At 71.6% G+C, this 55,719-nt stretch carries 57 protein-coding genes and 1 pseudogene (1 of these 58 only partly in view); 39 read left to right on the forward strand and 19 right to left on the reverse strand.

From position 1 onward, the window contains the following. Positions 1-164: 164 nt before the first annotated feature. Entirely contained in the window at positions 165-320 is a 156-nt protein-coding gene (locus ACFYUV_RS35520) for a hypothetical protein (RefSeq protein ID WP_387676646.1), read from the reverse strand. A 29-nt stretch (positions 321-349) separates the two neighbouring features. Here ACFYUV_RS35520 and ACFYUV_RS35525 point away from each other — a divergent pair, with 29 nt between their 5' ends. The 14 genes from ACFYUV_RS35525 to ACFYUV_RS35590 all read left to right on the forward strand — a co-directional run bounded on the left by ACFYUV_RS35525 (position 350) and on the right by ACFYUV_RS35590 (position 16,745). Beyond that, positions 350-934, forward strand: coding sequence for an RNA polymerase sigma factor (locus ACFYUV_RS35525; protein WP_387652087.1), 585 nt, complete (start codon positions 350-352; stop codon positions 932-934). Continuing rightward, positions 934-1,989 (forward strand): CU044_5270 family protein, encoded by a 1,056-nt coding sequence (locus ACFYUV_RS35530; protein ID WP_247815173.1) that lies wholly within the window; start codon positions 934-936, stop codon positions 1,987-1,989. Before ACFYUV_RS35525 ends, ACFYUV_RS35530 begins: the two co-directional genes overlap by 1 nt. A gap of 97 nt (positions 1,990-2,086) precedes the next feature. Next, positions 2,087-2,968, forward strand: a complete 882-nt coding sequence (locus ACFYUV_RS35535; protein ID WP_387676650.1) for a hypothetical protein — start codon at positions 2,087-2,089, stop codon at positions 2,966-2,968. 470 nt (positions 2,969-3,438) lie between these two features. After that, the gene (locus tag ACFYUV_RS35540) at positions 3,439-6,492 is read left to right on the forward strand and encodes a S8 family serine peptidase (protein WP_387676653.1); all 3,054 of its coding nucleotides are present in this window, start codon (positions 3,439-3,441) and stop codon (positions 6,490-6,492) included. 967 nt (positions 6,493-7,459) lie between these two features. Beyond that, positions 7,460-8,701, forward strand: coding sequence for a hypothetical protein (locus tag ACFYUV_RS35545; RefSeq protein ID WP_387676656.1), 1,242 nt, complete (start codon positions 7,460-7,462; stop codon positions 8,699-8,701). Positions 8,702-8,962: 261 nt separating this feature from the next. Further along, complete coding sequence (locus tag ACFYUV_RS35550; protein ID WP_387676659.1) at positions 8,963-10,096, forward strand: sensor histidine kinase; 1,134 nt, start codon at positions 8,963-8,965, stop codon at positions 10,094-10,096. Between the two features lie 22 nt (positions 10,097-10,118). After that, on the forward strand, positions 10,119-10,766 hold the full coding sequence (locus ACFYUV_RS35555) for a response regulator (RefSeq protein WP_387676662.1): 648 nt from the start codon (positions 10,119-10,121) through the stop codon (positions 10,764-10,766). A gap of 61 nt (positions 10,767-10,827) precedes the next feature. Then, positions 10,828-11,556, forward strand: coding sequence for an ABC transporter ATP-binding protein (locus ACFYUV_RS35560; RefSeq protein ID WP_242381809.1), 729 nt, complete (start codon positions 10,828-10,830; stop codon positions 11,554-11,556). Beyond that, positions 11,553-12,344, forward strand: coding sequence for an ABC transporter permease (locus ACFYUV_RS35565; protein ID WP_387676665.1), 792 nt, complete (start codon positions 11,553-11,555; stop codon positions 12,342-12,344). The genes ACFYUV_RS35560 and ACFYUV_RS35565 overlap by 4 nt, the downstream gene beginning before the upstream one ends. Before the next feature lies 1 nt (position 12,345). Further along, entirely contained in the window at positions 12,346-13,071 is a 726-nt protein-coding gene (locus tag ACFYUV_RS35570; RefSeq protein WP_387676667.1) for an ABC transporter permease, read from the forward strand. Between the two features lie 229 nt (positions 13,072-13,300). Further along, a complete protein-coding gene (locus ACFYUV_RS35575) occupies positions 13,301-13,435 on the forward strand; it encodes a hypothetical protein (RefSeq protein ID WP_387676670.1) in 135 nt (44 codons plus the stop codon). Positions 13,436-14,078: 643 nt separating this feature from the next. Further along, a complete protein-coding gene (locus tag ACFYUV_RS35580; RefSeq protein WP_387677455.1) occupies positions 14,079-15,023 on the forward strand; it encodes a WD40 repeat domain-containing protein in 945 nt (314 codons plus the stop codon). Positions 15,024-15,411: 388 nt separating this feature from the next. Continuing rightward, a complete protein-coding gene (locus ACFYUV_RS35585) occupies positions 15,412-15,963 on the forward strand; it encodes an RNA polymerase sigma factor (protein WP_387676673.1) in 552 nt (183 codons plus the stop codon). Continuing rightward, positions 15,960-16,745 carry a hypothetical protein gene (locus ACFYUV_RS35590; protein ID WP_387676676.1) on the forward strand — a complete coding sequence of 262 codons (786 nt, stop codon included), beginning with the start codon at positions 15,960-15,962 and terminating at the stop codon, positions 16,743-16,745. Before ACFYUV_RS35585 ends, ACFYUV_RS35590 begins: the two co-directional genes overlap by 4 nt. Positions 16,746-16,852: 107 nt before the next feature. Here the strand turns inward: ACFYUV_RS35590 and ACFYUV_RS35595 are convergent. Beyond that, positions 16,853-17,647 (reverse strand): annotated as a pseudogene (locus ACFYUV_RS35595) (NAD(P)H-binding protein); the annotation flags it as partial. Between the two features lie 239 nt (positions 17,648-17,886). On the opposite strand from ACFYUV_RS35595, the gene ACFYUV_RS35600 reads away from it, so the two are divergent. From ACFYUV_RS35600 to ACFYUV_RS35610, 3 genes are all read left to right on the forward strand, one after another. Then, positions 17,887-18,210 carry an RICIN domain-containing protein gene (locus tag ACFYUV_RS35600; protein WP_387677458.1) on the forward strand — a complete coding sequence of 108 codons (324 nt, stop codon included), beginning with the start codon at positions 17,887-17,889 and terminating at the stop codon, positions 18,208-18,210. Positions 18,211-18,318: 108 nt separating this feature from the next. After that, the gene (gene sigJ / locus ACFYUV_RS35605) at positions 18,319-19,191 is read left to right on the forward strand and encodes an RNA polymerase sigma factor SigJ (protein WP_387676679.1); all 873 of its coding nucleotides are present in this window, start codon (positions 18,319-18,321) and stop codon (positions 19,189-19,191) included. A 65-nt stretch (positions 19,192-19,256) separates the two neighbouring features. Beyond that, positions 19,257-20,414 (forward strand): NAD(P)/FAD-dependent oxidoreductase, encoded by a 1,158-nt coding sequence (locus tag ACFYUV_RS35610; protein WP_387676681.1) that lies wholly within the window; start codon positions 19,257-19,259, stop codon positions 20,412-20,414. A gap of 50 nt (positions 20,415-20,464) precedes the next feature. Here the strand turns inward: ACFYUV_RS35610 and ACFYUV_RS35615 are convergent, their stop codons facing one another. Continuing rightward, the gene (locus ACFYUV_RS35615) at positions 20,465-21,163 is read right to left on the reverse strand and encodes a TetR/AcrR family transcriptional regulator (RefSeq protein WP_387676684.1); all 699 of its coding nucleotides are present in this window, start codon (positions 21,161-21,163) and stop codon (positions 20,465-20,467) included. Between the two features lie 59 nt (positions 21,164-21,222). Here ACFYUV_RS35615 and ACFYUV_RS35620 point away from each other — a divergent pair, with 59 nt between their 5' ends. Further along, positions 21,223-22,191, forward strand: coding sequence for an NAD(P)-dependent alcohol dehydrogenase (locus tag ACFYUV_RS35620; RefSeq protein ID WP_387676687.1), 969 nt, complete (start codon positions 21,223-21,225; stop codon positions 22,189-22,191). Here ACFYUV_RS35620 and ACFYUV_RS35625 read toward each other — a convergent pair. Both ACFYUV_RS35625 and ACFYUV_RS35630 read right to left on the reverse strand, forming a co-directional pair. Next, complete coding sequence (locus ACFYUV_RS35625) at positions 22,184-22,669, reverse strand: NUDIX hydrolase (protein ID WP_387676689.1); 486 nt, start codon at positions 22,667-22,669, stop codon at positions 22,184-22,186. The genes ACFYUV_RS35620 and ACFYUV_RS35625 overlap by 8 nt on opposite strands. A gap of 85 nt (positions 22,670-22,754) precedes the next feature. Continuing rightward, positions 22,755-23,411 carry a TetR/AcrR family transcriptional regulator gene (locus tag ACFYUV_RS35630; RefSeq protein WP_387676692.1) on the reverse strand — a complete coding sequence of 219 codons (657 nt, stop codon included), beginning with the start codon at positions 23,409-23,411 and terminating at the stop codon, positions 22,755-22,757. 103 nt (positions 23,412-23,514) lie between these two features. Between ACFYUV_RS35630 and ACFYUV_RS35635 the strand changes: the two genes are divergently transcribed. The 3 genes from ACFYUV_RS35635 to ACFYUV_RS35645 all read left to right on the forward strand — a co-directional run bounded on the left by ACFYUV_RS35635 (position 23,515) and on the right by ACFYUV_RS35645 (position 26,121). Then, on the forward strand, positions 23,515-24,102 hold the full coding sequence (locus ACFYUV_RS35635) for an NADPH-dependent FMN reductase (protein ID WP_387676695.1): 588 nt from the start codon (positions 23,515-23,517) through the stop codon (positions 24,100-24,102). Next, positions 24,099-25,220, forward strand: a complete 1,122-nt coding sequence (locus ACFYUV_RS35640; RefSeq protein ID WP_387676698.1) for an erythromycin esterase family protein — start codon at positions 24,099-24,101, stop codon at positions 25,218-25,220. Before ACFYUV_RS35635 ends, ACFYUV_RS35640 begins: the two co-directional genes overlap by 4 nt. A gap of 136 nt (positions 25,221-25,356) precedes the next feature. After that, positions 25,357-26,121: an SDR family oxidoreductase gene (locus ACFYUV_RS35645; RefSeq protein ID WP_387676700.1), complete on the forward strand. Its 765-nt coding sequence runs from the start codon at positions 25,357-25,359 to the stop codon at positions 26,119-26,121. Positions 26,122-26,162: 41 nt separating this feature from the next. Here the strand turns inward: ACFYUV_RS35645 and ACFYUV_RS35650 are convergent, their stop codons facing one another. Further along, positions 26,163-27,326: an MFS transporter gene (locus tag ACFYUV_RS35650; protein ID WP_387676704.1), complete on the reverse strand. Its 1,164-nt coding sequence runs from the start codon at positions 27,324-27,326 to the stop codon at positions 26,163-26,165. After that, positions 27,323-27,787: a GNAT family N-acetyltransferase gene (locus tag ACFYUV_RS35655; RefSeq protein ID WP_387676707.1), complete on the reverse strand. Its 465-nt coding sequence runs from the start codon at positions 27,785-27,787 to the stop codon at positions 27,323-27,325. The genes ACFYUV_RS35650 and ACFYUV_RS35655 overlap by 4 nt, the downstream gene beginning before the upstream one ends. 26 nt (positions 27,788-27,813) lie before the next feature. On the opposite strand from ACFYUV_RS35655, the gene ACFYUV_RS35660 reads away from it, so the two are divergent. The 3 genes from ACFYUV_RS35660 (at position 27,814) to ACFYUV_RS35670 (ending at position 29,465) form a co-directional block, all read left to right on the forward strand. Continuing rightward, the gene (locus ACFYUV_RS35660; RefSeq protein WP_387676710.1) at positions 27,814-28,341 is read left to right on the forward strand and encodes a CGNR zinc finger domain-containing protein; all 528 of its coding nucleotides are present in this window, start codon (positions 27,814-27,816) and stop codon (positions 28,339-28,341) included. Between the two features lie 410 nt (positions 28,342-28,751). Continuing rightward, on the forward strand, positions 28,752-28,979 hold the full coding sequence (locus ACFYUV_RS35665; protein ID WP_387676713.1) for a hypothetical protein: 228 nt from the start codon (positions 28,752-28,754) through the stop codon (positions 28,977-28,979). A 63-nt stretch (positions 28,980-29,042) separates the two neighbouring features. Beyond that, positions 29,043-29,465, forward strand: coding sequence for a hypothetical protein (locus tag ACFYUV_RS35670; protein ID WP_387676716.1), 423 nt, complete (start codon positions 29,043-29,045; stop codon positions 29,463-29,465). 24 nt (positions 29,466-29,489) lie between these two features. On the opposite strand, the gene ACFYUV_RS35675 is transcribed toward ACFYUV_RS35670, so the two are convergent. Then, a complete protein-coding gene (locus tag ACFYUV_RS35675) occupies positions 29,490-30,059 on the reverse strand; it encodes a TetR/AcrR family transcriptional regulator (RefSeq protein ID WP_387676719.1) in 570 nt (189 codons plus the stop codon). A 67-nt stretch (positions 30,060-30,126) separates the two neighbouring features. Between ACFYUV_RS35675 and ACFYUV_RS35680 the strand changes: the two genes are divergently transcribed. Continuing rightward, positions 30,127-31,296: an FAD-dependent monooxygenase gene (locus ACFYUV_RS35680; protein ID WP_387676722.1), complete on the forward strand. Its 1,170-nt coding sequence runs from the start codon at positions 30,127-30,129 to the stop codon at positions 31,294-31,296. 21 nt (positions 31,297-31,317) lie between these two features. Here the strand turns inward: ACFYUV_RS35680 and ACFYUV_RS35685 are convergent, their stop codons facing one another. Next, on the reverse strand, positions 31,318-32,316 hold the full coding sequence (locus tag ACFYUV_RS35685) for a lytic murein transglycosylase (protein WP_387676724.1): 999 nt from the start codon (positions 32,314-32,316) through the stop codon (positions 31,318-31,320). Positions 32,317-32,468: 152 nt separating this feature from the next. On the opposite strand from ACFYUV_RS35685, the gene ACFYUV_RS35690 reads away from it, so the two are divergent. Continuing rightward, complete coding sequence (locus ACFYUV_RS35690; protein WP_387676727.1) at positions 32,469-32,939, forward strand: STAS domain-containing protein; 471 nt, start codon at positions 32,469-32,471, stop codon at positions 32,937-32,939. Positions 32,940-32,975: 36 nt separating this feature from the next. Here the strand turns inward: ACFYUV_RS35690 and ACFYUV_RS35695 are convergent, their stop codons facing one another. The 3 genes from ACFYUV_RS35695 to ACFYUV_RS35705 are packed head-to-tail and all read right to left on the reverse strand — an operon-like array spanning position 32,976 to position 36,024. Beyond that, positions 32,976-33,344 carry an STAS domain-containing protein gene (locus ACFYUV_RS35695; RefSeq protein ID WP_387676730.1) on the reverse strand — a complete coding sequence of 123 codons (369 nt, stop codon included), beginning with the start codon at positions 33,342-33,344 and terminating at the stop codon, positions 32,976-32,978. Next, positions 33,341-34,444 carry a B12-binding domain-containing protein gene (locus ACFYUV_RS35700; RefSeq protein ID WP_387676733.1) on the reverse strand — a complete coding sequence of 368 codons (1,104 nt, stop codon included), beginning with the start codon at positions 34,442-34,444 and terminating at the stop codon, positions 33,341-33,343. The genes ACFYUV_RS35695 and ACFYUV_RS35700 overlap by 4 nt, the downstream gene beginning before the upstream one ends. Continuing rightward, entirely contained in the window at positions 34,441-36,024 is a 1,584-nt protein-coding gene (locus ACFYUV_RS35705; protein WP_387676736.1) for a PP2C family protein-serine/threonine phosphatase, read from the reverse strand. Before ACFYUV_RS35705 ends, ACFYUV_RS35700 begins: the two co-directional genes overlap by 4 nt. Positions 36,025-36,317: 293 nt before the next feature. Between ACFYUV_RS35705 and ACFYUV_RS35710 the strand changes: the two genes are divergently transcribed. Together ACFYUV_RS35710 and ACFYUV_RS35715 are read left to right on the forward strand one after the other, a co-directional pair. Further along, positions 36,318-36,854, forward strand: coding sequence for a hypothetical protein (locus ACFYUV_RS35710; RefSeq protein WP_387676738.1), 537 nt, complete (start codon positions 36,318-36,320; stop codon positions 36,852-36,854). 253 nt (positions 36,855-37,107) lie between these two features. Further along, on the forward strand, positions 37,108-38,379 hold the full coding sequence (locus ACFYUV_RS35715; protein WP_387676740.1) for a hypothetical protein: 1,272 nt from the start codon (positions 37,108-37,110) through the stop codon (positions 38,377-38,379). Positions 38,380-38,442: 63 nt separating this feature from the next. Here the strand turns inward: ACFYUV_RS35715 and ACFYUV_RS35720 are convergent, their stop codons facing one another. Genes ACFYUV_RS35720 through ACFYUV_RS35735 form a run of 4 tightly spaced genes read right to left on the reverse strand, consistent with a single transcriptional unit; the run spans position 38,443 to position 42,666 of the window. Continuing rightward, positions 38,443-39,186 carry an amino acid ABC transporter ATP-binding protein gene (locus ACFYUV_RS35720; protein ID WP_387677461.1) on the reverse strand — a complete coding sequence of 248 codons (744 nt, stop codon included), beginning with the start codon at positions 39,184-39,186 and terminating at the stop codon, positions 38,443-38,445. 29 nt (positions 39,187-39,215) lie between these two features. After that, positions 39,216-40,124 (reverse strand): amino acid ABC transporter permease, encoded by a 909-nt coding sequence (locus ACFYUV_RS35725; protein ID WP_387676743.1) that lies wholly within the window; start codon positions 40,122-40,124, stop codon positions 39,216-39,218. A 2-nt stretch (positions 40,125-40,126) separates the two neighbouring features. Continuing rightward, entirely contained in the window at positions 40,127-41,089 is a 963-nt protein-coding gene (locus tag ACFYUV_RS35730; RefSeq protein ID WP_387676746.1) for an ABC transporter substrate-binding protein, read from the reverse strand. 14 nt (positions 41,090-41,103) lie between these two features. After that, positions 41,104-42,666 (reverse strand): amidohydrolase, encoded by a 1,563-nt coding sequence (locus ACFYUV_RS35735; protein ID WP_387676748.1) that lies wholly within the window; start codon positions 42,664-42,666, stop codon positions 41,104-41,106. A gap of 117 nt (positions 42,667-42,783) precedes the next feature. On the opposite strand from ACFYUV_RS35735, the gene ACFYUV_RS35740 reads away from it, so the two are divergent. Together ACFYUV_RS35740 and ACFYUV_RS35745 are read left to right on the forward strand one after the other, a co-directional pair. Beyond that, positions 42,784-43,659, forward strand: a complete 876-nt coding sequence (locus ACFYUV_RS35740) for a LysR family transcriptional regulator (RefSeq protein WP_352322122.1) — start codon at positions 42,784-42,786, stop codon at positions 43,657-43,659. Positions 43,660-43,771: 112 nt separating this feature from the next. Further along, on the forward strand, positions 43,772-44,947 hold the full coding sequence (locus tag ACFYUV_RS35745; protein ID WP_387676751.1) for an amidase: 1,176 nt from the start codon (positions 43,772-43,774) through the stop codon (positions 44,945-44,947). 17 nt (positions 44,948-44,964) lie between these two features. On the opposite strand, the gene ACFYUV_RS35750 is transcribed toward ACFYUV_RS35745, so the two are convergent. After that, entirely contained in the window at positions 44,965-46,005 is a 1,041-nt protein-coding gene (locus ACFYUV_RS35750; protein WP_387676754.1) for an Lrp/AsnC family transcriptional regulator, read from the reverse strand. A gap of 111 nt (positions 46,006-46,116) precedes the next feature. Between ACFYUV_RS35750 and ACFYUV_RS35755 the strand changes: the two genes are divergently transcribed. From ACFYUV_RS35755 to ACFYUV_RS35785, 7 genes are all read left to right on the forward strand, one after another. After that, positions 46,117-46,827 carry an aspartate/glutamate racemase family protein gene (locus ACFYUV_RS35755; protein WP_387676757.1) on the forward strand — a complete coding sequence of 237 codons (711 nt, stop codon included), beginning with the start codon at positions 46,117-46,119 and terminating at the stop codon, positions 46,825-46,827. A 146-nt stretch (positions 46,828-46,973) separates the two neighbouring features. After that, entirely contained in the window at positions 46,974-47,126 is a 153-nt protein-coding gene (locus ACFYUV_RS35760; protein ID WP_352322127.1) for a hypothetical protein, read from the forward strand. A 64-nt stretch (positions 47,127-47,190) separates the two neighbouring features. After that, positions 47,191-48,168: an MvdC/MvdD family ATP grasp protein gene (locus tag ACFYUV_RS35765; protein ID WP_387676760.1), complete on the forward strand. Its 978-nt coding sequence runs from the start codon at positions 47,191-47,193 to the stop codon at positions 48,166-48,168. Beyond that, entirely contained in the window at positions 48,165-49,133 is a 969-nt protein-coding gene (locus tag ACFYUV_RS35770; protein ID WP_387676763.1) for a TIGR04500 family putative peptide maturation system protein, read from the forward strand. The genes ACFYUV_RS35765 and ACFYUV_RS35770 overlap by 4 nt, the downstream gene beginning before the upstream one ends. An 88-nt stretch (positions 49,134-49,221) precedes the next feature. Continuing rightward, positions 49,222-50,427, forward strand: a complete 1,206-nt coding sequence (locus ACFYUV_RS35775; protein WP_387676766.1) for an SMI1/KNR4 family protein — start codon at positions 49,222-49,224, stop codon at positions 50,425-50,427. Between the two features lie 90 nt (positions 50,428-50,517). Next, entirely contained in the window at positions 50,518-50,973 is a 456-nt protein-coding gene (locus ACFYUV_RS35780) for a hypothetical protein (protein ID WP_387676768.1), read from the forward strand. Between the two features lie 110 nt (positions 50,974-51,083). Continuing rightward, positions 51,084-51,215, forward strand: coding sequence for a bacteriocin (locus ACFYUV_RS35785; protein WP_352353089.1), 132 nt, complete (start codon positions 51,084-51,086; stop codon positions 51,213-51,215). A 58-nt stretch (positions 51,216-51,273) separates the two neighbouring features. Here the strand turns inward: ACFYUV_RS35785 and ACFYUV_RS35790 are convergent, their stop codons facing one another. Both ACFYUV_RS35790 and ACFYUV_RS35795 read right to left on the reverse strand, forming a co-directional pair. After that, positions 51,274-51,717 (reverse strand): PaaI family thioesterase, encoded by a 444-nt coding sequence (locus ACFYUV_RS35790; RefSeq protein ID WP_387676771.1) that lies wholly within the window; start codon positions 51,715-51,717, stop codon positions 51,274-51,276. 45 nt (positions 51,718-51,762) lie between these two features. After that, complete coding sequence (locus ACFYUV_RS35795) at positions 51,763-53,706, reverse strand: BTAD domain-containing putative transcriptional regulator (protein WP_387676774.1); 1,944 nt, start codon at positions 53,704-53,706, stop codon at positions 51,763-51,765. A 79-nt stretch (positions 53,707-53,785) separates the two neighbouring features. On the opposite strand from ACFYUV_RS35795, the gene ACFYUV_RS35800 reads away from it, so the two are divergent. Further along, positions 53,786-54,661 carry an alpha/beta fold hydrolase gene (locus ACFYUV_RS35800; protein ID WP_387676776.1) on the forward strand — a complete coding sequence of 292 codons (876 nt, stop codon included), beginning with the start codon at positions 53,786-53,788 and terminating at the stop codon, positions 54,659-54,661. A gap of 156 nt (positions 54,662-54,817) precedes the next feature. Continuing rightward, positions 54,818-55,719, forward strand: the 5' portion of a protein-coding gene (locus tag ACFYUV_RS35805) for an oxidoreductase (RefSeq protein ID WP_387676778.1). The gene runs 121 nt beyond the window's last position; 902 of the gene's 1,023 nt are visible here — the first part of the coding sequence; its start codon is at positions 54,818-54,820; its stop codon lies off the right edge, out of view.

A 55,719-nucleotide genomic window follows, 5' to 3' on the forward strand; every position in this document is an offset into this window, starting at 1 on the left:
GCGCTACGACAAGCGCGCCTACGTCTTCCTCGGCACCGTCACCCTGGCCGCCCTGGTCATCTGGCTCCGGACCTGATCTAAGAAACAGCTCCTAGTGCTGTGACCGGAAACGATCACCGGGTTGGCGTCGAGAACTGCCCTGCCGGTTGGATGGGCTGATCGGTTCATCGACTGTCGGGAGGCCCACCACGCCGATCCTGGACGGTTTCGGTGTGGGCGGCCTTCAGCGCGTCCTCGGCGTTGAGTGCGCGTTCCCGCTGGGTCGCTTCGATGGCCGCGCCGGAAATTGGCGTGAAGAAAATCTGCCGAGCGGCGAACACTGGGAGACAGTCGCCTTCGGAAGGACGCCATGGCTGCCCCACCTGACGCCAACGATGTGCTGGAAGACGTCACCATGGTCGAGCGGTCGATGGACAATCCCGAGCTTTTCGCCCTCCTGTACGACCGGTACTTCCAGGAGGTCTACCGCTACCTGGCCGCCCGGCTCGGCGGCGAGCAGGCCGAGGACCTGGTCGCGGAGGCCTTCCTGCTCGCGTTCGACGGCAGGTGCGGCTTCGATCCGCAGCGGGGCACCGTGCGGTCGTGGCTATTCGGCATCGCCACGAATGTCGTGGCCCGGCACCGCCGCAGGGAGGGCCGCCGCCTGAACGCGCTCAGCAAGATCGCGGCTGAGGACTCCGGTGACGGGCACGAGGACCGAGTGACCTCGCAGCTCGCGGCGCAGGCCAGCCGACCGGAGCTCGTACGAGGGCTGAAGGGCCTGTCGAAGGGCGATCGCGACGTGGTGTTCCTGCTCGTGTTCGGCGGGCTGGGCTACGAGGAGATCGCCGCCGCCCTGGACGTACCGGTGGGGACCGTCGGGTCCCGGTTCAACAGGGCGCGCAAGAAGCTGCGAAAGGCCCTGGGCGACGTCAACCCGATCGGGGAGTGGTGATGGACGAGTTGAAGCTGATCGAGGCCGTGTTCGCGGAGCCCGAGCCGACGCCGGAGGCGGCAGCGAGGGGGCGTGACCGCTTCCTCCGCCTGACCCGCCAGGCACAGGCGTCACGGTTGGACTGTCCGCGCCGCTGGTGGCCCACCGCGCTGCCGATCCGGCGCGTCGCCCTGGTCGGCGCCATGGCGGTGATGCTCACCGGCGGAATCATCGTCAGCCAGGTGAGTCTGGGCGGCTCCGACTCGCGTACCCCCGGGTACCTGATCGCTGCCCCTCCGGCCGACGCCAAGGCGCTGCTCACCCTGGCCGCGCGGGCCGCTGCCGACCGGCCCGACACGGTGCCGGCCCGCGGCCAGTACGTTCACACCAAGACGCTGGCCCAGCACAGCCTGTACACCAGGGACAAGGCGGGCACCATGCAGTACACCAAGGTGATGGTCAACGAGGAGCGCTGGGAGGCCGCCGACGTGGGTAAGCCCTGGCTGAGCCGCAAGCAGAGCCTGTCAGCCACGGGACCGGCGCCTCGGCGTTTCTGGGACCACGGCGTCGAGGACATCCTCTCCGAGTCGTCGGGCTGCCCTGGCCAACCGGCCTACGCCCGGCTGCGCACCTGGCCGACGGACCCCGCCCAGGTGCGCGCGAAGATCGTGGCCGACACGGGCGAGGAGCCGCTGCGCATCTGGTCCTCCCTCCAGGGCCTGATCCGCGAGTCCGTGGTACGGCCCAGCCTGGGCGCCGCGCTCTACCAGGTGGCCGCCGGGCTGGACGGCATCGTGCTCATCGGTGACGCGGCGGACGTCTCCGGCCGCCCCGGGCTGGCCGTCGCCATGGACGAGGGCAACGGCACCCGGTCCGAGCTGATCTTCGACCGGCAGACCTATCACTACCTGGGCGAGCGCACGGTGGTCACCAAGGGCAAGAGGGTGGAGCTGCCCAAGGGCGAGTACATCGAGAAGAAGGGCACGGTGACCGGCACCGCGGTGCTCGCCGCCGATCTCGCCCCCGGCCTGCCCGAGGTGTCGCCGAAGGCGTCCCGCATGAAGATCCCCTGCTGAGACCTTTCCCCGGCTGATCCGGCCTTTCGGGCCGTGAGTTCTGTTTCGCATGCCCTCAGATCGATCCGGCATGCCCTCAAGGAAAAGGAGAACCTGCATGTTCATCGCCAAGGCCGTCGCGGTCACCCTGCTCGCCGGTTCATTCGGCGGCCTCACCTCGCCGCCGTCGGGGGACGCCACCGCGTACGAGAAGCAGACACAACAGGAGGCCAAGCGCGTCGCCTGCATGATGGAGCGGGGCCTGGACTACGTGGCCTCCCCGGAGCCTCGGTACACGTGGCAGCCCGGGGAGCAGGAGCGGCTCGCGGGTGACCTGAAGGCGCTGCGGGAGTACCGGGCCAAGTACGGCTTCGGCGTCTGGTCCCCGAACGTCTATCCCAAGGACAAGGTCGTCAACCCCGTCCAGCACGAGAACCCGAACAACAAGATGCTGATGTCGCTCTCGGCCGGCCAGCTGAAGAAGTGGCGCGCCGCCGACGACGCCTGCTTCTCCCAGGCGGTCAAGGAGGTGCTGGGCAAGACCGTCACCTCCCAGGAGGACTACTACGACCAGCTCGAAGCGGCGGTGGACAAGTCGCTGAGCGTCCTCGACCAGGACAAGCAGCTCGTCCAGCTGGGCAAGCAGTTCGCCATGTGCCTGGGGGTCGGCGAGACCAGGCCGACCGCGCTGGACGGTCTGAGCCACACGAAGATCGTGCGGCAGGCTTCGGACGTCGCCAAGAAGACGTGGAAGGGCGAACTGCCCAAGGAGACCGAGGGTAAGACCGTCATCTTCCGGCCGAACCTGAAGCCCGCGCAGGCCAGGCCGTACCTGGACAAGGAGATCAAGGCGGCGCTGAGGGACCTGGAGTGCGGAAAGGCCTTCTACCCCGCCTACTTGCCCAAGGCTGTGGAGATCACGTCGCGGGTCTACCAGGAGTTCGGCAGGGAGGGCGCGGCCCAGGCGGCGCCGTCCCGGATCTACGGCAAGCTCGTCTGACGCAGCGCTCCCGGGGTGCCGCTCGTGGCGCGTGAGCGGCACCCCTCGCAACGAGTGACGAACGACGAGCTCGGATCTCACGGGCCGGCCTGGGCGCCCCTTGCCCGCGCCCACCTCCAAGCTCCCCTGCTGACCAGAAGGTAGAGCAGAGCCACTTCCCAGGCCAGCAGCGTCTCTGCCCCATCGGAGGGCTTCCGTGAGCGAGGGCGGTGGTGATGATCGCGGACTCTCCTGATCCGGCCATTGCCCCGACGCCAACCGGGGTGATCGCCTTCCCGGCACATGGTGATCTCGCGCCTCGGCGCCGAGAGCTGATGTCAACTCTCCGCACATCGACAACGAGAGAGCAAATGAAATTAACCCACGCAACCCTCGCCGTGATCGTGGCGGGATCTCTCATCGCAGGCGGTACCACGAGTGCCGCACAGGCAGCCGAGGCGGCATCTCCCGTGACCGGGGTGTCGGGCTCAGTGACGCTGCTGACCGGCGACCGCGTGACTGTCACAGCGAACGGCCACCGGATCGAGCCTGGTCCGGGCAGAAACCAGCGCTTCGACGTCCAGCGCCGTCAGGGTCACCTTCACGTCATTCCAGAGGATGCCAAACGGCTGCTGGCCCAGGGCCTGCTGGACGAGCGCTTGTTCGACGTCACGCAGCTGCTCACCTGGCGGTACGGCGACGCCTACAAGGCGGACATACCGCTGATCGTCCAGTCCGCCGACGGGAAGGCGGCACCGGCGCTCAGCGGAACGCGCAAGGCGAAGGAGTTCGCCGGGCTGGGGCTGGCCGGCACGAGCGTGTCCAAGGCGACGGCGGGCCAGACCTGGCAGAGCCTGGTCGGCGGCGCCCGATCACTGGCCGCCGGCAAGTCGAAGATCTGGCTGGACGGGAAGCGGCCCATCACCCTTGACCAGAGCGTCAAGCAGATCGGGGCTCCGCAGGCGTGGCAACAGGGGCTGACCGGATCCGGTGTCACGGTCGCCGTGCTCGACTCCGGTTACGACGCCACCCACCCCGATCTCAAGGACGTGGTCACGCAGTCGCGGAACTTCTCCGACGAACCAGACATCACCGATAACGTGGGGCATGGCACCCATGTCGCCTCCATCGTGGCGGGCGCCGGAGAGAAGTATCGGGGTGTCGCGCCGGGCGCGAAGATCGCGCTTGGCAAGGTCGGCGGAGAGAACATCAGCGAATCGGCGATGCTGGCAGGCATGGAATGGGCCGCTGTCGAGGTCAAGGCAAAGATCATCAACATGAGCATCGGCGGCCCGGACACACCTGGCATCGACCCGATCGAGCAGGCCGTCAACACCCTGTCAGCGCGTACGGGAGCGCTGTTCGTCATCGCGGCGGGCAACGACGGAGCACCCGGCTCGGTCAGCAGCCCGGGCAGCGCCGACGCGGCGTTGACGGTCGGCGCGGTCGACAAGTCCGACAAGATGGCCGAATTCTCCAGCCGCGGCCCGAGAAATGGCGATCACGCGATCAAGCCCGACGTGACCGCACCCGGCGTCGACATCATGGCGGCGGCCGCGCAGGGCACGGCAGACGGCCCTTACGTCGCCCACAGCGGCACCTCCATGGCGGCGCCGCACGTCGCGGGTGCGGCGGCGATCCTCGCCCAGCAGCACCCGGACTGGAGCGGCGAGCAGCTCAAGGCCGCGCTCATCGGTAGCGCCGCGCCGCAGGCTGGCGCCACGCACTTCGACCAGGGCGCCGGGCGCGTCGACCTGGTTCGCGCGGTCGGTCAGCAGGTGTATGCCAGTCCCGCGAACATCGGCACGGTCCTCCGCTGGGGCAGATCCGGCGAACGGCAGGCGACCCAGGAGATCACGTACACCAACGCCGGCGACTCTGCGGTCACGCTGGACCTCACCGTGGACGGCGACGTGCTGCGCACCTCGGCACAGCGGGTCGAGGTGCCCGCCAAGGGCACGGCATCGGTCACCGTGACGATCGACGGGACCGGCAAGGAGCCCGGCGATCATCCGGGCACCATCACGGCCCGATCGGGTGACCTTCTCGTCCGTACCGTCGCCACCGCGTACGTGGAGCCGGAAGCCTACGACGTGAAGATCAGCGCACTGGGTACCGGCGGCCAGCCCGTCGACGCGGTCGGGGAGTTCTACAACGGCAAGGGCGAGAGTCTCCGGATGGTCCTTCGCGGCGCGCCGGACACCTACCGGCTCCCCGCCGGCGAGTGGAGCCTGTACGTGGACATCTACGAAGGCACGCGCATCACGACCACGCACTTGCCGGTCAAGGTCGGCGGACAGGGCGCGGAGATCGTCCTGGACACGCGCCAGGCCAAACCGATCAGATTCACCCTGGACGAGCCCACGGCCGTCATCAGCGGGTGGACCGAGATGTGGGTGATCAACGGTTCGTGGTACCTCGGCTGGGCCGGAGGCAGGCCCGACCCCAGCGCCGTGTACTTCGTGCTCGGCTCCAAGCAGCCCGGACTGAAATACGTCACCAGAATGCATTTCCACAAGAAGGACGCCTCTCCCACCCCCGTCCGCTACGACCTGGTGGACGAACGCCATGACGGCGTGCCCGAAAACCCCACGTACGCGGCCAGGGTGAAGGACCTCGACAAGGTGACCACCACCTTCCGCGGTGCCGGAACGGCCGCGAAGGGCACCTACTTCGTGGCGAACGCCATCGAAGGCGTTTCTGACGGATTCCTGACCCCCACGAACGATGTGCCTCTGCCGGGCAAGCTCACGGAATACCGGACGCGAGGGCACAAGTGGTCCAGCGCGCTGCGCGTCGGCGAATCCGTGGTCACGGGGGCCACGGGACCCACCGGCGACGGCCGCGATCGGCAGACGTGGGGCGTCGCGGTCAGCGGCCCGTCCTTCTCCGCCTCGGGCGCCTGGCGGGAGGGGAACACCGTGACGTTCGACGGCGCCCGGCTGTTCTCCGAGGGCATGCCCGGCCGGGTCGGCATGGACGGCGCCGCCACCGGCACCATCAGCCTCGCCAAGGGTGATCAGGTCATCTCCACGATCGACTACACCAGGTGCGGGCTGTGGGAGGCCGATTCCTGCCGGCTGAGCACCGGTCTCCCGGCGGAGCCCGCCAGGTACACGCTCAGCGCGACGGCCCGCCGACAGGTGCCGCACTCCACGCTGTCCACAAAAGTGGAATCGACGTGGACGTTCCGCTCGGCGAGCACTGCCAAGCGGGAAGCGCTCGCCCTGGCGGCGGTTCGCTTCGCCCCGGAGGGGCTGGACGAGTACAACCGCGCCAAGCCCGGATCGTCCACCCGGCTGCCGATCTGGATCGAACGCAATCCCGGCGCTCCCGCGGCAGCCGTGAAGTCCATCCACCTGCAGATGTCCGTCGATGACGGAGCGACCTGGCGCGACATCCGGGTCAGAGCCAAGGGCTCGGACTGGACGGCGCAGATGACCAACCCGCGCACGGCGGGCTTCGTGTCCCTGCGCGCCACGTCGACCGACACCGCGGGCAACACCGTCAGCCAGACCATCCACCACGCCTACGCGGTCGGATAACCCTCCCCGCAGGGCGGTAGCGATCTTGGACCGCCTTGATCACGCACGAGTTCTGGCCCCACCTGGGTGAGATCCCGGTTCGAGGGTTCAGTCCGTCTGTGGGTTCGGGGACTGCCGGCCCCGAACCCCTGCAGACCTCGGCGAGAGAAGCCCAGGAATGGACAGCCCGCCAGTCTGAAACTTCGATCTTGCTCAAAGTCACCGATCGAATCACAAGCTGATCTTGCCAGTCGCGCTGGGCGGCGAGCTGAAGATGTGAATCAGGCACTCACGCACCGAACAACGGGTTGACCGCCGTCAGCTGTGGGTGGAGTGCTGGGCCTCGCTCTGAGCGAGCCGGTAGGAGCGAGTGCCGGTGTCGATGATGGCGGCGTCGAAGGTGCGGCGGTCGACGATCGCGGCGCAGAGACGCGGCTCGGTGAAGGTCTTGGTCCAGGCGTCCTTCTCCCGAAGCTGTCCCCAGCCGTCAGGTAGCGCTGATCGGACGGAACGCCTATTCCGTCCGGTTCCGGAATGACTGAGTCGCAGGTCAGCGCATCCGAGACGCTCTGTATGCGGATTCGAGCGCATCCCAGCGCTAACTTCCGGTGTCGAAAACTCGGTCTGTGCTGTCCGGCGCGGACCCCGCGCGACCTGTAACGATCGCCGGGTCGTACTGATTGATCAGCACACGGACGGCAGCGGTTACCTGATCATGGCCTGTCAGTAGGAGCGGACCGGTGAACCGGGTTTGGTGTCACATGCGTTGACCCTGTGCGGGATGATGGTCGCCGGTCGCCCTGTCGTGATCTCTGACGGGAGTCACTGACCAGCCGACCCCCTGGGGAGCGAGGTGCCTGATGGCCCTTCCGGTGGTGACTTATGCGGGGGAGCGGCGCGCGCAGGCGTTGGCGAGAGCAGCCGAGGCGCGGAAGGCGCACGGCGCGGCGTGCGGCCTCAAGTAAGTCATGCGAACTGAGAGGCTTTCGTGGATTTTACGATCTGCCAGTTTCTGGGGCACACATGCGAAGATGGCCGGGACTCGCCTATCTGGCACGCGCAGATGCAGGTGGCGGCATGTGCGCATCTGCTGAATGAGTGGCTGCAGGAGGACACCCCTGACAAGGAAGCGGTCGGCATCCGCCTCCTCGTCGATGTTCGTGAAGTGACGCAGGCCCCCGCCGGGCCGGAGACCGCCTCCCTCGTGAACGCCGGGGTGTTTCCGGCCTTGTCGCCCTATGGGCCGGTGCGCGAGCCGCTCTCCTGCGAGCCGATCCCTCTCCCGGGGGTGGCTACGGCCGTGGAGCGCGCCCTGTTCGGCACGCCGGCGTCACCGCGCGTCGAACTGATGTCCGCCGCTCTTCGGGCATCGATCGAAGACTGGGCCGAGGAGGCGGCGCTGGTGAGGGTCGCCGACCCGGCCGGTGGCGACGTCCGGGGGGAAACGCATGTTGTGCTTCTGTCCTCCTCCGGCCTGATGCGCCTCAGTGTCGTGCGCGTGGACGATCGCGGACTCGACCGTGACCCGGCCTGTTCCTTCGCGGGGCATTGGTGCGACAGCGGAGCCCGGCCGGGGGAGCGGAGTCACGCGCTCACCGAGGCGAGGCTGCGGGCCATCTGCGCGGGAACTGCTCTTCACGCCCCGCTGGACTTCTTCGGCTACGGCCCGTTCAAGATCGAATGGGTGCGGCATGGGCTGCCGTCCTCAGCTGGAGTGGACGCCATCCGGACGTGGTGGAGAAGTAGCGCATGGAGCCGACGGTATCTCGAGGATTACCTGCTCGACGAGCTGCCCGTCCCTGACGATCCGCAGGCGTATTTCGAGGATCCGGACAATTTGACGGAGGAGCGTGATCCGCTCGAACTGGGCGACCCGGACAACGGCCGAGCATGGTGGGGAGCCGAGGTCGGCGCCGGGCTCCAGCCTCTGGACACGACGGAGTTCTTCCGGGAACTGCAGTCCTTCCGTGCCGCCTGCCTGCAGGAAGCAGTTGGCACGGAGGCGGCAGAGCTGGTGCCGTATCTCCTGAACGAGCTTCTCGACCGCCCCATCCGCCGCGTGGGCGGTCCGGAACGCCGTTTACGGGTGTGGGCCGATGCCGACGAGGACGGCCGCTTCTGGCGGGATGCGACAGACGAGGTCTACCGGTACGGCCATGGGCGCAGGCTCTTGATCCTTGGTCCGGAGGAGGCGATGTACATCGTGTTCAAGGATGAGCAGAATCCCTGAGCCTCGGTCGTGGGCCGTTCTCTAAACGGCTGGACTGAAGTTGATGGTGCGACACGGTGATCTGAAGTGCGGGTCATGGGGCAGGTGGTGGCCTGCTGCGGCCCGTGAGCGGCGAGCGGTCGAGGCGCTCTGCTGGGATCTCGGGGATGTCGGCGGATGTGTCGGGCTCGTCTGGGGGCTGGTGGGTGTGGCGCCACTGGTCGAGGAAGTGGTCGGTGACGAGGTGGTCGAGCGTCCTGGCACTGGGGCTAGGCTGAGTGAATGGCCGAGCGTCCGTCGACGTCGCGCAGCAGGTTAGGCTCCGTGGGGTTGGATGCCGGTGCGGCATGCGTATGCGTCCTGGCCTTCTGGCTGCCTCTGGACGGTCGGCCCGGACCGTACATGTCGGGCGGGCTGGTCGTGCTGTTCTTCGGCGGCATGCTACTGCGGTCGCTGTTGCCGCTTGTCGCGGTCGGCGTCGTCACCGTGATGACCATCACCGGGCTGGCTCTGGGGTTGGCCGCCGATCCGTTCGTCGCCGTTGCATGGACGCTTTATCCCGTGGCGGTGACGTGGGGTACTCCGAGGTCGCTGTCCATCGTCAAGGCGGCGGCGGGCCTGGTTGTGATCGCGATCGCCTTGTTCGGCACCGCCGACGGCGCGAGCGGCGTGCTGCGGTTCATCATGCTGAGCCTGCTCGCACTGGCCGGGTCATGGCTGCTGGGCGGCACGACGCGGCGGGCGGTGCTGGAAGCCGAGCACGCGACGCGGGCGGAGTCGCAGGCGGCGGTGGCGGCCGAGCGGCTGCGTGTGGTGCGGGAGTTGCACGACGTCGTCTCCCACTCGCTGGGCACGATCGCGGTGACGGCGGGGGTGGCGGCTCGGGTGGGCGCCGATGACCCCGGCCGGCTGCGGGACAGGCTGGAGCGGATCGAGGTGGTCAGCCGGCAGGCGCTGGATGAGCTGCGTACCACGCTGACATTCGTCCGTGTCGGAGAGGAAGGCGCCGAGCGGCGGCCCCAGCCGGGCGTCGGGGATCTGCTGGACCTGGCCGAGCGTGCGAGAGGCGGGGGTGTCAGGGTGAGCATGACGGTGACGGGTGTCGACACCGTGTCGCCGAGTATCGGCTTGGCCGTGTACCGCGTCGTGCAGGAAGGGCTGACGAACGCCGTTCGGCACGCTTCTGGAGCGCACTGCGCCGTGACGGTGTGCGGTCGGGGCGGCGACGTCCTGGTCACCGTCGCCGACGACGGTGCAGGGCCGCGGACGCCTCACGGCGAGCCAGGGTATGGACTGGTCGGCCTGCGGGAGCGGGTGGAACTGCTCGGCGGCGGCTTCGCCGCCGGGCCGCGCCCCGGCGGCGGGTTCGAGGTGCGCGCGACTATCCCGTTGCCAGAGGCGGTGGCACATGAGTGAGCATGCGGCTGGGCGCATCGGGGTGCTGATCGCCGAGGACGAGGACCTGTTGCGGGCCTCGCTGCATGAGCTCGTGGACAGCGACCCACGGTTGGTCACCACAGGTGAGGCGCGCGACGGACAGGAGGCGGTCGACGCGGCAGAGCGGCTCCTTCCCGACGTGGTCCTCATGGACATCCGCATGCCCGTGATGGACGGCCTCACGGCGACCCGCATCATCTGCGAGCGGCAGCCGACCGCCAAGGTCGTAGTCCTGACGACGTTCGACCTCGACGAGTACGTCTACGAGGCGCTGCGCGCGGGCGCCTCGGGGTTTCTCCTGAAAAACGCCCTCCCAGAGGACATCCTGCGGGCGATCCTCACCCTCCACGACGGCAACGCCATGCTCGCCCCCGAGGTGACCAGGCGCCTGATCGCGGACTATTCCCAGGGCAGGAGCCGGCCGCGGCCGGGCCCGTCCCCGTTCGACGTGTTGACCGAGCGCGAGCGGGACGTCGTGGCGGCCATCGTCCAGGGCATGTCGAACGAGGAGATCGCCGCGGCACTCTTTCTCAGCAGAGCCACGGTAAAGACCTATATGAGCCGGTTGTTTCTCAAGCTCGGCGTACGGGACCGAACCCAGCTCGTCATCCTTGCTTACGAGTCCGGCTACGTGGACGGTCTCGGCTGACGGCCTGGTGTCAACCTTTGGCCGATGCGCCCGGCACGGCGCGCTTGGAACGCTGGAGACCGTGATCGAGATAGTTGGACTCAGCAAACGCCGCGCGGCGAAGCTCGTTGTGGACGACGCCCACTTCACGGCCGCCCCGGGCCGCGTGACCGGGTTCCTCGGCCCGAACGGCGCCGGGAAATCGTCCACGCTGCGCATCCTGCTCGGCCTGGACCGCGCCGACTCCGGGGCCGCGTTGATCGGCGGCAGGCCGTACCGGAAACTCCGCGACCCGCTGCGCACGGTCGGGTCGCTACTCGAGGGGAGCGGCGCCCACCGGTCCAGGACCGCACGGGCTCACCTGTCATGGGTGGCGCGCAGCAACGGCATCCCGAAGTCACGGGTGGGCGAGGTGCTGGAACAGACCGGGCTGGCGGACGTCGCGGGCAAGCGCGTCGGCACGTTCTCGCTCGGCATGGGACAGCGGCTCGGTGTGGCGGCGGCCCTGCTCGGCGAGCCGGAGGTGCTCATTCTCGACGAGCCGGTCAACGGCCTCGACCCGGACGGCATCCGCTGGATCAGGCGGCTGCTGAAGGAGTACGCGAAGGCAGGGCGCACCGTGCTGGTCTCCAGCCATCTGATGAGCGAGATGGCGGAGACCGCCGACGACCTGGTGGTGATCAGCGGGGGCAGGATCGTCACCACAGGCCCGCTCACCGAGGTCACCGCCGGGCACGCCTCACTGGAGGAGGCGTTCTTCGCCCTGACGAATCCCGGCCACCCCTCGCGTGCCGCACGGAGCAGATCGTGACCTTGAGGAACGCCATCGCCGCCGAACTCAGGAAGCTGCTCGCCCTGCCCTCGGCCCTGCTCGCCCTCGCCCTCAGCGCACTGTCCACGCTCGGCTTCGCCGCCATGTCCGCCAACTCCATGCGGAACAAGCTCGACCTCGGCGACCCCACCGCGCTGACTCACACCTCCACGATGGAGGTCGGCTTCAACCTCATCCCGGTGGGTACCATCGGCGCGATCGTGCTCGGCGTCGTCATCGTCAGCAGCGAGTACGCGCCCAACAGCAAGGACGCCGGTGGTGGTCGGCAGATCCTGACCAGCCTCACCTGCACGCCGCGGCGCGGCATGTTGCTCGCGGCCAAGACGATCGTGCTGATCCTCGTCACCGGCGCGCTCTCCGCCGTCACGATCTCCGTCACCATCGCGCTGTCACAGGTCCTGCTCGGCGCGCATGGCAACCCTCCAGGTGAGGTGCTGACAGCCCTCGGCTGGCGGGCAGCAGGGGGCGTCGCATATTGGGTGCTCATCGGGGTGATCGCCTTTGCTGTCACCGTCATGACCCGCAGCGGCATCGTGCCGCTGATCGCGTTCATCGCCAACACCATGCTGGTGTCGGTCACCTTCCTGCTGACCAGACTCACCCCGCTGGCGAACTACCTGCCCGACGTGGCTGGGGCCGCCATGATCGGGGTTTTCATGCCCAGGGAAGGCATGCTCGATCCGTTGCCTGGCGGCCTCGTCATGACCGCCTGGGCCGCTGGGCTGCTCGCCGTCGCCGCTCGCCTGTTCGTCCGGCGGGACGCCTGACATGACCAACGGTTTCCGGAACATCGTGGCGGCGGAGCTCGTCAAGCTCCGCACCCTGCCCGCAACGCTGATCACCACCGTCACGACCGTGACCGGCACGGCCACGCTCGCGATCGTCTTCGCCGCGGGGCGGGATCGGCTCGGCGGCTCCCCCTCGGCGGCCGAGGCCGCGCTTGGCGTCCTCGAGTATGGGCAGGTCGGGTTCATCCTGCTCGGAATCCTGGCTGTCGCCACCGAGTACGGCGGCAGCCAGATCCGCACGAGCCTCGCCGCCGTCCCGGGCCGTACGCTGCTCATGGCGGGGAAGACGATCGCCTACGTGGTGGCCGCGTCGCTGACCGCGCTGCTGACCATCGGCATATCCCTTCTGGCGGCCCGGCTCACGCCGGGCATGAGCTGGGCCGGGGGGCGCCTCGGCGTACTGGCCGGGGCCGGTGCCTACCTTGTGCTGATCGGCCTGCTCGGCTACGCCGTCGCCGCCCTGGTCCGAGACCTCATCGCAGCACTGGTCACCATGCTGGCGCTCGTACTGGTCGTGCCGCCTCTTCTGACGGGCCACACCACCTTGGCGGCCTACCTGCCCAGCCGCGCCGGGATGCGCATGTACGAGATCGGACCGGCGCTACAGGAGGACCTCACACCCGTCCAGGGCGCGGGCATCCTCACCGGGTGGCTGGTACTCGCGCTCGCCACCGCTGTGATCTCCTTCGTCAAGAGGGACACATAGCGGCGACTCGACCTCGTCGCCGATCCCGGTGCCGGCGTGTAGGACGTCGTTGTCGCCCACGACGTCGCCCAGCTCGACCTGGAGGGGAGCACTCCGGCGATCGACGCGCTCTTCCCTGGGCAGCAGGAACACCATGCCGGCCTGACTCGATGGCCCGAGTAGCAGGCGATGACGGACTTCTTCGCCGCGCCCGTGTCCGAGGACCGCGACGAGGACGAGGACGACCTCGATGACCGCTCCGACCACGACTGGGGCCGCCTGCCTCGCAGTCATCGACCACACCACCGGAGCACGGCTGACCGGCGAATGGCTGAAGCCGCCGCACCCCTTCGTGATGGTCCGCATGCCCGAGGCGACCCGCTGACCCCTGAACCGGTCAGCGCCTGGGCTGCGTACGCGGGAAGCGATCATTCCCTTCTCGGGAAGCGATCTTCTCAACCTCTCTTCCGCCCCAGGCCGGCCCTATTCGTGAACACCCCACCCAGGTCAAAGGCCGCTTCCCCGTTGTGGGAGGCGGCCTTTCGCGTTGCTGGGTGACCAGGTACTGATCGTCTCTCCGAGCTCAGCTCCGGAACGTTTGAGCCGCTCGCATGATCTGGCGCATTGGGACCTGCCCCGTTACTCTCGGCCATCTGTGATCGCATGACTCCTCCGGCCGCCCCCGAGGCAAGAGCCGGCCACAAGGAGGGTGAGCGGTGTCTGATCTGGTGCGGATGGGCCTGGAGGATCCACGCGCGTCCGGACTTGGTTCGGGCAGGCAGGGCGCGAGCGGTCCCCTGGCGGACGACCAATCTGTCCCGTTTACTTGGCCTGGCACTGTAGGTCGCCAGGCTGATGGCTACACGATCCCTGTCAGCAGGAGCGTCGGTACGTCGGTCGTATCGAGGCGGTCACCATTCTTTCGAGACCTCCCGTGGATTGTCGCGCTGGCACTTGTGGCAGCGTTGACCGTCGCTGTGTGGCCTTCCTCGCGTCTGCTGGGGCATCATGACGACCCTGTCGTGGCGATGGCGGTTGGGGAGCTGGAAGGCCGGCCGGTCGCCGTAAGCGCTGGTAGTGGCTACGACGACACCACCCTACGGGTCTGGGACCTGACCACAGGAGATCCCGTCGGTGAACCGATCGTCGCTCACCCGGTCGGTGTTGTGACGCTGGCGCTCGGGAAAGTGGCCGGTCGGCCGGTGGCTGTCACAGGCGGCTACGACGACGCTGTTCGGGTTTGGGATCTGACCACACGCGAACTCGTGGGCGAACCGATGAGGCTCAGTAACACTGACCGCGTCGATGCGGTGGCAGTCGGGGAGGTGAACGGTCGAGCCGTCGTGGTCGCTGCGGGAGATTGGGGCGACGCCTCCCAGAAGTTGCCTGTGCGGGTGTGGGACCTGGCCACGCATGAGCCTGTCGGCGAACCGTTGGTCGGACACACCGACCTCGTCCTGACCTTGGCGCTTGGAGAGGTGAACGGTCGAGCAGTTGCCGTCACCGGCAGCGTTGACGGTACGACACGTATATGGGATCTGGCCACCCGCAAGCAGATGGGCGATCCAATAGTCAGCGGTACCGGTGTCGGGGTGGTCGCACTTGGGCGGGTGGACGGCAGGCAGGTCGCCGTCTCCAGCGACGACGACAACTTGCGGGTGTGGGACCTGACCACCCACCAACTCATCGGTGTGCCGATACCGACGGGGCTTACTTACGGGGTCAGGACAGTGGTGGTTGGAGAGGTTGATGGCCGGCCAGTCGTCTTCGCCGGTGGTGGTGACGACGAAGACGGCGGAGGCGCCGTGCGGATCTGGGATCTCAGCACGCACGAACCGCTGGGCGGACGGATGAGATACGCCAACTGGGTTGGGAACGTGGCGATCGGACATGTGGATGGAAGAGTGGTCGTCGTCACCGGAGACGGTGACGGCGACGTCCGAATGCGGGACGTGAGGGGCCACACGCAATAAGTCAGCGACGGCGGACGGTCTCGGTGACGCTGGTGTTGCGGTGGCCGACCAGGCGTGAGACGGCCTCGATGGGCACTCCCGAGTCGGAGAGCGACGAGACGAGGCTGTGCCGCATCTCGCGAGGCGTCCGTTCCTGGGGTTGCGGCCTTGCCGGGCAGAGCACCGGGCCATGCTGTTCGGCAGCGTGCTGTCGAGGTTGACGTGTGACCGGTGACTCCTCGTCCTCCAGCTTTCCCTCTGGGACTACAGGGCTGCTGGATGGCTCGAGCGACGAGTCCTGGTCAGTGGTCGAATGCCCCTTCTGTGCATGTGAGCAGGGCGGGAAACACTGGCGGAGATGCCGGACATCTAGTGAGATGTTCCGCCACTCTTCGACAAGGAGACAGCTGTGCAAGATCCGCGCGTGTCCTGCGGCACGCGAGATCGTTTCGACGCGCTCTACCGCTCCTGCTATCAAGCAGTGCATCGCTATGCGCTCCGTCGTACCGATTCGGTCGACGACGCCGCCGATGTGATCGCGGAGACCTTTCTCGCTGCATGGCGGCGGCTGGACGACATTCCAGACGGGGACGCCGCCCTGCTGTGGCTGTACGGCGCGGCCCGCCGTGTTCTGGCCAATCACCGGCGTGGGGAGTCGCGCCGCAGTGCGCTGGCCGCGCGGCTCCGCGGCGAACTGGCCGTCCGACGGGAAAGCGCGTCCGCCGATCCGCGAGCTGAGGCGATTCGCGCCGCTTTCGCTGCTCTGAATCCCGCCGACCGGGAGGTGCTGGCCCTGGCCTCGTGGGAGGGGCTGACGGGCCCCCAGATCGCCATGGTGCTGGGCTGCAGCAGTACCGCCGCCCGGCTCCGGCTGCACAAGGCACGTAAGCGACTGGCCCGGTTGCTCGGCACGACGGATGAGATCCCTGTGATGACCCCGCTGAGAGGAGAAAATCGATGAACAAGATCGACCGCATGCTGGCCGCCATCGACCCGGCCGCCGATCACGACGACGCAGTCCTGAGCCAGGGTGTGCACGAGCTTCTGGAGGAGATCGTCGCGACGCCGCCCGCGCGCCGCCGCGCGTCCTGGCTGCCCGGCAGGCGCGCTGCCGAGCCGGAGCGCGCCTACCCGTCCCCGGCGATCAGCGCGGCGGCCGCGCGGCACGGTCCTTCCCCGTTGCGCCGACGCCTGCTGGCAGGAGCGACGGCCGCGGGCATCGCCGCCGCCGCGCTGATCGCGGTGCCGGTGGTGTCCGGATCACAGAGCGTGGCGTACGCCGTGGTGACGAGGTCCGACGGCACCGTCCAGGTGACGGTCAGAGAGTTCCGGGACCCGGAAGGGCTGGAGGCCAAGCTCAGGGATGAGGGAATCGTGGCCGATGTGACGTTCACGGAAGCGAACAAGCAGTGCGCCCCTGGCCGCTTCGCCGGCGCGGACCTGGCCTACGATTCGCCGAACCCCAAGAACATGACCGACCAGGAGCGCAAGGAGTTCGACAAGCCGGAGAACTGGCGCTCCCGGGACGCCACCAGGCCGATCGGCCAGGACACCTTCGTGATCTCCCCGAGTTACATCCGCCAGGGCGAGACGCTGGTGCTGGAGTTCCGGCCGGGCAACTACCCGGGAACGGCCTGGTCTCTCGGCACTTGGCTGGCCAAGGCCGGCAGCGCGATCGCACCTTGCACCCTCGTAGCCGCGGAATCCGATGAGGCTCTGGTGAAGGAGATGGCCGGCCGTTGATCACGAGCCGGTTGGGGTGCCCTGCGTACTCCAACCGGCAAGTGGGACGAAATCACCACGGCGGACAAGCCCACAGCCGTGTCCTCGGAGCTCACAGGTTCAGGCCGTCAGCGGAAGGCTGCGGCGTTGCGGTTGGCCCAGTCGGCGAAGGTGGCGGGGGCGCGGCCGAGGATCTTCTGGACATCCGGGCTGACGGTCTGCTCGCGCAGGGTCGGGGTGCCGAGAATGTCGAGGGTGGTGTCGGCCACCGGGGCGGGCATGAAGGTCAGCATCTGGGCGAGGGCCTCTTCCCGGGTCTGGTCGATGAAGGCGACGGGCTCGCCGATGGCGTCCCCGATGGCGGCCGCGCGCTGGCGTGGGGTGGTTGGCGTGGGGCCGGTCAGTTCGTAGATCGCCTTCGTGTGGCCCGGCTGGGTCAGGGCGGCGGCGGCCACGGCGGCGATGTCGTCGGGGTCGATGACCGGGAGGCCGACCTCGCCGAAGGGCGCGGCGATCGTGCGGCTCGCCTTGACGGACGAGGCCCAGGCGTAGGCGTTGGAGGCGAAGCCGCCGGGGCGCAGGATGGTCCAGTCGGTGCCGGACTCCATGACGACCTGTTCGAAGGCGGCGAAGGCCCGCCCGTGTGACAAGGAGTCCGGGCGGGTGGCCACGCCCTGGGAAGAGAGCAGGACGATCTTTCCGGCGTCCGCGAACTGGGCGACGACCCGAGCGGGGTCGCCGGCCATCATCAGGTCCCCGCCGACGAGGAGGAAGACCGCATCCGCCGCGGAAGGCATGCCGGCGGACGACTGGGAGAGGTCGGCGGCGACTGTGCGGACGCCGGGCGGCACGTCGCCGTTGGTGATGCGGCGGGAGACGGCGGTCACCTCATGGCCCTGCTCCGCGAGGACACGGACCAGCGTGCGGCCGACCGCCCGCTCCCGCCGACGCGGACAGCAGTCGCGACCGAGGCCCCGACACCTGGATCACCAACCCGATCACCGGCGGACAGCTCTTCGCCGACATCCCCAACACCTGCCGCTACAACTTCGAGAACCCTGACTGTGTCCTCGGCGCACGCATCCGGCTGGGCGCCCGGGTCGGCGGAAACTACCACTCCTTCTTCTTCGAGAGCCCGCCCGGCGGCGGCAGCGGCGACCTGATCAAATGGACCAACCTGAACGGCACGAAATGCCTCGACGTCGCGAACGACGGCAGGGGCAACGGCACACCCGTGGTCCTGTGGGGCTGCCACGGAGGCCCCAACCAGCAGTGGGTGACGCAGGCGTTCTACAAGGGCCCGCACAAGGGCTTCAAGATTCTGGTGAACGTCAGCAGCGGCAAGTGCCTCGACGTCGAGAACGGGGCCTACCCCGACTGGCCGCGCCCCGACGCCCCGCTCCAGATATGGGACTGCTTCCATCCCACCGACCTGCGAAAGGCGGCCAACCGCGTCAACCAGGTCTGGGAGTACCGGCGGAGGTGACACCAAGCCGCGGCCGGCCCCGCCGCCTGCCCCTGGTCACGGCCCGGGTCACGGCAGGACCCTAGAATCGGCGGTCGAACACTGATCCGGAAGGGCTGGGGGCGGAGGGTGGAGCCGAGCGGTGCACCGGCCGAGGCCGACTGGCGGTCGCATCGCTCCGCCGTGTTCGGGGCGGCCTACCGGATCCTCGGCAGCGTGGCCGAGGCCGAGGACGTGACGCAGGAGGTCTGGTTGCGTGCCGCCGCGGCCGACCTGTCCGGCGTGCGTGACCTGCGGGCCTGGCTGGTGACCGTGGCCGCCCGCGCGTCCTACAGCGTGCTCGGGTCGGCGCGGGTCCGGCGGGAGTCCTACGTCGGTCCCTGGCTCCCCGAACCGCTGCTGACCGTGCCCGACGCCGCCGCTCAGGTGCTCGTGGACGAGTCGGTGAGCACCGCGATGCTGGTGGTCATGGAGACGCTCACCCCGGCCGAGCGCGTCGCGCTGGTGCTGCACGACGTCTTCGACTTCCCGTTCGCCCGGATCGCCGAGGTGCTCGGCGGCACGCCCGCCGCCGGCCGCAAGCTCGCCTCCCGGGCGCGGGCGCGGGTCGCCGCGGTCAAGGAGCGGCCCAGGGCGTCAAGGGCCGAGACCGAACGCCTGCTCAGGGCGTTCAAGGCGGCCGCCGACGCGGGGAACATCGCTGAGCTGGTCGAGCTGCTGCACCCCGAGGCCGTCTACGTCGCCGACGGCGGCGGCAAGGTGACCGCCGCGCGCAGGCCGGTCCACGGCGCCGGGACGATCGCCCTGCTGGCGGTCCGGCAGATCCAGATCAGGCGTCCCGACGCGTTCGAGATCGTCGAGGTCAACGGGCAGCCGGCCCTGGCGACCTACCGCGGCGGCGAACTGGTCTGGCTCGACACCGTGGAGATCGCCGACGGACGGATCACGACGTTGCGCAGACTGGCCAATCCCGAGAAGCTTGCCCACATCGGTCACATCTGAGCCCGCTGTCTTGTCTCCCTGCCGCCCCCGGATCACCAGGGGCGAGGCTGAGAGAGGACGACACAATGGCACACGTTGTGATCATCGGTGGTGGTTTCGCGGGCGTGTGGAGCGCGGCGGGCGCGGCCCTGGCACGTGAGCGGGCGGGCGGCGCCACGGACCTGCGCATCACGCTCATCGCCCCGAACGGGCACCTGGTGCTGCGGCCACGCCTGTACGAGCCGGAGCCGGACCTGGCCAAGGTGGAGCTGCGCAGGATCCTCGGGCCCATCGGCGTCAGGCACCTGCGCGCCTCGGTGAGCACGATCGACACCGGCCGCCGCACGGTGGTGGCCGACGGCATGGAGATCGGCTACGACCGCCTGGTGCTGGCGGCCGGCAGCCGGCTGGTACGGCCCCGCGACCTGCCCGGCGCGGAACGGCTCTTCGACATCGACAGCCTCGACGGGGCCCGGCGGCTCACCGGCTTCCTGCGTGACCGGGAGGACTTCACGGCCGTGGTCGTCGGCGCCGGGTTCACCGGTCTGGAGGCCGCGACCGCGCTGGCCGTCCGGGGCCGGGTGCTGCTGGTGGACCGGTCGCCGGTGGTCGCGCACCAGCTCGGCCCCGGCCCGCGTCCGGAGATCGAGGCGGCACTGGACGAGCTGGGCGTCGAACGCCGTCTCGGGACGACGGTGACCGAGGTCGGCGCAAGGTACGCCGTCCTGTCCGACGGCACCGAGGTCGAGGCGGACGCGGTGGTCTGGTCGGTCGGCATGCGGGCCAGCGAGCTCACCCGGCAGATCTCCGGCGAGCTCGACCACCTCGGCCGGATCCCGGTGGACCGGTGGCTGCGCGCGCTCCCCGAGGTGTTCGCCGCCGGGGACACCGCGGCGGCGGCCTTCGACGCCGAGCACCCGGTCATGCAGGCGTGCCAGCACGCCACCCCGCTCGGCAAGGTCGCCGGGTACAACGCGGCGGCCGACCTGCTCGGCGTGCCGCCGCGCGACTTCACCCCCGGCCCGTACGTCACCTGCCTGGACCTGGGCGACGCCGGCGGGATCTTCACCCGCGGCTGGGACCGCAGGGTGATGGCCTCGGGCGCCGCCGGCAAGGACATCAAGGTACGGATCAACCAGGCGATCCACCCGCCGGTCGACGACGCGGAGAAGATCCTCGCCGCCGCCGACCGCGTGCGCATCGAGCTGCCCTTCTTCCCGCGCGACGAGGAGACCGCCGGCTGACCCCTGCCCTCCACCACGAGTGGCCGGGGTCGTCCTGCCGGGCGTCGGCGTCAACGGCCGCTGCGCACGTTCGCCGGCCTCGCCGCCGAGTGGGCCGTACTGGACGGCGTCGGTGCCATGTGGCTGAGCGTGAGGGGCGGCGGGGGCGGCAGGGGCTCGGCGTGGTCGGCGCGGAAGGACTGCAGCAGATACGCCACCAGCCGCCGCGACGCCGCCGCCGCCCCCTCCCCGGCGCCGGCGACGATGCCGCAGTTGGCCCTCAACAGCAGCGCCAGGTCCGCGGAGGCGAAATCGGCCCGCAGCCGCCCGGCGGCCTTGGCCCGCCGTACCACCTCCGCGAAGCCCCGCTCGGCCCGCTCCCGTGTGCGCTCGTAGTCGACCGCGTCGGGGAACGCGGTGAGGAAGGCGTCGGTGAACCCGCGGTCGGCGACCTGCATCGCGCACACCTTCTCGATCGCCCCGCAGAACCCGTGCCAGGGATCCGGGTCGGCCAGCGCCTCGTCCACGACCGACGCGCACGCCGCCAGCTCGTCCGCGAACACCTCGGTGATCAGGGACTCGCGTGACGGGAAACGCCGGTAGAGGGTGGCCACGCCGACCCCGGCGCGCCGCGCGATCGCCACCATCGGCGCGTCCAGACCGCGTCTGGCGAACGTCTCCCGCGCGGCCTCCAGGATGCGCGCCCGATTGTGCCGCGCGTCGGCCCGCATTTCCCTGGCGGGCGCCAACTGAGAGCGAGGAATGGGCATCTTTCTCACATTAGCCTAAATGGAGAGCCCCGTCCGTTTAGCGGGCTAGCGTCGTCCACATGGAGACGAACGAGATGCGCGCGGCCCTGTTCGACCGGTACGGACCGCCGGAGGTCCTGTACGTGGGCACGGTGCCGAAGCCGGTCCCCGCCCCCGGACAGGTGCTGGTGCGGGTGCACGCCGTCAGCGTGAACGGCGGCGAGGTGCACGGCCGGACGGGGCGGCTGCGCCTGGTGACCGGGCTGATGCAGCGGGGCTTCCCGAAACGGGTCGGGATCGACCTCACCGGCGAGATCGTCGCCCTGGGGGCCGGGGTGACCGGCCCCCAGGTCGGCGACCGGGTGTGGGGCACGCTGGGCCGCACGTTCGGAAGCGCCGCCGAGTACGTGGCGATCCACCCCCGCCGCCTGTCCAAGGCTCCGGCGTCCGTCGATCTGGTGGCGGCCGCGGCGCTTCCGGCGGGCACGACGGCCATCACGGCGCTGCGCGACCAGGCCGGGCTCAGGCCGGGCGACCGGCTGCTCGTCCGCGGCGGCAGCGGTGGGGTGGGCGCTGTCGCGGTGCAGCTCGGCAGGGTGCTCGGCGCCCACGTCACCGCCCTCGCCGGGGCAGGCAACCTCGACCTCGTCCGCGAGCTCGGCGCGCACGAGGCGTACGACTACGCCACCGTCGCCCCGGCGGAGCTGGGCAGGTTCGACGTGATCCTGGACACTGCCGGCACCGAGCACGCCGCCTTCCGCCGCCTGCTGACAGCGTCCGGCCGCATGGTGGCGATCGCCTTCGATCCGCGCAGGATCGCGGCGTCCGTGGCGTACATCGCCGCCTCGGCCGTCCACGGCCGGCGGCGCGTGCGCTTCTTCAGCGGCAACCCCACCACCCGGCTCCTCACCGACCTCGCCCGGTACGTGGACGGCAGCGCCATCCGCCCGGTCGTGGACACGGTCTTCCCGCTCGACGACATCGCCGCGGCGCACCGGACGTTGGAGGCGGGCGGCGTACGCGGCAAGGTCGTCGTGCGCATCACCTGAGAGCCGTACCGGCTCCTGCCTCCTCCAGAGCGCGGAAGGAGATCCGGGTCGCGGCCAGGTCGGGATCGCGGACGTGCTTCTTCGCCTCGGACTCCGGAACCACCCGCCGGTGCCGCACCTCGAACTCCGGCGCCCACTCCTTGAGCCGGACCTCCGCACGCCAGTAGGAGCGGACGAGGACCAGGCCGAGCTCGCGCCCGCGCACGCATTCGCTGCGGGCATACCCGAGCAGCCGACTGCCGATGACCGTGACGCACGCTTCTTCGAGCATCTCCCGGCGCAGGGTCTCCTCGATGGTCTCCGTTCCTTCGGGCCGCCCGGCGGGGAAACCCCAGTGCTCACCGTCATGGCTGATGAGGACCAGCTCATCGGCGGCCGTCACGCAGATGCCGGCGGCTCCGTGAGACCTGCCTTCCGGCGGGTCGTCGGCCGGGTGCCAGGACACCTGCCAGTCCTGGCCGTTCGAACGCACGGGCATCCGCTCCCCGTCACGAGCAGGGACGAAAGCTGCCATACGACTCTCTTCGAACACGCGCTTCCAGACATTGAAGACGGCATTCGGGCTACTCGGAAGCCCCCTTCTCAGCGGCCCGCCCGACCGCATGGCCGTAGAGGAAGGTGGAAACCCCTGCGGTGACCATCTTCCGGAGCGCGTCCTCGTCGTGCAGGTCCGCCCGGTCGGTGAGGTTGTCGGCGGAGATGAGCAGCATCAGGTGCCCGGCCGCGCGAGCGGGGTCGTCGATCGCGAGGGCGCCGCGCTCGGCGATCCGGCGCAGGCGTTCGGCCAGTTCGCGCCGGGTACGACCGGGGCCGGTCTCCTGCCAGAGCTTGAGCGCGGCCGGCGGGATGTGCTCGATCTCGGCGTTGACCTGGCGGATGAGCGCGAAGTGCGGGGCGAGGTCGGAGGTCAGCACGCCGAGCCAGGCCAGCCCGAAGTCGATCAGGTCGCGTTCGAGATCGATCACCTTGGTCAGGTGGCGGTCGATGATGTCGACCATGGTGTCCGCGACCCGTTGCGTGCTCTCCTGCATCACTGCCTGGAACAACTCGGCCTTGTCGGTGAAGTGGTTGTAGATGGTGCGGTTGGACACCCCCGCCTCGGCGGCGATCGCGTCGAGCCCGGCGCGCATGTAGCCGTCGCGGGCGAACAGGGTCAGCGCCCCGGTCATGATCGCCCGGCGTTTGTCCGGCTGGCCGACCGGCTTCCTTCTCTCGCTCACGCTCCCCGAGCCTAGCCGATTACACCGACACTTGCATTCACTACATCGAGCGGCGTAGCTTCTACACCGATCGGTGCAACGCCCTTCAGTTGAGGAGATGTCCATGACCAAGATCGGCATCGTGGTCGGCAGCACGCGCCCCGGCCGCCGTGGCCGCGTCGTCGCCGAGTGGGTGGCCGAAGTCGCCGCGCGGGAGCAGCCGACGACCGGCTTCGAGATCATCGACCTCGCCGACTTCGGCCTGCCGCTGCTGGACGAGCCGCATCCGCCGGCGTCCGGCCGGTACGGCAACGCGCACACCGTCCGCTGGGCGGAGGCGATCGCCGGCTACGACGGGTTCGTGTTCGTCACGCCGGAGTACAACCACTCCATCCCCGGCGCCCTGAAGAACGCCCTGGACTTCGTCTACGCCGAATGGCACGACAAAGCCGCCGGCTTCGTCGGCTACGGCCTGCACGGCGCGACCCGCGCGGTCGAACACCTCCGGCTGATCCTGGCCGAGCTGAAGGTCGCCACCGTACGCAGCCAGGTGGCGCTGTCCCTGCACCACGACTTCACCTTCTCCGCCCCCACCGACCCGGGCGACCTCACTCCCGCCCCGCACCAGCACGCCGCCCTCACCGCCCTGCTGAACGACGTCGTCGCCTGGTCACTGGCGCTCGAACCGATCCGCCAAGGAGTTCCGGCATGACCTCCGTGATGACCGAGACCGCTCTCGACGACCTGGCCGACGCGATCGCCACCGGCGCGACCGTCGCCGGGCTCGGCGAGTCCACCAGATTCGCCCACGAGACCTTCGAGGTGCGCGACCGGCTCTTCCGCCGCCTCGTCCGAAAGCACGGCTTCCGAGCGCTGGCCGTACAGGACGACGCCTCCGTCGGGGCGGCCCTCGACGCGTACGTCACCGGCGGCGCGGGCACCGCGTCGTCCGCCCTGGCCGGCGCCTGGCGGCCCTGGCGCACCGCCGAGACGGCCGCGGCGCTGGAGTGGATCCGCGCCTTCAACGAGGACCATCCGGACGACCAGGTCCGGATCTTCGGCGTCAAACCCGCCCAGGCGCAGTCCGCCGACTACGACGCCGTCATGGAGCACGTCCGCCGTGCCGCCCCGCACCGGCTGGCCGAGCTGGCCGCCCACCTGGAGCCGATCCGTACCGCACATGAGGTCGACGAGCACGTGCAGCGGGCCAGAGGCCTGCACCCGGGCCGTCCCTTCGCCGAACACGCCCGCGACGCCCTCGCGATCGTGGAGCAGCTGCGCGGCGACCCCGTCCTGGAGCGGATGCGCCTCATCGCAGACTTCCACCGGCGCAGCGTCGCCGGACGCGACGACTATGCCGGCGACGCCCGGACCTGGGCGGGCACGATCGTCGGCCACCAGCACCGGACCGGCAGCCGCGTGGCCTACTGGGACGGCATCGCGCACACGGCCGCGGCTCCGGTGACCCTGGGCCTGGCGCCTCGACGCGGCCCTCAGCCCACGGTCGGCAGTGTGCTGCGCGACCACTACGGCGCCGGCTACGTCTCCGCGGCGATCGGCTTCCACCACGGCGACCTCGGCGCCGTCACCGTCCCGGAACCGCCCTCCGACTGGCTCGACGCCCGCCTCGGCGTCACCGGTCAGGCCGCCCACTGGCTCGACCTGCGTGCCGGCGGGATGGACGGCCCCATGAAAGTCCGCGTCATCAGCGGCGTCTACGCCCCCTCCAGGGACGCGGCCGAACACCTCGCCGTCGCTTCCCTGCCCGACGCGTTCGACGTGCTGGTCCACCTGCGCCAGGTGTCCCCCGTGCGCTGGTTGACGGCGTAGAGGCAGGCCGGCGGCTCACCACTCACACAGGGGTGACGCACACCACATGGGCACAGCGTCACAGGATCCCGGGGAGCGGAGTCTCCATGGACAACGCGGACACATCACCCGCCCAGCACGAAAGGAAGCCCCACCCATGAACGATCACACGTCACAGCCGAAGGTGGCCCTGATCACCGGCGCGAACAAGGGAATCGGCCGCGCGGTCGCCGAACTGCTGGCCGCACAGAAGGTGACCGTCCTGGTCGGCGCCCGTGACGCGCGCCGCGGCGAGGAGACCGCGGCGGCGATCCGCGCCACGGGAGGCGACGCGCACGCGCTCGAACTGGACGTCACCGCCCCCTCCACCGCCCAGGCGGCCGCCTCCTGGATCGACGACCGCTTCGGCCGTCTGGACGTGCTGGTCAACAACGCCGGTATCACCGGATCGGGCCAGGCCGCGCCCCAGGACGCCCTCGACCGCGTCCCCAGCGCCGTGGATGTGGAGCTGGTCCGCGAGGTGTTCGAGACCAACGTCCTCGGAGTGATCAACGTGACCAACGCGGTGCTCCCGCTGCTGCGGCGATCCCCCGCCGCCCGGATCGTCAACCTCTCCAGCCACGCCGCTTCGCTGGCGCTGACCGCCGAGGTCGACGGGCCCTTGTCGGGGCTGCCGTCAGCGGCCTACTCGCCGTCCAAGGCCGCGCTGAACGCGCTGACCCTGCAGTACGCGAACGAGCTGCGCAAGGAGAACATCCTGGTCAACGCCGCCGCCCCTGGTTACGTCGACACCGACATCAACGGCCACAGCGGCTTCCTCACCCCGGCGCAGGGCGCAGCCGTGGTGGTGCGCCTGGCCACCCTCGGCGAGGACGGCCCGACCGGCGGATTCTTCAGCGAGGACGGCCCACTGCCCTGGTGACGGTCCGGCGAGAGGACCCGGCCGACGACCGTCCGAACTGGTCACAGCCGGGCGGTCGTCGCCATGGCGACAGCGGTCAGCGCGGCGAGCAGGGCCCAGGCGGGCGCGAAGCTGCCGGTCAGGTCCGTGAGCAGGCCGAGCACGGGCGGCGCCAGGACGACCGCCACCTGGTTGACGGCCATGGCCAGGCCGAGGGCGAATCCGGTGTGGTCCGGCGGCGCCGATTCGGCGGCGTAGGCGACCCAGGGGCCGTACCAGCCGATTCCGAAGAAGCCGAGCCAGACGAACAGCAGGCAGGCCGCGACAGGGGATCGGCCGACGGGGGTGGCCAGCAGCGTCATCCCGATGATCACGGCGGCCAGGCAGGTCAGGACGCAGGCGTAGCGGCCGGACCTGTGCCGGTCGCTCCACGCCGCCAGGCAGACGCGGCCCAGCGCGCCCGCGCACTGGACCCCGACGTAGACCAGGGCAGCCGAGGCGGCGTCCATGGACGTCACCTCGTGCAGGTACAGCACGGTGAGAACGCCCACGCCGCTGTGCACCGACACCATGCTCGTGCCGGACAGGACGATCTTCTTCAGGTACGGTTCGCGCAGCAGTTCCAGCCGCACGCGGGACGCGGCCGGCACCGGGCGCCGGTCCGGCGGGCGGCGGTGGAAGGCCATGAAGACGACGGCGCCCGACAATGCGACGAGCGCGCCGGCCACGAGCGTCGACCGCCAGCCGAAGCTGGTCGCCAGCGCGGGAAGCGCGAGCGCGGCGAGGACGCCGCCGAGCGGAAGACCCGCCTGACGGATGCCCATGGCCAAACCCCGCTTCGAAGCATCGAACCAGGACGCCACCGACTTACTGCCGCCCGGCTGAATGGCGCTGTACCCGGCACCGACGACCAGCAGGACGACGACCAAGGAGACGTACCCCGGAGCCGCGCTGCCGGCGGCCAGCGCGGCGGCGACCACAACAGCGCCGATCCCGACGACCCAGCGTTCGTCGTGGCGGTCCAGCAGCCGTCCCGCCACGAGCAGCCCGGCCAGCGGGAGCAGCTGAGCCGCCGACTGCAGCAGGCCCAGCTGGGTCGTGTTGAGCCTGAGGTCCCGTTGCAGGTGGATGCTCATCGCGCCGATGCCCTGCACGAAGAACGCGGCCGCGGCCTGTGTGAAGGTCGCGATCCCCAGAATGATCCAGCGGTATCGCGACGTCCTCACGGCTTCCAGCACAACAGGGGGTCGGGGTGGTCGGCGAAGCCGAGTCGCCGGTAGAGCGGTTCCGCCTCGCGGGAGGCGGTGAGATCGACCCGTACGGCGTCGCGGTCGCGGAACCAGTCGAGCAGACCGAGCATGATCGCCCGGCTGTGCCCACGCCGCCGGTACGACGGGTCGGTGACCATGCCGATGACGTGGCCGATCCTCCCGTTGCGGGAGTGGGGGCCGGGGAACCACTGTTCGATCGTGCCGATGCCGCAGGCGGCCAGGCCGGTGTCGCCGTCCACGACCAGGATCCGGCAGTCGGGTTCGGCCAGCTTCTGCCTGAAGACCCGGGCGAGCGCGTCGCGCCAGTCGTCATCGGCGTCCGCGGGGTGGAAGAAGTCGCCGCCGAGGTCGTCGAAGAGCAGCGCCCTCAGGCGGACGAGTTCCGGAACATCCTGCTCCGTTGCTGTTCGCGTCATGACGTACAGGCTGATGTAATGACCTTGTGCACCTCAACCCTTACGGCGCGGACGTGGTGAACTTCGCCGCGGAACTGGCGAACCGCCCACCGGCGAGCGCCGAGGAACTCGCCCACCGCTGCCACACGGCCGGTCTGGTGCTGGAACGCCCGGTCGAACCGTCGGATCTCGACCAGACCCTCGCCGTCATCGCCGCCTGGACGAACGTCGTCGACGCCACGGGCGAGCGCGAGAAGGCCGAGCTGGTCAACGAGATGCTGGCCCGGTCGGCCGCCTACCCCCGGCTGACCGACCACGCCCATGGCTGGCACCTGCACTATCGCGACGACCTGCAGCCGCTCGGCGCGGTGCTGTTCGCCCTCATCTCGGTCGGCACGGCGATGCACCTCGTCAGCCGGGGCATGGACCGGCTCGGACGGTGTGCCGCCGCCGGTTGCGACACGATCTTCGCGGACACCTCACGCACGGCACGTCAGCGCTACTGCTCCCCCTCCTGCGCCAACAGAGACGCGGTACGCCGCCACCGCGCCCGTCACTCCACGCCTGCCGGCTGACCGCCCGGCAGGCGAGCGCAACCGCTGCTCCGGCGAGGGCCCCTCTTCCGCACGAGTGAGCCCCCACGACTGCCCCAGCCGGCTTGAGCCACTGCGGAGGCGGCCCCGAGCGCCCTCACCCGCTCACCTCAACCGGCTGAACCAACACCGCCCCTCCTCACCGACCGGGATGCGGCGCAAGGCGGCCGAGTCGCGGGTCCTGGCGTTCGTTGCGAGGTCGTGGCGTGCTCAGCGCCCTGCTGGCGCAGGTCTTCGACCGCCGCCCTGATGAGCCCCTCCTCTCGGCCGCCGACCTCCTGAACTCTGACGAACCCCAAAAAGTCAGTCACCTGACTAACTAGAGAGAGTCCGACCATGCTAGGTTCTCATTAGTCAGTCAGCCAACTAACTGTCAGAACGAGGTATTCATCGTGATCGTCATCACCGGAGCCACCGGAAATGGAACGGCGAATGCCAAGAATGCCGCGGCGATCGCGTTGAGGAATGTTCTGGGATTCGACATTTCGATTCCCCCCTCACTGCTCTTATCCGCAGAGGTGGTGCTCCAGCCTATCTCGGTCCGGGTCAAGGCGTATTCAATGAATCGCCAATCAAGTGGCGCTCCGGGGGCAGGTGGCGGCCCTTTTAGCCTGGGCTAAAAGGCATTGTGGGCCGGGTTTCCGGTGGGGCAGGCTCTCCGTCATCGGGGCGAACAGGGCCCGGTGAAATCGCTGAACATTCGTGTCGCCGTGGTTCCGCACGGCCGGAGAGGACGAGAAATGTTCGGAACGGGACAGCGGACGAGGAAACTGCTCGCCGTGGCGGCCGCCACCTGCGCGGCTCTGACGATCGTGGCCACTCCCGGCCCGGCCGCCGCGTCGGCGTCGGCCTGGTGCCAGTCGAGCTACCTGGTCTACAAGTACTGGAAGTCGGACGGCACCATCGGCCGCTGGAGCAACAACTGCGCCGGTGACCACTCGCTCAATTCCAAGGGTTACAAGCTGGAGCCCGGCGGCTGGTCCGGTTACATCGACTACAGCGATGGCACCTGGGATTACTTCTGCGATTTCCAGGACAAGTGGCTGGGCAAGCGGGTCGTCAATATCACGATGGCCGCCGCGAAGATCGAATACTGTGTCAAGTAGTGATGCGGCAGGCGGGCCGAGCGGTCACCTGGTGGGGCGCAGGCCGTCCAGCAGCACGGTGAGGTAGGCGTCGGCGAGGGCCTGTGAAGGGGGCTGGGCGCGGGCGACGGCCAGGGCGGTCCGGCCGAGAAGCGTCGTGACGACGGCGGGTTCGATGTCGGTGCGGATCGACCCCTCGCGCCGCGCCCCCTCGATCATCTCCTCGACGGCGGCGGCCAGCCCGGCGCGCAGGGCGGTGGTGGCCGGCAGGTCCAGGCCGTCCAACTGGTCGTTGACGGCGTGGTGGGCGGTCTGGAACGCGATCAGCTCACGGAGGAAGGTCCGCAGGGCCTGGTGGGCCGTGGTCTCCGCGAGCAGGTCGCGGGCGCGCTGGACGACCGGTTCGAGCAGGCGGGAGACGGCGGCGTCCAGCAGGGCGTCCTTGCCCCCGAAGGCGCGTACGACGGTCGCGGCCCCCAGCCCCGCCTGCTTGGCGATGGCCTCGACGGTGAGCGTCGCGCCGGGTTCGGCCAGCAGTGTCATGGCGGCGTCGAGGGCGAGTCGGCGGTTGCGCACGGCGTCGGCACGGCGCTTGGGCTCGGCGGGTGTTGACAACTGAAATGCTCATTCCACATAGTTAACTGGAACGCTTATTTCAGTTACTGTACCCCGAGGAGCCTCAGTGAACGAGCGCGTCCTGATCTCCGGAGCCGGCATCGCCGGGCTGGCCCTGGCTCACTGGCTGGCCCGGCTGGGCTTCCGGCCCACCGTCGTCGAGCGCGCCCCGCGCCTGCGCGCCGGCGGCAACGGTGTGGACCTGCGCGACCACGCCGTCGAGGTGGCCGCGCGGATGGGCATCATGCCGCGGGCGCGCGCGCTGGCCACGGACGTGCACGGCATGAAGTTCGTGGACGCCGGCGGCCGGCCCGTCGCCCGCGTCGACACCCGCGACGCCGGCTCGGTGGAGATCATGCGCGGCGACCTGGTGGCGCTGCTGCGCGGGGCGACCGACATGGAGATCATGTTCGGCGACGCGATCAGCGGCCTGGACCAGGACGAGCACGGTGTGCGGGTCGCCTTCGAGCACGCGCCCGCCCGCACCTTCGACCTGGTCGTCGGCGCCGACGGCATGCACTCCCACACGCGGCGGCTGGCCTTCGGGCCGGAGGAGGAGTTCGTCCGGCACAAGGACCACTACTTCGCCTTCGCCGACGCCGACGCCGCGCTCGGGGAGGACCGCTGGGTCACGATGTTCAACACGCCGGGCCGCATGGCCGGCGTCTACCGGTCGGGCAACCACGCGCAGGCCAAGGCGTACTTCATCTTCCGCTCCGCGCCGCTGGACTACGACCACCGGGACGTCGCCGAGCACAAGCGGCTGGTGAGCCGGACGTTCGGGGACGAGACGTCCTGGCGCACCCGGGAGCTGCTCGACTCGGCCCTGGCCGACCCCGACTTCTACTTCGACGCGCTGGGCCAGGTGCACATGGACTCGTGGTCGAAGGGCCGCGTCGTGCTCGTCGGCGACGCCGCCTGGTGCGCCTCGCCGGCTTCCGGGGCGGGCGCGGAGCTGGCCCTGGTGGGGGCGTACCGGCTGGCGGGGGAGCTCGCCGCCGCCGGTGGCGATCACCGGGTCGCCTTCGCGCGGTACGAGGCCGTCCATCGTCCGCTGGTGGCCAGGAAGCAGCAGATCGGCCCGAACGTCCGGCTCATGGTGCCGAGAACCGAGGGCGGCCGATGCGTCCGGGACACCTTGGTCCGCCTCCCGCTGCTGAAGGCCATGGGGGCGGTGGAACGCCGCCTCCGGACCAGGACCGCCCGCCCCTTGCCGGACTACAGCCCGGTCCGGTAGCGCAGGCGGTCGGGGGCGGGGTCACTCCGGGCCGGTCAGGCGGCGTTCGCCTGCTGTGGTGAGGACGAAGACCTGCCAGTTGTGGTACGCGTAGTACGCGCGCGGGTCGCGGCGCATCTGCCGGGCGTGCAGGAGGACGGCGTCCACGTACGCCTGGGACGGGTTGTAGGCGTGCAGGGCCCGCCGGTAGTCGCGGGGCGCGCCGCTGGCGTGGAGGTAGTTGGCCGCGCCCATGACGGCGTCGCGGGGGTTCTGGACGTCGCCGCCCATCCCGTACGCGCGCCAGGTCGCCGGCATGAACTGCATGGGCCCCTGGGCTCCGGCGTGGCTGTCGGCGCGAACCCGTCCGAACTTGGTCTCGACGAACATCACCGACGCCAGCACCTCCCATTCCACCCCGAAGCGGCGCTCGGCCCGCCTGAAGTGGCCGAGCAGTTCCGCGGCCGGACGGGCCGCCTGGACCTTGAACACGGCGGACGGCTTGATGGGCCGGGTCAGGGCGAGCAGTTCGCGCAGGGCGCTGACGTTGTCCTTGGCCTGGGCGGCGAGTGCGGCGGGCAGGCGGGCGAAGGCGCGGTCGGCCAGGGCGCGGTGACGGGCGGCGTGGCGGTAGAGGCGCTGCTGGTAGAGGGCCAGAAGTTCGACGTCCCGCGGCGGGGCGCCCGTCGAGGGGCGCCAGCGGTCGATGGCCGCGTTCAGGGCCGTGGTCGTGTCGCGGAGGGCCGTCGCCAGGCGGGCGGGGTCGGTCGGGAGCGGCGCGCCGGGGGCGGGGAGCGCCTGGCCGGAGGAGGCGCCGGCGCTCGCCGTCGCCGACGGGACGGCGTCCGTCGCCTTCGCGGAGGCCGAGGTGGGGGTGGAAGCGGGGGAGGGTGACGAGGGGGCGGCGGTCGTGGCCGTGGCGCCGCATCCGCCCGTCCCGGCGACTGCCGCGCTCACCAGCAGGAGACAGGCGAGCGTACGGCCCCGGCCGGTGCGGGGCTGCGGCGGGCGGGCGCGGAACGGGCGTCGGAGGTCGTCCATGGTCGGCCAACCTACCTGCCTCACGGCTTTATACCGGACATCTCACCCCGTATCGCTCCGGTGGGCGGCACTCGGCACCCGGGATGCGTACGCTTCTTCCAAGGCGGCGGCGTGGCCGGGGATCGGCCGGGTAGAAGAGGAACCACCGGGAGGTGAGCGGCATCGACGGCGGAGAAGACGAGAAGAGCTGGCGAGGGCCCCGGTTGCGGGCGGAGACGAGACAGGCGGACGGGTGCCTGGTCATGGGGTTGAGCGGGGAGCTCGACTTCATGCAGAAACCCGAGTTCCGGCACTGGGCGCTCGGCGTCGTGGCCGGCGGTCACGACGACGGGAACAGCGGGAACGGCGACAGCGCGGCGCCGATGGTCGTGCTCGACCTCAGGGGCATCGAGTTCTTCGACTCCACCGGGCTGTCCGTCGTCATCGCGCTGTGGCAGCAGGCGCGTGAGGCCGGCGGCGATCTGGCGGTGGCCGCGCCCCCACCGATCTGCGCCAACATGATGCGGCGTACGGGGCTGGCCGACCACATCGCCATGGGCGACACGGTGGCCGCCGCGGTGGCCGGGGCGGCGATCCTGCGCCGCACGAGGCGCGACACGACCGACCGGGCCGCGGCCGGCTGAACCGGCCGGGCCGGATTCAGCGCGTGGGCGGCGGTGTCAGTCCTGGGTGGAGGAGTGCTGGGTGACGCCGGCCGGGGCGCCGGTGAGGTGCTCGTACGTGCCGCTGACGTCCAGCAGCCGCTCCAGCACCCGCGGGCGCTGCTCCAGGTGCAGCCGGGTGCCGGCCGTCACGGCGTGCTGGTGGATCACCAGCAGCGCCGACAGGCCGCTGGAGTCGCAGAAGTGCAGGCCGTCGAAGTCGAGATGCAGGTCGGTCAGGCCGCCGTCGGCGAGCGCGGCGAGCGCGGTGGTCAGGAGCTCTCGCGCCGTGTTGTAGTCCAGGTCGCCGGTGACGGCGACGCGCAGCACACCCGGGTGGGGCGTGGCCTGGACGAGGGTCAGCGGGTCGGGGGCGAAGGCGGTCATGCGATCTTTCCGTGGCCGGGGAGCGGGGTTACGTCGGTCGGGGAGGCCGCGGCGCGCACGGCGTCGCGCCCGTGGGTGATCAGGGCCGAGGCGCGCGGGAAGTCCTCCAGCCGCCTGCCCAGCAGGTCGAGCGCCGGCATCAGCGTACCCGCCGGGACGCCCCGAGCGGTCAGGACGCCGGCCGTCCAGGTGAGGAACCGGGTGAACAGCCCGGGGTCGTCCACGTAGAGCGCGGTGGCCAGGAAGTCGACGATGTGCAGGATGTCCTCGGCGGTGTGCCGGCGCTGCTGCGGCGTGTAGTCCGCCATCGCCGGGACGCGTTCCTCCAGGCCGCCCATGACGTCCCTGACCAGGCTCCGGGCCGACCGGCTGACCATGGTGTACTCCTGGTCGTCCAGGTGCGGCAGGTCGTCCACGGCCTGGCGGGGGGCGACGGGGCGGGGCAGCGGGCCGGCGGCGAGCCGGTCGGCTGCGGCGGCGCCGTCGGCGGCCCAGGCGTCGGCGCCGAGGAGGCGGGCGTAGAGGCCGTCCGGTCCGAACGCGGCGCCGCCGGCCATCACCGGCGTGCCGGTCGCCTGGCAGGCGGTGATGGCGGCGTGGGCGCCGGGCAGCCGGGTGGGGATGGAGCTGGACAGCGCCACCACGTCGCAGGCCGTGCGGTGCAGGTGGGTGATGAGGTGGGGCGTCGGCACCTGCGCGCCGAGGTAGTCGACCCGCCAGCCGCGCAGCCGCAGCACCTCGGCCAGGATGCGGGCGGGCATGGCATGCCACTCGCCGTCGATGCAGGCGACGGCGATGCGCCCGAGTGCCGGGCCGTTCGCGGCGGCGGCGCGGGCGGCGGGGTGGTGGGCGAGCGCGGCCAGCACCCGCTCGTTGACGGCGGTGGCGGTGTGCTCCTGCGCCACGGTGATCTGGTTGCTCTCCCACTCCTGGCCGACGCGGGCCTGTACGGGGGCGACCACGTCCAGCAGCAGGGTTTCCAGCGAGATGTCCTGGTCGAGCGCGGCGAGCGCGGCGTCCGTGGCGGCGTACTCGTCGCCGGCGACAGCGGCGTCCCAGAGTTTTTCGCGCCAGGCGGAGAGTCCGTCTGCGTGCGTCATGCGGTGAACCTTCCCCGTCCGTGTCCTCCCACCGCGCTCAGATGTGCCCCGCGCGGCGCGGTGATGGCGATGACGGCCATGTCATCGTGATCGCCACCTCCTACCCACTGGGACGACAACATCTCCACACGTTCCGTGATCGCCTCGGGCGGCATGCCGCCGCACTGCCGCAACTCCTCCTGCAGCCGCTCGTCGCCGAACATCTCGTCGCCGAGCGGGCCGCCCATGGCCTCGGTGATGCCGTCGGTGTAGAGCAGGCAGGTCTCGCCGGGTTCGAGGACCACGGTGTCGGTGACGCTCGTGACGCGTTCGAGCATGCCGATGAGAGTGCCCTTGGTGCTGGCCACGTCGACGCGCCCGTCGCCGCGCACGACGAGCGGCGGCGCGTGCCCGGCGCTGGTGACCCGGAGCAGGACGCGGTTGCCGGCCCGCTGGATCGAGGCCAGGACGAGCGTGACGAAGCGGGACCGGTCGCCGCCCTTGATGAGCACGCCGTTGAGCAGTTCGAGCACGCGCTGATGGTCGCCGGCCATCGGCAGCAGGGCCTGCAGGGTGTGCCGGATCTTGCCGGTGAGCACGGCGGCCTCCAGGCCCTTGCCGGCCACGTCGCCGAGCACCACCAGCGACTCCTGGCCGGCCTCGGCGGGCGGGTGGAGGTCGTAGAAGTCGCCGCCGACGCGGGCGGTGTGCTCCGAGGGACGGTAGCGGGCGGCGACCTCGACGCCGTGCAGGCTCCGCGCGCGGGGCGGCAGGAGCTCGCGCATGAGGGTGTCGGTGATGTCGGCCTGCTCGGCGTACAGGCGGGCGGCGGACATCGCGGCCCCCGCGCGGGCCGCGAACAGCCGCGCGAAGACCTCCTCGCCGTCGGAGAAGCACGCCTGGCCGCTGCCGCGCAGCAGCACGAGCGCCCCGGCCGGGACGCCGTGACCGGGCAGCGCGGTCACCACCATCGAGCCGATCTCGTCGAGCCCGTCGCGGGCCAGCCAGCCGGGGGCGGCGGCGGGGTCGATCCAGCGGGAGGGCAGCGGCGGGTAGCCCTGCAGCGCCTCGGCGAGACCCGGCACCGCCTCGGGATCGACGGCCAGCTCCTCGCGGACGACCACGCCGTCCGGCCCGCAGTAGGCGATGGGGTGCCGGCGCCGGTAGGGCGGCAGGATGACCAGCGCGGCGTCGGCCAGGTGGCGGGCGGCCAGCCGGGCGGTCACCTCCAGGCAGCGGTCGAGGTTGAGCGAGGACAGCAGCTCGCTGGAGGCCTTGTCGAGGAACGACGTCCGCTCACGTTCGAGGTGCAGGGCCTGGGTGGCGCGGTCGAGGTCGGTGGTGTCGGCCAGCCACCAGGCGATCGCGTCGCCGTCGCGGACCGGACGCGCCTCGAACGTGGCCGCCCCGATGGAACCGCGAACACCTTCAGGAAGAGGGGCGTCGGAGGGGGTGGCGTCAGGGAGAGGGGTCGCGGCGGCATGGGCGTGGGAGAGCCAGGCGGGAGCGCTGTCCGCCAGCCCCGCGCCGGGGACCGCCCCGGGCAGCAGCCGCAGCGCCGCGTCGTTGGCCTGGGCGATGACACCTGCGGTGTCCACCACCAGAACCGGGTAGGGGGCGCCACGCCACACGGCCCCGGTTTCGTCCTGCCCCAGACTGCTCGTCAGACCTCTCAAAACAACGAGCCCGCCGCGACGGGCTCTGCCTCCCTGAACCATGGTTGCTTGTGCACCTTCTTCTCTCCACTGTAGCCGAGGCTCGCCCACCACCCCAGACGCGGACGGCCCGGCCGAGCGCCCCCGACCGGCCGTCTCCAGTGGTTTCCAGTCGTTTCCAAGGAGCCGCGGCCAGGGTCTGACCGGTCAGCAGAACGCACGCGGCGGACGGGGAGAAGATGGGCGAGACGAGGACCCGGTCGGTTCTGGGCAGGACGGGGGCGACGCTCGTCCTGGCGGCGGTGCTCGGGTGCGCGCCGGGCCCCGCCGACGCGGCGGACGCGACCGTCGGCGCGGCGGCGTACGTGGTGCGCGGCAAGGTGGTGAACTCGGCCGGGCGGCCGGTCCAGGGCGCCAAGGTCGTGGTGAAGGACCGGCGTTACTACAACAGCGACATCGTGCTGCACAGCGACGGCAACGGCCTCTACCGCGCGCAACTGCCGCGCGAGCCGTCGTCCTGGCTGGTCAGCGCCTCGGTGACGCGGCAGTTCCACGGCCGGCAGTACACCTTCGACCTGGAGCCGTCCTCGACCGGTTCCGTCCGGGCGAGCGCCGGCGGGGTGCGGAACTTCACCTGGCGCGTCACCGGCAGGCGGCCCGGCGCCGACGGCCGGTACTACGGCGGCCTGGTCGCCACGAACCTCTGGTTCGACAACCTTCCGGAGGACGTCGACCAGCAGAACGTCCGGCTGACGATGACCCCGGTCGGCCCGTGAACCGGCCGACGCGCTCGCTTCACCACTGAACACGACGACGGCCTGCCCCGGGTGACCTGGCTCGACCCCGCACACGTACGCCTGGACGACCGGGGGAGGCGGGGCGGGCAGACGGTCGCCCTGGACCCCCGTTCCGGACGTCCCCTCAAGCCCGGACGCCCCGGGGGCGGCTGAGGGGCGGACACGACGGGCGGCGCACCGGTATAATGATCATGCATCCCGGCGGGCAGGCGCCCCCGGGATCTTGCTTTTCATGCCCTCCACACCTCATCGCACGCTGCTCGCCGCGGCCGTCCCGCTCTTCCTGTCCATGAGCGCCGGGATCGTCGCCCAGCTCGTCACCACCTCCCTCCTCGGCCGCCAGGCCACGGCTCAACTGGCGGCCTTCGCGCTGGTCAACGCCGTGCTCACCCCCGTGACGGCCGCGGTGTCGGGTGGCCTGCGGGGGATGGCGCCGTTCGTCGCCGCCTGCCGGGATCGTCCGGCGGAGGCGCTGCTCGTCCTGAAGGACGCGCGGTGGCTCACCGCCGGTCTCGGCACGGCCGGGGCGGGGGTCATGCTCGGCGTCCCGGTGATCGCGCGGATCTGCGGGGCGCCCGGCGAGGTGGTGGCCGAGTTCGGGATGTTGCCGCCGCTGCTGGCGCTCCAGGTGCTGCTCCACTCGGCGGGCAGCGGCGCCGGCGGCGTGCTGGTCGCGCTCGGACACAGCCGCCTGGTGCTCTGGGCCGGCCTGTCGAGCACGGCCACCGGGGTGGTGCTGCATCTCGTCCTGGTGCCGCGGATGGGCGTCCAGGGCAGCGGGGTGGCGCTGGTGGCGTCCACCGCCGTGGCCGTCGCCGTGTCCAACACCCTGCTGCTGCGCCTGCCCGAGCTGGCCGGGCGGTCGTCGTGGCCGGGCCGCCCGCGGTGGCGGGAGATCCTGCGGATGGCGCGGGTGGGCGTCCCGATGTCGGCCACGCTCGTCGTGAAGTTCGCGGTCATGGGCGGGGTGACGTACGCCGCCGCGCGGACCGGGGCGCAGGGGGCGGCCGCGCACGCCATCCTGCTGTCGCTGCACGGATTCCTCGGGCTGGCCGCCGTCGCGGTCGCGCAGGCCGCGACGCCGGAGATCGCCAGGGCGGCCCTGCCGGGCGAGGCCCGCCGGCTGAACCAGGCGGCCCTGACGATCGCCGCAGCCGGAGTGCTGGCCGGCGGGCTGGTGCTGGTCCTGCTGGGCGAGGCGGTGCTCGGGCTGTTCACCTCGGACGCCGCCGTGCTCGCCGTCGCCGTCGGCCTGGTGCCGTTGTCGGTGGTGCACGCCCTGGCCGACCACTGCGCGATCGTGATGTCGGCCGGGCTGACGGCGCTCAGGCGGTCGTCCTGGACGCTGGGGTCGGCCGTGCTGGGGAACGGCCTGCTGGCGTCCGTGGCGGGTCCGGCGGCGGGGGCGTGGGGGCTGCGGGGCCTGTGGCTGGCGTTGATCGCCGGTTCGCTGCTCGTCCTCGTGACGCAGACGGCCGGTTTCCTGCGGTTCAGCGCGCGCTAGAAGGGGTTCAGCGCGCGCGCCACAAGGCGGGAAGGGGGCTCCGGCGGGCGGAGCCCCCTCGCGTCAGGTGCGGTCCTGGGTCAGGACGCTGGACAGGAACGCCCTGGTCCGCTCGTGTCCCGGGTTGGCCAGCAGCTCGGCCGGCGGGCCGCTCTCGACCACGACCCCGTCGGCGAAGAAGGCCAGCCGGTCGCCGACCTCCCTGGCGAAGGCGATCTCGTGGGTGACCACGACCATCGTCATGCCGTCGGCGGCCAGGCCGCGCATGACCTCCAGCACCTCGTCCACCAGCTCGGGGTCGAGCGCGGAGGTGGGCTCGTCGAACAGCATCAGCTCCGGGCTCATCGCCAGCGCCCTGGCGATGGCGACCCGCTGCTGCTGGCCGCCGGAGAGCTGGTGGGGCCGCTTGTGCGCGTGCGCGGCCAGGCCGACGCGCTCCAGGTGCTCCATCGCGGTCGTCCTGGCCCGCTCCGCCGAGACCCCGAGGACGTGGACGGGGGCGCAGGCCACGTTCTCCAGGGCGCTCTGGTGGGCGAACAGGTTGAACCGCTGGAACACCATGCCGATCCGGCGGCGGAAGACGGCGAACTCCTTGGGCGTCCACGGCCGGTAGCGGCCCTCGCGCAGGCTGTGCCCGACCTCCTCGCCGAGCACCCGCAGGCTGCCGCCGAGCACCGGCTCCAGCCCGTTGACGCAGCGCAGGAAGGTCGACTTGCCCGATCCGGACGGCCCGATCACGCAGCTCACCTCGCCCGGCGCGACGGTGAAGTCGACGCCGTTGAGCACCTGCGTGTCGCCGAAGCCCATGCGCACGCCCGTGGCGTGCACGACGGGGCTCACGCCGCCGCCTTCGGCAGGATCCGGGCCGCGAGGCCGCCGCCGCGGACCAGCCGTACGGCCTCGGAGCCGAACCGGCGTTCCAGGCGGCCCTGGAGGAAGGTCGCGACGGCGGTCATCAGCATGTACCACAGGCTCGCCACGATGAGCAGCTCCATGATCAGGTTGTTGGCCTTGTAGATCTGGCTGGCGTTGGTCATCAGGTCGTGCCCGGCCACCACGTAGACCAGCGAGGTGGTCTTCAGCATGGAGATGAACTCGTTGCCGGTGGGCGGGATGATGATCCGCAGCGCCTGCGGCAGCACGATCACGCGCATGCGCTTGGCCGGGGTCATGCCCAGCGCGTACGCGGCCTCGGTCTGGCCGTGGTCGACGGCCTGGATCCCGGCCCGCACGGTCTCGGCGAAGTACGCCGCCAGGTTCAGCCCGAGCCCCAGCATGGCCGAGGTGAACCCGGTCATCACCTCGTTGGTGTCCCACTTGACGCCGATCATGGTGAACGGCACCTTGAGCACCAGCTCGGGGAACAGGAACGCCAGGTTGTACCAGAAGATGAGCTGCACCAGCACCGGCGTGCCGCGGAAGAACCAGATGTAGAGCGTGGCCAGCCCGCTGAGCACCGGGTTGTGCGACAGCCGCATGATCGCCACGGCGACGCCGAGCACCAGCCCCAGCACGGTCGCCAGCACCGAGATCTCGATGGTGACCCAGACCCCGGCCAGGATGCGGTCGTTGAACAGGTATTCGGCGACCTTGCCCCAGTCGAGGCGCGGGTTCACCACGACCAGGTAGACCAGCCAGCCGGCGATCGCGGTCACGGCGGCCGCGGCAACCAGGCGGCCCCAGTGGCGCGTCCTGGCGACCGGGACGTGCTCCCCGGACGGCCCGGTGAAGGGCTCCGTGCGCATGGTCACTTACCGCCGTTGACGACAGCGGACTGGACGGCCAGCTTGTCCAGGTTCCACGCCTTCAGCAGCTTGGCGTACTCGCCGCCGGTGATGAGGGAGTCGAGCGCGCCCTTCACCGCGTCGACGAGCTCCTTGTCGTCGGGCTTCATGCCGATGCCCCACGGGCTCTCGGTGCCCTCCAGGGCCATCGCCTCGACCTCCAGCTTGGAGTCGGCGGCCTTGCTGGCGGCCACCACGTAGTCGGTGATGGTGGCCTGCGCCCGTCCGCCGGTGACCTGGATCAGGGCCTCCTGGTCGCCGGGGAACTTCAGGATGTTCACGGCCGTCTTGCCGGCCTTCTTGCAGTCGGCGTCGTACTCCTCGGCCAGCTCCATGGACGAGCCGTTGTCGACGACGGACACCGTCTTGCCGCACAGGTCGGCCGGACCGCCGATCTTGGCCGGGTTGCCCTTCTTGACCAGCAGACCGGCGCCGGCCTGCACGTAGTCCACGAACGTGACCTGCTTCTGCCGGTCCGGCGTGTCGCTCATCGAGGAGATGACGAAGTCGTAGCGGCCGGTGAGCACGCCGGGGATCTGGGAGTTGAACTCCTCGTCGGAGATGGTCACCTTGGCGCCGAGCTTCCTGGCGATGGCCCTGGCCAGCGCCGGGTCGAAGCCGATCGCCGTCTTGCCGTCGCTCGCGTACAGCTCCATGGGCGGGTAGCCGACGGACGTGACGACCTTCAGGCCCTGCGTCTTCAGGCGGGCGGGCGCCTTGGCGGCGAGAGCCTGGTCCGGGGTGATGGCGTTGATCACGTCGGCCGCCTTCTCCTCGGTGGGGGCCTGGTCGAGCGTGACCGCCGCCGCGCCGCCGTCCGCGGGGGCCGCGGCGTCGCCGCCGCCGTCCAGGGACTGGGCGCCGCAGGCGGTGGTGGCGGCCAGCAGTGCGCCGGCGGCGAGGGCGGAGAGAGTGCGGATGTTCACGAGGGGGTGCTCCTTCAGGATCGCTGCCAGCGGACTTCGCCGCCGACGACGGTGGTGAGGACCTGGGTGCGCAGCACCGCCTCCGGCGGCTCCAGGTACGGGTCGGTGTCCACGGCGATGAAGTCGGCGAGCATGCCGGGCGCGAGCACGCCCTTGCGGTCCTGCTCGCCGGCCGCGTACGCGGCGCCGAGGGTGTGCGCGGTGATCGCCTCGGCCATGCTCAGCCGCTGCTCGGGCTGCCAGCCGCCGGCGGGCGTGCCGTCCTGCCGGGTACGGGTGACCGCGGCGTACAGTGCGGCCCACGGGTCGGGGCTCTCCACCGGCGCGTCGGAGCCGAAGGCCAGCGCGACCCCGGCGTTGAGCATGCCTCGCCAGGCGTAGGAGGCCAGGTCGTGGCCGGCGAGCAGCGAGTCCACCAGGGCGATGTCGGTGGTGCAGTGCACCGGCTGCATCGAGGCGACGACGCCCAGCCTGGCCATCCTGGTCAGGTCCTGGGGGCGCAGGTGCTGGGCGTGCTCGATGCGGTGCCGCAGGCCGGCGGTGGTCCCGATCGCCTCGTAGGCGTCGAGGACCAGCCGGTTGGCGCGGTCGCCGATGGCGTGCGTGGCGACCGCGATGCCGGCCGCCGCCGCCTTGCTGAAGATCCGTACGAGGTCTTCGTACGGGGTGACCGCGATGCCGGTGTTGTCGTGCTCACCGGCGAACGCCTGGTGCATGTGGCAGGTGTGCGAGCCGAGCGCGCCGTCGCTGAACACCTTGACCGGCCCGGTGCGGACCCAGTCGTCGCCCTGGCCGGTACGGCGGCCCTCGGCGATGGCGGCCTCCAGGGCGACCGTGGGGATCGCCTTGTGCACGCGGATCTTCAGCTCGCCGGCGTCGCGCAGCTCCAGGTAGGCGGCCCGGCAGTCCTCGCCGTCGATGTCGTGCACGCTGGTCAGCCCGAACGACAGCAGCTCCTCCTGGCCGGCGCGCAGCAGGTCGCGCAGGTCGCCGGAGACCATGAGGGCGCGCAGCGGGTAGGAGGCGGACTCGCGCAGGATGCCGGTGGGCTCCCCGTACGCGTCCCTGACGATCTCGCCGCCGACAGGGTCGGGGGTGGAGGCGTCGATCCCGGCCATCCGCAGGGCGGCGGAGTTGGCCCAGACGGTGTGGCCGTCGACGTTGGGCAGCGCCACCGGCAGGTCGGGGCAGACCGAGTCGAGGGCCTTGCGGTCGGGCTGGACCGGCGGGTTCCAGATGTTGCTGTTCCACCGGCCGCCGAACAGCCAGGCGCCCGGCCGCAGGGTCGCCGCGTGCGCGGCCACCTTGGCCAGGGCCTCGTCCAGGGAGCGCACGTCGCGCAGGTCGACCGCGCCGAGGCTCTGGGCGTACTGGGCCGTGTGGATGTGGGCGTCGTACAGGCCGGGCAGCACGGCGGCGCCGTCGAGGTCCACCAGCTCGGCTCCCGCGCCCGCCGCCGCGCGCACGTCGGCCTCGGTTCCGACGGCGACGATCAGCTCGCCGTCCACGGCCATGGCCTGGGCGGCGGGGGCGCCGTTGGTGCCGGTGCGAATGGTGGCGTTGCGGTATACGCGCATGTCATGGATCTCTCAGGGGTTTCGGGTGGGGTGGTGCGGCTCACTGTAGAAGTGGCGGAAAGAAGTAGGAAGCGATATAAACACGACATTTAGCAGCGCTGAGGGCAAGGAACGCTTATGCTCAAGCCGGAACATCTGCGCACACTGCGTGAGGTCGTGCGTCTGGGGTCGTTCGCGGCGGCGGCGAACCGGCTCGGTTACACCTCCTCGGCCGTCTCCCAGCAGATGGCCGCGCTGGAACGGGAGACCGGCGTGCGGCTGTTCGACCGCTTCGCCCACAGCGTGCTGCCGACCAGCGCGGCGGAGGTGCTGGCCAGGCAGGCCGAGACCGTGCTGGCCGACATCGAGCGCATGGTGGCCACCGTCCAGGCGGTGCACCGCAACAGCGAGCCGCAGATCCGGCTCGGGCTGTTCCCCAGCTTCACCGGCGTGCTGGCCGACGTCATGCGGCGGATGGAGCCGGAGGACCGGGCCGGGATCCGGCTGTCGGTCGCCGAGTCGTCGCAGCTCATCGCCCGGCTGGGCAGCGGCGGCGAGATGGACGCCGCGGTGGTCTACCAGGTCGGCAACACCGGGCTGTCGTGGCCGTCGGTGCTGACCAGACGGTGGATCGCCGAGGACCGGTACCGGCTCGTCCTGCCCAGGCTCTGGCCGGACCTGTCGCCGTACCGGGCCGAGCAGCTCGTGGACCTGCCGTGGATCATGCACCATCCGGCCAGCAGCGACGCCACCCTGTTCGAGGCCCTGTTCGCCCACTGGAGCCTGCATCCGCGGGTGGTCTGCCACTCCGACGACTTCAAGATCACCCTGTCGCTGATCGGCGCCGGCGTCGGCGCGGCCCTCATCCCCGACCTCGCGCTGCGCGGCCACGGCGAGGACGTCGTGGTGGTCGACGTGCCATGGCTCAACATCAGCCGCAGCATCTTCACGCTGGTCCACCCCGACCGCGAGACCGCCCGCCTGCAGTGGCTGCTGGACGAGCTGACCGTCTGAACCGGCTCTCGACGCGGCCGGGGCCCATCTGCCAGCATGTGCCGGATCATCCCCCCGGGCCGCGGCCACCTGGCGTCGCCGTGCCCGCGCAAGGCTAAGGAGATCTTCCACCGTGGAACGCGAGGCGGCGATCGCCCAGTCCGCCGAGGCCATCCGCCTCCACAGCGGGCACCACATCCTCATCGAGGCCGGCCCCGAGCCCGTCCTCGACCGCCTCGGGCGCGACGACCGCCGCACGCCGGACGGCCCCCTGCGCAACTGGACGTACGTCGTCAAGGACATGATCGACGTGGCCGGCCTGCCCACCACCCGCGGCTCCGCCCTGTACGGCGCCGAACCGGCCCTGGCCGACGCCCGCTGCGTCGAGCTGCTGGACGCGGCCGGCGCGCTGCTGGTCGGCAAGGCGAACCAGCACGAGTTCGCCTGGGGCGTGACCAGCGAGAACCCGCACTGGGGCGACGTCGGCAACCCGCGCCACCCGCACCTGACCCCCGGCGGTTCGAGCGGCGGCACCGCCGCGGCGCTCGCCGCCGGGATCGCCCGGTTCGGGCTCGGCACCGACACCGGCGGCTCGGTGCGCATGCCCGCGGCCTGCTGCGGCGTGGTGGGCCTGCGTCCGCGCTCGGGGGCCGTGCCCGCCGCCGGGGTGGCGCCGCTCGCGCCGTCCTTCGACGTGGTCGGCCCGATGGCCGCCTCGGTCGCCGACTGCGCCCGCGTCTGGCAGGCGCTGACCGGCGAGGCCGTCGAGCCGCCCGACTCGCTGGCCGGGCTGGTCGTGGGCGTCGCGGAGGGGTGCGACCAGGCCGGGGACTTCGCCGAGCTGGGCGCGCGGCTGCGCGAGGTGGCCCTGCCCGCCGAGGTGCTGGAACCGTACTGGACGATCGTGGGCGCGCAGGCGCGCCGGACGCACGAGGGCACCTTCCCCGAGTGCGCCGCCCGCTACAGCCCCGGGGTACGGGCCAAGCTGGCCGCCGCGGGCGGCGTCGGCCACGAGGAGTACCGGCGGGCCGTCGAGCGGCTGGCGGCGCTGCGGGCCGCGTTCGCCGCCGCCGTCGAGGGCATCGACCTGCTGGTCATGCCGACGCTCGGCGCCCCCGCGCCCCGGGTCGGCTGCGACGAGGCCCGGGTGCGCGGCGAGGTCGGCCGGATCACCGCGACGGTGTCGGCGCTCGGCCTGCCCGCCCTGGCCGTCGGCGACCTGCAGCTCGTCGCCACGAGCGAGGCCGCCGTGCTGCGGGCGGGGATGTGCAGGGAGGCCCGCGGCGGGACGATCCCCGAGCCGCGCTGACCCTGAGGATCCGCTGGTCAGGCCGCCCGGGGCAGGCTCCACGGATCCACCGGCACCACCTCGGCGCACCGGCCGTACGGGTCGAGCAGCCGCCCGTACAGCTTCGACTGGCGCAGCACGATCTGCCGGTCGGCCACGGTCACGTGCGGGAAGCGCTCCTCCAGCCGCACCACCAGCGGATGCAGGTCGGCCACGCCGTGCAGGCCCACCGTCAGCAGCATGTTCCGCGGCCCGGCGAGCGCCGCGCAGGTACGCGTCTCCGGCCAGCCGAGCAGCGCCCGGCCGGTCTCCTCCAGCAGCGCGTCGGGCATGCGCAGCCACAGCAGCGCGGCCGAGTGCCAGCCCGCGTGCGAACGTGCCAGGTCGCAGCGGAAGTCGAGGTCGCCGGTGGCCACCAGCCTGGTCAGCCGGCGCTGCACTGTGCGCTCGGACGTGCCCACCGCCCTGGCCAGCTCGGCGTAGGGCGCGCGGCCGTCGGGCAGCAGGGCGGTGAACAGCCGCCGGTCGATCTCGTCCATCTCCCTGGTCGACTCCGGCGCGGCCGGTCGCCTGGCCAGGGCGGCCGCGGTGCGCGGCGGCAGCACCCGCAGCCGCCACCGGCACGACGCCTCGAACACCCGCGTGGCGACGTGCGTGCGGACCTTGGCCACGCCCGGCACCCGGGGCAGCGCGGTGAGCACGTGGTCGGCCAGGGCCGGCATCGACGGGGCCACGGCGATCACGAACAGGTCGTGCCCGGCGGCGACGTGCTGGACGGTGATCAGATGGCGCTCCCGCGCCAGCGCCGCCGCGACCTCGGCCGCCGCGCCGGCCGCGCAGTCGATCTCCAGGAACGCCATGCTCAGCGCGTGCATCTGGCGGGGGCCGAGGGCGACCGTGGTCCACGCCTCGCCGGTGCTCGTGAGCCGCTGCCAGCGCCGCGCCGCCGTCACCGGGTCGGCCCCGACGGCCGCCCCCACCTCCACCCAGCTCGCCCGCGGGCTGATCTGCAGGGCGTCGATGAGCTCAAGATCGGACTCGGCCAGCAACGACGGCGGCTCCACGCCGGAATCCTGCACTGATCCTCCCTTTATGTCCGATTGCCGCGTTCCAGCGGTCGGGACACCCTATACCGGGATCCTGGGCCCCGACCGCCGTCAGGCGCAGCCACCGGAAAGGGAGACCCGCGGATGACCTCGCTCGGCCTGGCCAGGATGGTCGGCGTGCTGGGCGGCATGGGCCCGGCCGCCACCGTCGACTTCTACGGCAAGCTCGTGGAGGAGACCGCCGCCACCAGCGACCAGGAGCACGTGCCGGTCGTCATCTGGGGCGACCCCCGCGTCCCCGACCGGTCGACGAGCCTGCTCGGGCAGGGCGAGGACCCGACCCCGCAGTTGCGGCGCGGCATCGGGGCGCTCAGAGGGGCCGGGTGTGAGCTGCTGGCGGTGCCGTGCAACACCGCGCACGCGTTCGTGCCGCGCCTGGCCGAGGAGGCCGGGCTGGAGCTGGTCAGCATCGTCGAGGTCACCGCCGCCGCCCTCGCCGCCGACGGCGTGCGCGCCGCCGGGCTGCTGGCCACCACCGGCACGCTCCGCGCCGACCTGTACGGCCCCGCGCTGCGCCGGCACGGCGTGACCCCGATCGAGCCGGACGAGCCCGGCCAGCGCGAGGTCATGGCCGCCATCGCCGCCGTCAAGGGCGGCCGCGCCGGCCGGGAGCACGCCGACGCGCTGGCCGCGCAGGCCCGTTCGCTGGCCGCGCGCGGGGCGCGGCGCGTGGTGGCCGCGTGCACGGAGGTGCTGCTCGCCCTGGACCCGGCCACGGTCCCGGTCCCCGTCGTGGACCCCGCCCGCCTGCTGGCCCGCGAGGTCGTCCGGGTGGCGCTGGCCGCGCGCGGCTGAACCGGACTTCTGTCACTTCCGCCTCTCAAGTCACATCCAAGCCACTTCCAATCTCCGGATGGTGGGCTTGGCGCATGAGCTGAGGACGTGCCCGCACGTCCGCGAGCCGGGGGGCTCGCAGCTCGATGTGAAGGGAGGTTACGACCATGAGCAAGAAGATCGTGAGTCTGGACGATCTGGGTGACGAACTGGCGGTGATCGAGGAGGCCGACCTCGGCCTCGTCGCGGGCGGCATGCCGATGCAGCGCTGCTACGGCACCAACGGGAACCCGCCCACCGACTGGGTCTCCGACTACTGATAGAGACGATTCGCGGTCGCGTGGGAGGGGAGCCCGCTCTCCTCCCGCGCGGCTGGGGGGACACGTGCTACTGATTCTGAGCGAGCCCGGCGACGCGACCGTCGACCTGGTGCTGCCCAAGCTGAAGGCCCGGGGCGCGGACGTCCTGTGGTGGGATCCGGGCGAGTACCCGTCCGCCGCCCGGCTGACCGCGCGCTTCGGCGCGGACGGTGAGGAACTGGTCCTGACCAGGGACGGGCAGGTCTTCGACCTCTCCGGCACGACGGCCGTCTGGACCCGGCGCCCCGGACGCCCGCACGCCGCGGACGACGTCACCGCGGACGACCTCCGGGCGCGGGTGGGCGAGCTGTCGGAGTGGTTCACCGACGGCTTCTGGGACCTGCTGGACGCGCGCTGGCTGCCGGCCCGCCAACCGGTGCTGCGCAGGGCGCACAACAAACTGGTCCATCTGGCCCTGGCCCGGCGGCTGGGCTTCGCCGTGCCCCGGACGGTGATCACCAACGACCCGTCCGAGCTGGTGCCCGCCTACGAACACGCGGACGGGCGGCTGATCGCCAAGGCGATGGAGCACACCCTGTTCGAGATCGACGGCGGCGCGCACGCCGTCTACACGACCGTGGTCACCCGGCGGTCGCTCGGCGGCCGGGGGCGGATCGTCCACGAGCCGGTCATCCTCCAGCCGTACGTGCCCAAGGCGGTGGAGCTGCGGGTCACCGTGGTCGGACGGCAGGTGTTCACCGCCGAGATCGCCTCCCAGGACTCGCCGCGCACCCGCGACGACTGGCGTCACTACGACTTCGCCCGCGCCCGCCACAGCGTGCACCGCCTGCCGGACGACGTCGCCCGCCCCTGCGTCGACCTGGTCGCGGCGCTCGGCCTGTCCTTCGGGGCGATCGACCTCATCCTCACCCCCGACGGGGAGTACGTCTTCCTGGAGATCAACCCCAACGGCCAGTGGGCCTGGATCGAAGACCTGACCGGCCTGCCCATCAGCGACGCCGTCGCCGACTGGCTGACCGCCGGAGAAACGGACGCGCAATGACTCAGCTCTCCCTCGGGCCGGCCCTCGAAAGCGGCGTGAACCTGCTGCACGGGTTGACCCGCCGGCGTTCGGCCGTGGAGGAGGCCCGCCGCACCGCCGCCGCCTGGGCCCAGGCGCACCCGCGGCTCGGCGCCCAGCTGGTGACCAGCCCGCGTCCCGGCTCGCCGGTCGTCGACTACGACCTGCTGCTCGACCACCCGTCGGGCGGCACCATCATGCTCGGCGTGCAGGCCGAGGACGGCACGTCCTGGCTGGTCGACCACTCTACCCACTGGGCCGCCGGTTACGTGCTGACCGTGGACGGGACGCACGTGTCGGTGTCCGAGGCGATGCTCATGCTGCGTTCGCTGGCGCGTCCCGGGATGTCGCCGCAGGAGGAGCTGGTCCGGTTCTGCGTGCTGCGCAACGCCGCCCAGCAGGAGGAGGTCGGCATGGCCGACGTCCAGGCCGCCGCGGACGGGTTCCGCAGGCGGCGCGGCCTGCTCGGCCACGACACCATGATGGAGTGGCTGGACGGGATGGGCATGAGCGCCGAGGCGTTCCACGACCACATGACCATGACCGCCAAGGACCAGCGGTTCCGCGCCCGGAAGCGGGCCGAGCTGGCTCCGGCGTACCTCGACCGCCATCGTGACTGGTTCGCCCAGGTACGGGCGGCCTGGGTGCTGTCGGACGACCCGGTCGAGGCGGCCGAGCTCGACGGGCCGCTCGCCGGCTGCTGGGACCTGCGGCTGACCAGGGCCCGGACGTGGGCGGGCGAGCTGCCCGTACCGCTGCGGGAGGTGCCGGCCGGTGGCGCCGCCGGTCCGGTCCCCTACGAAGAGGGCTTCCTGACCGGCCAGGTCGTCGAACGGCAGGAGGCCGTGGCGGACGCGGCCACGCTGAAGGCCGCCGGCGCGGCCGCCTTCGAGGAGTGGCTGACCGGCGCCGCCCGGGAGGCCGGGGTCACCTGGCACTGGCTCTGACGCGCCCGGCGTCCTCAGCGCCGAACCATTTGGAGTGATTTCTCCGGGCATGTCGGTGCCTTCCGGTACTGTGCCGCAGGTGCGGCGGATGATCACCTCTCGGGGCTTGTGGTGGGCGCTCGCGGCGGCGGCCGTGGCGGTGGCGGCGGTCGTGTTCGTCCGCCGCTCGCGAACGCCGTATCCCGCTCTGCCCGGCGAGCGTCCGGCTCCGCAAGGACCGCCTCCCGAGCGGGACGCCCCGCCGCCGTGGCCGCCCGTCCCGATCCTCGGCACGCCGACGAAGGCGGACATCGAGCGCTACGCCACCAGGCCGGCCGGCTTCTTCGACCACCCCGCCGTCGCCGCCTTCCTCGCGGATCGGCAGCCCCTCGACGGCCCCACCCGGCGGCGGCTGAACCGCTGGGCCGTGGTGGCATCGGCGGTCGTCCTGCTGGCCGGGGGCGCGCAGGTCCTGGAGTCGGCGGTGTTCTCCAAGGGAGGAGACGTCGCGACCGAGGCCGAGCACCTGCCCTGCGCCCAGGTGTACGCGGACGCCGGCGTCGGCTGCGCCACGGAACCGCAGTGGCAGGTGGATTCCGGCGCGGAGCCGGACCGCGAGTGGTCCCCGGCCCTCGAACCGGCCGACCAGCAGCGCGCCGAGTCCCAGGAACCGCCTCCCGCCCAGGAGGCCGTCGACGCCGACTGCCGTCCACGGCCGGCCGAGCCGCACGTGCGCGCGATCAACCCCAAGGTCACCCGCGCGGTGAACCGGCAGTGGCGGCGGATCGAGACCTGGCTCAAGGCCAACGCCCCCAAGAGCTACCGCACGCTGGGCGGGCCGGGAAGGGCGAGGACCATCGCGGTCGCCGAGGCCCAGACGGGCCTGTCCTTCCCCGACGACCTGCGGGCCTCGCTGCTGCGCCACAACGGCTCCGCCGTCATCGAGGGCACCTGGCCCTTCGGCTTCCTGGACAACGTGAACATGACCATCCGCCAGATCCGCGACCACTGGCGCACCCTGTGCGAGATCGACGCCACCGACGACTCGGACGACCCCCGCACCGAATGGTGGGACGGACGCATGATCCCCGTCGGCTCCGACGGCGGGGGCAACAGCCTGGTGGTCGACTCGGTACGCCGCGACGTCGGCGAGACCGACCACGAGGACAGCATGAGCTTCACCCCCGGCGGGATCCGCATCCGCTCCTACCACGCCCTGCTGAAGGCGACCGCCGACGCCCTGGAGACCGGCGGAACCGTCGGCCACTGGAAGCCCGAGGCGGCCGCCGGCCGACTGGAGTGGCACCTCCCCTGACCCACCCGCCGCACCCGTCGACAGCGCCGCGCCCGGGTGTCACGATGCAAGGATGATCGCCCCCTGGTCATCGCACCCTCCGCGCAGTACGTGGCCAGAAGGCTGGTCCTGGCCGGCGCGGCGGGGATCGTCCTCACCGTCGCCCTCCTCGCATGGGCCGCCCTGACGCCGGACCTCATCCCCTCGTTGGGGGCGCGCTACTGCGGCGAGTACACCGGCTGCATCGGCTACCTCTTCCTGACCTGGGAGTACGGCCGGTGGGTCGCGCTGGTCGCCGCCTGGCCGTTGCTGCACCTGCTCCGCGTACGCCCGGCGTGGCAGGCGACCCTGATGGCCGCGCTGTACCTGGTGGCCATCTGGCAGGTGGCGCTGCTGCTCGTGCCGGCCGACTTCGTCATCGGGTTCTACCTCATCCTCCTCAGCGGCGTGATCGCCTTCCCCGCGGCGGCCTGGACGACCATGCCGCACCTGCCGCGCGCCGTCCGGTTCGTCACCGCCGGCATCGCTCTCGCGGTCTGCGTCGTCACCTGGTCGCTCGTTCAGTGACGCGCAAGCGGGCACCCCGCCCGCTCCTAGTGATCGCCAAGACGTTCCCAAGCGCCTCCTGCGACCGTGAGTGCGCGACATTCACCACGACAAGAGGGGGACGTTCCCAGATGAACGACTTCGAGACCGGCGCCCGCGAGCTCGATGACAACGAGCTCGCCGCCGTCACCGGCGGCATGTGGGCCAACTACGACTGGATGAACTACGACTGGCGCGACGCCGTCATCGACGCCCTGCCGTAACCGCGCGGCACACCGCCGGGGCCGCCTCACGCAGGGGTGGCCCCGGCCTCGCGCCGGATCAGGGCCGGCCCATCGTGCGGACCACGACGGTCGCGGTCGCCGTGGCCACGACCTCGCCGCCCGGGCCGAGGAGCTCGCCGGCGAGGAAGCAGACGTCTCTGCCGCGCCTGACCACGCGCCCCCGCCCGACGAGCCGCCCGGGCCGCGCCGGACGCAGGAACTGCACATGGAGGTCGAGGGTCGGCGCGAACTGGTCCTCCGGCAGCGTGGCCACCAGCGCGGGACCCAGCGTGTCGTCGAGCATCGCGGCCAGGAAGCCGCCCTGGACCACGCCGACCGGATTGGCGAACTGCTCGCCCGCCCGGAACGCCACCTCGATCGTGCCCGCCTCCGGATCGACCTCGACGAGCTCCCAGCCGAGCAGCGCCGCCGCCGGCGGCGGCGGAACCCTGCCGGCGACCATGTCCCAGAACATTCCGCGTCTGTCCGCGTGCGTGGTCATGCCCGCCATCCAACAGCCCGCCACCGACAGTCCGGCGGCCATGGGTTAAGCCCCCAGCTCGGCGAGGAACCCGGCGACCGGGCCCAGCGTGATCAGGCCGCTGCCCGCCCCGGCCAGCTCCGCCGCGGCCGGGGCCAGCGCCCGGCGGGCCCGGTCCGCCGCCCGTCGGTCGCCGACCGCGACGGCGGCTCTCGCGACCAGGCACCACATGGCCTCCAGCAGCAGGTCAGGGGGCGGCTCCGGGATCCGGCCGACCGCCTCGGCGGCCTGCGCGCCGCGCCCCTCCGCCAGCAGGACGAGCGGCCGCACCCACGGCTCGTACGGCTCCCACTCCACGTCGCCCCGATCGGCCTCGCCCAGGACCGGCAGGCCGTGCCGCACCCGTACGGACAGCAGCGCGAGCGGCAGCAGCCCCCGCCGCAACCCCGGCATGCCGACGTCGTCCAGCCGGGCCGCGGCCGCCCGGTAGGCCGCCTCCTCCTCGGCCGCCGGCACCCGCCCGCCGGCCGCCTTCCGCAACACCCGGTACCAGTCGGTGAACACGCTGACCAGCGGCAGCTCGTTCCGTTCCGCCAGCCGGTCGGCGGCGGCCGCGTGCCGGTCGGCGGCCCCGAAGTCGCCGAGCGCCCCCAGCGCCTGCACGCGCACGAGATGCCCCAGCACCTCGAACGTGACCAGCCCGTGCCGCGACGACAACGCGACCAGCTCGGCCCCGATCCGGGCCCGGTAGGAGGCCAGCCCCGCCCGCTCGAACGCCTGCATGAACACCCCGTTGAGGGCGAACGCCAGCAGCGCCGGGTCGTCGAGGTGGCGGGCGATGCGCTCGGCCTCGGCGGCGGCCAGCGGGCCGCGGGCCGACCGGACGCCGCGCGACTCGACGGCGATCGTGGCCAGCAGCCGCGCCCGCGCCGCCGCGGACGCGCCGGGCGGCAGACCGCCCAGGGCCCGTTCCGCCGCGGCGACGACCTGGGCCGCCTGCTCGGGGTCGTCCGACCGGGTCCAGACCGCCGGGACGTCGTAGGCGCCGATCACCCGGGCGGTCAGCTCAGGGTCGCCCAGCTCCTCGGCCGCCGCGATGGCCGCCGTACGGTGGCCGCGCGCCGCCTCCAGGCCGCCGCCCCCGGTCACCGCGAGGTTGCGCAGCAGGCCGACCGTCGACTCCAGCCGCGCCCGGGCCCCGGCCCCCACCGTGCGGTCGTACGCCTCGGCCGCCTGCGCCCACACCCGGGCCGTGGCGTCGGCGGGGGCGGCCAGGCCGCGGTCCTGGTGCAGGATGTCCGACTCCAGGCGGCGCAGCCGGGGCCCGGGGTCCACGCCGAGGTGCTCGGCCAGCAGCGTGCGCGCCCGGCGCAGCACCGCCAGCGCGTCCCCCTGGCGTCCGGTGCGGTAGAGGGCGAGGGCGAGCAGCCGCCAGGCGTCCTCCCGCCAGGGGTGCTCGGCGACGTGCGAGTCCAGGTCGGCGACGGTTTCGGCGGCCCGGCCGAGCGCCAGTTGCGCCTCGGCCCGGCGTTCGACGGCGTGCAGCCGCAGCTCGGTCAGGCGGGCACGTTCGGCGCGTGCCCAGTGCTCGTCGGCGAACTCGGCGTAGGCCGGGCCGCGCCACCAGCCGAGCGCCTCCGTCAGCCGGGCCGGTTCCGGCGGGCCGGCGGTCACGGCCTGTTCGAAGCGCCAGGCGTCGACGGCGTCGGGCGCGGCGCGCAGGGCGTACCCCGGACCCTCGGTGACCAGCAGCCGGGCGGGGGCGCGCGGCGGACGCGCGGGCTCCAGCGCCCGGCGCAGGGCGGCCACGAACGTGCGCACCGCGCCCACCGCGTCCGGCGGCGGATCGTCCCACAGGTCCGCCACCAGCCGCGTCACCGGGACGACCCGGCGCCGGGCGACGATCAGACGGGCCAGCACGGCGCGGTGCCGCGGCCCCTTCAGCGGGATCGGCTCACCCTCGTCGTCCCAGGCCGCCACCGGCCCCAGCACCCCGAACACGCTCCCCATCCTCCCTTGCTCACCGGATGCTCATCCGCCCCCGGCACGCTGGTAATCGACCCGGTCACCCATCGAAGGAGGGCACCTCATGACCACCATCCCCGGTTTCGAGCACCGCCGCGTCCCCGTCGCCGACGGCGTCACGCTGCACGCGGCCGTCGGCGGCTCGGGCAGCCCCATCGTGCTGCTGCACGGCTTCCCGCAGACCCATCTGATGTGGCGGCACGTCGCCGCCGACCTGGCCGCGGACCACACCGTCATCTGCCCCGACCTGCGCGGTTACGGCGCCAGCGACAAGCCGGCCGAGACCGGCCCGGACGTCTACTCCAAGCGGACCATGGCCGCCGACGTGGTGGCCCTGGCCGCGGCGCTCGGCCACGAGCGCTTCGCCCTGGCCGGGCACGACCGCGGCGCGCTGGTCGCCTTCCGCGCCGGCCTCGACCACCCGGCGGCGATCACCCACCTGGCCTGCCTCGACGTGCTGCCGACCCTCGACATGTGGGACGTCATGCGCGGCGTCACCGCCGCCGTCGGCTTCCACCTCTACCTCATGGCCCAGCCGCCCGGCCTGCCCGAGCAGCTCATCGGCGCGAGCCCGGACGCCTTCTTCGGCCACTTCCTCGACCTGTGGATCAACGACCCGGCGGCCATCCCGGCCGAGGTCCGGGCCGCCTACCTGGACGCCTGCCGGGCCGCCGTGCCGTCGATCGTGGCGGACTGCCGCGCCTCGGCCGGGATCGACGTCGAGCACGACCGCGCCGACCTGGCCGCGGGCAACCGGCTGGGCATGCCGGTGACCGTGCTCCAGCAGGACTGGGGCGCCGCCCTCGGTTACGACGCCGCGGCGCTGTGGCGGGCCTGGGCGCCCGATCTGCGGCACGACACGGTCACGTCCGGACATTTCATGGCCGAGGAGTCTCCCGCCGAGATCGCCCGGGCGCTCCGCGAGCTCATGGCCCGGTAGCAGACCCTCCTGGTCGGGGGCCGTCTCGTAACTTAAAGTAATTGACATGTCACGGTAAGTTATTCGACAATGGCAGCGCCAATGAGGTCGTCCTTCCGGCGGGAAAAGTACGGGCCGGAAAGCCGAGTACGCGACGGAGTAGAGGCGCTCGCCAGCATGTTGCACGCATTCATCGTCGGGATGGGCAGATCCGGCGCAGGGCTGCATCTGCCGTCCCTGGCCAAGGTGCGCGAGGCGGCCCCCGGGCTGCTGGCGCCCGACCCGGTCGTCGTCCTCGACCCCCTGCTGCCGCCCGGCGGCGTGCGGGGAACGGTGACGGCCGGGTCGCCCGAGGAGGCCGCCGCGCTCGCGCCGCCCGACCGGACCGTCGTGCACCTGTGCACCCCGCCGCACGTCAGGGCCGGGATGCTGGCCCGGCTGGCGCCGCTCGGCTACCGCAAGTTCATCGTGGAGAAGCCGCTCGCGCTCGACCTGGTCGGGCTGGCCGCCGTGGCCCGGGTGCGCCGGCGCTGGGGCCTCGACCTCACGGTCGCCACCCACTGGCTCGACAGCACGCTCACCGGCCGGCTGCGGGCGGCGATGCGCGCCGAGGAGTTCGGCCCCCTGCGGCAGATCCGGGTGGTGCAGAACAAGCCCAGGTTCACCCGCAGCGCGGCGCGTCCCGACGCCACCACGGCCTTCGACATCGAGATGCCGCACGCGCTCGCCGTGGTGCTCAGCCTGGCCGGCGGCGGCCGGATCTCGGCGGCGTCCTGGGAGGACATGGTCACCGAACGGCTGCGGCTGCCCCGGCTCGGACGGGCCAGGCTGCGGCTCGACCACTACTCGGGCGTGCGCACGGAGATCGACTCCGACCTGACCTCGCCCGTACGGGAGCGCCGCATCACCCTGCACTTCGACCACGGCACGCTCACCGGCCACTACCCGTGCAGCGACGCCGACCACACCGCCCAGCTCAGGGTGGCCACGGCCGAGGGCGAACGGCGTACGGTGTTCACCGACGACGCCCTGCCCGCCTTCCTGCTGGCCGCCTACCGCCGCTACGCCCGCGCCCGCCG

Origin of the sequence: Nonomuraea sp. NPDC003560 (genome assembly GCF_042878785.1) — a bacterium.
In the GTDB taxonomy this organism is placed as follows: Bacteria; Actinomycetota; Actinomycetes; order Streptosporangiales; family Streptosporangiaceae; genus Nonomuraea.

Excerpts from the sequence above, each read along its gene's own strand:
- ACFYUV_RS35535 (WP_387676650.1), top strand. The coding sequence starts at position 2,087 with ATGTTCATCGCCAAGGCCGTCGCGGTCACCCTGCTCGCCGGTTCATTC.
- ACFYUV_RS35580 (WP_387677455.1), top strand. The coding sequence starts at position 14,079 with ATGGCGGTTGGGGAGCTGGAAGGCCGGCCGGTCGCCGTAAGCGCTGGT.
- ACFYUV_RS35590 (WP_387676676.1), top strand. The coding sequence starts at position 15,960 with ATGAACAAGATCGACCGCATGCTGGCCGCCATCGACCCGGCCGCCGAT.
- ACFYUV_RS35530 (WP_247815173.1), top strand. The coding sequence starts at position 934 with ATGGACGAGTTGAAGCTGATCGAGGCCGTGTTCGCGGAGCCCGAGCCG.
- ACFYUV_RS35735 (WP_387676748.1), bottom strand. The coding sequence starts at position 42,666 with ATGCGCGTATACCGCAACGCCACCATTCGCACCGGCACCAACGGCGCC.
- ACFYUV_RS35725 (WP_387676743.1), bottom strand. The coding sequence starts at position 40,124 with ATGCGCACGGAGCCCTTCACCGGGCCGTCCGGGGAGCACGTCCCGGTC.
- ACFYUV_RS35740 (WP_352322122.1), top strand. The coding sequence starts at position 42,784 with ATGCTCAAGCCGGAACATCTGCGCACACTGCGTGAGGTCGTGCGTCTG.
- ACFYUV_RS35625 (WP_387676689.1), bottom strand. The coding sequence starts at position 22,669 with ATGCCCGTGCGTTCGAACGGCCAGGACTGGCAGGTGTCCTGGCACCCG.
- ACFYUV_RS35525 (WP_387652087.1), top strand. The coding sequence starts at position 350 with ATGGCTGCCCCACCTGACGCCAACGATGTGCTGGAAGACGTCACCATG.
- ACFYUV_RS35710 (WP_387676738.1), top strand. The coding sequence starts at position 36,318 with ATGGGCGAGACGAGGACCCGGTCGGTTCTGGGCAGGACGGGGGCGACG.
- ACFYUV_RS35755 (WP_387676757.1), top strand. The coding sequence starts at position 46,117 with ATGACCTCGCTCGGCCTGGCCAGGATGGTCGGCGTGCTGGGCGGCATG.
- ACFYUV_RS35700 (WP_387676733.1), bottom strand. The coding sequence starts at position 34,444 with ATGACGCACGCAGACGGACTCTCCGCCTGGCGCGAAAAACTCTGGGAC.
- ACFYUV_RS35775 (WP_387676766.1), top strand. The coding sequence starts at position 49,222 with ATGATCACCTCTCGGGGCTTGTGGTGGGCGCTCGCGGCGGCGGCCGTG.
- ACFYUV_RS35570 (WP_387676667.1), top strand. The coding sequence starts at position 12,346 with ATGACCAACGGTTTCCGGAACATCGTGGCGGCGGAGCTCGTCAAGCTC.
- ACFYUV_RS35635 (WP_387676695.1), top strand. The coding sequence starts at position 23,515 with ATGACCAAGATCGGCATCGTGGTCGGCAGCACGCGCCCCGGCCGCCGT.
- ACFYUV_RS35695 (WP_387676730.1), bottom strand. The coding sequence starts at position 33,344 with ATGACCGCCTTCGCCCCCGACCCGCTGACCCTCGTCCAGGCCACGCCC.
- ACFYUV_RS35575 (WP_387676670.1), top strand. The coding sequence starts at position 13,301 with ATGACCGCTCCGACCACGACTGGGGCCGCCTGCCTCGCAGTCATCGAC.
- ACFYUV_RS35770 (WP_387676763.1), top strand. The coding sequence starts at position 48,165 with ATGACTCAGCTCTCCCTCGGGCCGGCCCTCGAAAGCGGCGTGAACCTG.
- ACFYUV_RS35615 (WP_387676684.1), bottom strand. The coding sequence starts at position 21,163 with ATGCCCATTCCTCGCTCTCAGTTGGCGCCCGCCAGGGAAATGCGGGCC.
- ACFYUV_RS35760 (WP_352322127.1), top strand. The coding sequence starts at position 46,974 with ATGAGCAAGAAGATCGTGAGTCTGGACGATCTGGGTGACGAACTGGCG.
- ACFYUV_RS35800 (WP_387676776.1), top strand. The coding sequence starts at position 53,786 with ATGACCACCATCCCCGGTTTCGAGCACCGCCGCGTCCCCGTCGCCGAC.
- ACFYUV_RS35685 (WP_387676724.1), bottom strand. The coding sequence starts at position 32,316 with ATGGACGACCTCCGACGCCCGTTCCGCGCCCGCCCGCCGCAGCCCCGC.
- ACFYUV_RS35640 (WP_387676698.1), top strand. The coding sequence starts at position 24,099 with ATGACCTCCGTGATGACCGAGACCGCTCTCGACGACCTGGCCGACGCG.
- ACFYUV_RS35645 (WP_387676700.1), top strand. The coding sequence starts at position 25,357 with ATGAACGATCACACGTCACAGCCGAAGGTGGCCCTGATCACCGGCGCG.
- ACFYUV_RS35720 (WP_387677461.1), bottom strand. The coding sequence starts at position 39,186 with ATGGGCTTCGGCGACACGCAGGTGCTCAACGGCGTCGACTTCACCGTC.
- ACFYUV_RS35620 (WP_387676687.1), top strand. The coding sequence starts at position 21,223 with ATGGAGACGAACGAGATGCGCGCGGCCCTGTTCGACCGGTACGGACCG.
- ACFYUV_RS35785 (WP_352353089.1), top strand. The coding sequence starts at position 51,084 with ATGAACGACTTCGAGACCGGCGCCCGCGAGCTCGATGACAACGAGCTC.
- ACFYUV_RS35715 (WP_387676740.1), top strand. The coding sequence starts at position 37,108 with ATGCCCTCCACACCTCATCGCACGCTGCTCGCCGCGGCCGTCCCGCTC.
- ACFYUV_RS35655 (WP_387676707.1), bottom strand. The coding sequence starts at position 27,787 with ATGACGCGAACAGCAACGGAGCAGGATGTTCCGGAACTCGTCCGCCTG.
- ACFYUV_RS35550 (WP_387676659.1), top strand. The coding sequence starts at position 8,963 with ATGGCCGAGCGTCCGTCGACGTCGCGCAGCAGGTTAGGCTCCGTGGGG.
- ACFYUV_RS35795 (WP_387676774.1), bottom strand. The coding sequence starts at position 53,706 with ATGGGGAGCGTGTTCGGGGTGCTGGGGCCGGTGGCGGCCTGGGACGAC.
- ACFYUV_RS35790 (WP_387676771.1), bottom strand. The coding sequence starts at position 51,717 with ATGACCACGCACGCGGACAGACGCGGAATGTTCTGGGACATGGTCGCC.
- ACFYUV_RS35610 (WP_387676681.1), top strand. The coding sequence starts at position 19,257 with ATGGCACACGTTGTGATCATCGGTGGTGGTTTCGCGGGCGTGTGGAGC.